We start from the raw sequence: 57671 nt of genomic DNA, 5'->3' as shown, positions 1-57671 counted from the left end.
TACCACAATCCCATTTTGCAGCACGGTAACGCGGGCATCTTCGATCTTTTTCCCATTGGTATCCCATCGTGGCGCGCGAAAGATAATATCGTAGGTTTGCCATTGCAGTGGAGGCTTGCAGGCGTTCAGTAGCGGGGCTGTTTGACCATAGACAGCACCGCAGTCTCCGGTACCAGGGTCGGGGATACCATAGGAGTCGAGCACCTGAATTTCGTAGAGGCCATAGGGTGCAACGCCGCTATTCCCTCTCTCCTGTCCATGGGCATTGGGCATGTACGGTTCCCAAAACTCGACGTGGAGATGGAAGTCGGTAAAGGTCTGTTTCGAGATGATATCTCCACCACGAGGCCTCATGGTGCCATGGTCGAAGATCCACTGTGCGGGTTGGTGACTACCACGGTAGACCCAGTTCTCAGCGATCTCGTTAGGCTTGCCGGTAAAGAGATAGACCACATTTTTTGCACCTGGTGGAGGTGGTACTGGGGGACTCTCTACCGGTTTGGGGGCCGTCTCTGGGGCTTGTTTCGGTAGAGAATGGGCGTGCATTGTCGCCAAAAACAGGCCACATAGGAGAGCTGGACCTAAAAGTCGTAATCCCACGTGTACAAGCTGTGTTTTGTTCATAAAAAGACTCACTCCCGAAATAGGTTTGTTACTCCTTTCGATAGACTAAGGGATTCAGTTCGCTTACAGCTAACTCTCCGGGTTTCACGCCGGGGAGCCAGGTTTCAAGATCAAGCCAACGATTTTTATTGTCGGGCTTCTCCATCACACGAACGCCGTCGGCGAAGTAGATGATCGTCATGACTTCTCGAACGCGATCGCTTTTGTTGCCAGGAGCGGAATGGAGAGTAGCACCGGCATGGAATGTGGCATCGCCTGCTTTCATGGCGCCTGCCGAGGTAAGCGGAAAGCCATGTTCGGCTACGAAGTTTCGAAAGTACTCCTCGGAGGTATCGCTAATCTCGAAGTGCCCGAGAAAACCTTGGGTGTGAGAGCCGGAAGCAAAGGTCATGGTGCCCATGGTCTCGTCGGCATCTACAAGTGGCATCCACATCGTAATCGTTTTCTCGGTATCGAGAGGCCAGTAGTAGAAATCCTGATGCCATGGAGTTGGGCCGCCACCTGCCTCTTTAAAGAGGGCTTGATCGTGATAGAGGCGCACGCCCTCAACGCCCATCAGCTCCGCGGCGATACGCGCAAAACGACGGGCGAGAACATATTTACGAACCCGCTCGTCTCGAACCCAGAGATTCATAATTTGAAGGAACGCTTTGCCATAGGTGTCACGTTGTTCGATCGGCAGATTTTGGGTGTTGTAGCGATAAGCTGCCTCACGGATGATAGGACCGTAAACAGCTATTTCTTCGGGCGAGCATACGCCTCGCAGCAGGATGTGGCCATCCCGTTGATACGCCTCTATCTGCTCTTGACGGAGTGGGTAGGGCGAGGACAGATCGGGTAGGGTCTCAGCTGACGTTATCATTTTTGCGCTCCTTTATAGGATATCATCCCTAAGATTCTCCATAAGCTTTGCTTTTTCCTACTTGCTTCGAATTCTGAACTTTCCACGAGGCCTTCCCCTCGAAAAGGGGCGAATAGCGAATGGGGAGTGGAGAGGAGCACTGTTCGCTATTCGCCTCCGCAGTATTGGGGCGAGCGGCACCGTGGGACGTGCAACGGTTTACTTCGCGAGTTCGTAAAGGGCATGAGCGTAGATTTTTGCTGCTTTCAGCACGGACTGAATCGCGATACGCTCGTCCGGCTCGTGAGCTGGTCCATCTTTTCCGTCGGGGAAAGCAGCACCATAGGCAACGGTACGTGGTGTTGCGCGTGCATAGGTTCCTCCGCCCATTGTGCCAGGTTGACTTTTCATATCTCCTGTTTCTTCACGATAGACGCGCAGAAGGGTTGCCACCGGTTCTTGATCAAGCGGTACGTAGAGGGGGGCGTGACCCTGGGTAACCTCGTAGCTCCATCCCTCCTTTTCCCAAAACGGACGTCCTTGATCCAGCAGACTATCTAACGGCCAGGTAACAGGGTAACGGATGTTATAGGTGAGAAAAACGCGTCCGCCCTTGTACTCCAAGACGCCGAGGTTAGAGGTGAGAGGTCCGGACACGTCGTCACGGTGGGCGATTCCCAGACCACTGCCGGCTGTATCTGAGGCGTGCACGACCCAATCGAGCCAAAGGGAGCGTTCAGGAAGTTCGAACTCGCACAAGACGCGGGCAAGTCGCACAATGGCATTGTCGCCAGCTGTGGGATGGCTGCCATGTGCCGATTTGCCGATAGCCTCTATTTTTATGCCTTCATCTGTGTGGTTGAACGTAATGTTACGATCCCAGTAGCGGTTTAGGAGGGTTTCGGCCTCACGTAGCGCTTTAGCGCTGCCGGCAAGGAGGGCGCTTGCATGATCGGGCACCATATTCGGACGGCGACCACCCTGGGCATAGGCAATATAGAGATCTGCGTTGTTATTTGGGAGGGGTTTGGAGAGAGTAAGGTTCACAATGCCTTTCTCTGCGTAGATAAGGGGGAAGGAGGCATCAGGGGTGAAACCGTAGAGAGGGCGTTCTTGGTTAGTGACATCGAAATAGTGATGCATGCAGCCAAAGCCGCTCTCCTCATTGCAGCCGAAGATAATCCGGACCCTGCGTCGAAGCGGCGAGCCGCTCTCCATGAGCGCTTTAGCAGCGAATAGCGCAGCATAGGTTGGGCCTTTATCATCGGAGGCGCCCCGTGCATAGATATAGCCATCGTGGATTTCGGCGCCATAGGGTGGGTAGTGCCAACCCTCTCCTTCAGGGACAACATCGAGATGCCCCAATACTCCTATATATTCGGAGCCTTCGCCAAACTCCGCATCCCCGGCATGTCCGTCAATATCGCGCACACGAAAACCGAGTTTGCGACTCAGTTCGAGAGTATAGTCTAAAGCCTCGCGAACGGCACGGCCATAGGGAGCACCGGGTTCCGGTGGGCCTTCTACGCTGGGGATGCGCAAGACCCCCTGAAGGGCCTCGATGATTTCATTCTGATGATCGTCAATCCAACGATGCAGTTTTTGGAGTGTAGGATCCATTTTTAGCCTCTTAGCTTGCTTTTGATGTGGGATTGGCGGCGAATGCATGGAGGTAGTCCGCAAGCGCCTGACAACCTTCTATGGGAAACGCATTATAGATGGAGGCGCGGAACCCTCCGACCGATCGGTGACCTTTTAGACCCTCCATTTTCCTCGCCTTGGCACCTTCTAGAAAAGCCGCTTCCCATTCTGGGTTTTTAAGTCGGAAGGTCACGTTCATGAGGGAACGATCGGCCTTTTGTGTTACGGTGGGGTCGTAGACATCAGGATGTGCATCGAGCGCATCGTAGATAAGAGCAGCTTTCTGACGGTTGTGCGCCTCGATCGTTTTCAGACCACCTTGGGCTTCTATCCATTTCATAACAAGGTTCATCACATAGATGGCAAAAACTGGGGGCGTGTTATAGAGTGAGTTTGCCTTCGCATGTGTTTTATAGGAGAGGATGGTTGGCACGTCGTCGGCCGCTTGTTGGAGGAACTCTTTTCTCGCTACCACGAGGGTAACCCCTGCGGGACCGGCATTTTTTTGAGCACCTGCATAGAAGAGGTGGAAGCGCGAATAGTCTCGTTCAAGCGCAAAGATGTCGGAAGAGCAGTCTGCCACCAATGGCACGCCGTTGGTCTCGGGTAGCGTATGCCACTCGGTTCCTTCGATCGTATTGTTGGTGGTGATATGAACATAACGTGCGCTTGGGGAGAGGTGTAGTTCGGTTGGGATATAGGAGTAACGTCTGTCTTCCGAGGTACCGGCAATATTTACGGTGCCGAAGCGTTTTGCTTCAGAGATGGCTTTAACGGCCCATTCGCCCGTATTGATATAGTCGGCCGTTTGACCGGCACGAAGGAAGTTCATTGGGAGCATAGCAAACTGGAGGCTTGCCCCTCCTCCCAAAAAAAGAACGTCAAATTCTTCAGGTGAGAGGCTAAGCACGGAGAGCACACGTTGGATCGTATCGTAATGAATGGCTTCATAGTGTTTGCCTCGATGACTGACCTCTAGAATGGACATACCGGAATTTTGTATTTCGAGGACACCTTTACTCGCCTCTTCGAGCACAGGTAGAGGTAGCATAGCAGGGCCGGCGCTGAAGTTATAGATTCTTTCCATGGAAAACTCCTGTTCCAAAAAGTTGTAACACGAATGCCGTCTGTCGTTTTGCGGCACAGTTTTTCTCTTAATACCAATACCCCAAAAAGAGGATGCGCGGTGACGAGTTAGTGTGACTTGGTCGTTTTTTTCTCGGGGAAGGGGTCCTGACGCCATTTTTGCCAATCGTCAAGGGTAGCTTCTACCATCGCATTAGCTGCGGAGCGAAGTTGGCTCGCCTTAAGCCGTTTCACGTGTGGAAGAACATCTGCTATGCAGTTAGGGGAGCCGAGGTGAACGTTGGCGGTTTCAAAGCCCATGGCGTGGAGAAGCCTCTGCTCGTCACGCTCCTGAGGCAGCTGAGATAGTTCGATACGTGAGCAATCGGGGGCAAGGCGACGAACGATCCAGTGTCCTTCGAGGCGAACAAAGGGGTCGCGGCAGCGCACGGCGCGATCGAGGAGAGCCTGATAGTAGATTTCGGGAGCGCGCTCAAGCCCTGCAGCCCAGATCGCCGCCGAGGGAAGGAGAGCTTTTGCCTCGCGAACCACCAAACCTCCTTCCCATTCGGCGATGGCAGCGTAGCGTGGGCGTCCGAGGCTGCCAAGTCCAGCAATCCGTCGTTTTAGCTTATAGGAGAGCCCTTTCGCCGGTAAAAGGTGTTCTAGGGCTACTTGAGCGCTTTCGGGAATAGGCCCTTCTGGTTCGGGGAGAGCGTCCATCTTATGAAAAAACTTTTCGGGGTTGCGCAGCTCGCCGGTAGTTAAATGGCGTAACCAACCGTGTTCTTCCGCAAGCACATAGGGACGTCCGCCCTTTGCAAGACTCTCAAGATAGCCTTCCAGAATCGCTGTGCAGGCTACGTCGGCGGAGAGGTGAAGATGATTTTCCTCAATGGCCAAGATGGCGCTAGTTGCGAGTCGAATAATGTCGAGCGTATAGGGGAAATGGGCAGCCTCATCAAAATCGTTGATGCCCCAAACAAGCCGTCCTTCGGCATCGCGCCAGGTGCCGAAGTTCTCTACATGGAGGTCGCCGACGCCAAGCACCGTAGGGGCATTGGCAAACTCTGCACAGACCTTCGGCCAACGCTGCATCCAGCGATAGAAGGTAGCGCGTAGAAAGGGGAATGCGCTGGAGGCCATGGCCTTATATTTGAGTTGCAGATCGGATTCAACCGGTACCGTGTAGAGAGCCATCCATTCGTTATAGAGCCGCGTCGCCCGTTGTATCCTCATCTGTTTCGATTCCACTTCTTCACGCAGGAAGTTTAATGACCGAGCGAATTACGTTGCCTGTCTCCATCTCATGGAAGGCGTCTTCCACATCCTCTAGCCCGATAATTCGAGTGACCATGTCGTCAAGGTTAAGCTGTTTTTGTAGGTAAAGCTGGGCTAGGAGAGGGAAATCGTGTGAGGGGAGTGTGTCGCCGGCGTGACAAACCCGCAGGGCGGCTTTGTTCCAATAGACACCGGTGGCCATATCGCCCAAATTAAGGGTAACGCTGTCGGTGGCTGCGGGAAGACCGATGGTTGTCGCGGTGCCTCCATAGGCCAGCATACGCACGGCCTGCTCGATACAAGAAGGGATGCCCGTGGCCTCAAAAGCAAACTCTACTCCTCCGTCGTAGCCATCTTCGGTGAGGGAGCGTACGGCTGCAACGGGGTCTGTCTCGCGTGCGTTGACGGTGTGCGTGGCGCCGAATTTTCGAGCCCACTCCAACTTCGTCGGGTTAATGTCTACGGCGATGATCTGGCGTGCGTGGGCTAACTTCGCACCCTGGATAACACTCAACCCAACGCCTCCACAACCGATAACAGCCACGCGCGATCCGGCAAAGACGGGTGTCGTGTTGAAGGTAGCACCGACGCCGGTGACGACTCCGCATGCGATAAGACATGCTTTATCGAGGGGCATATCCGATGGCATTTTGATGGCAGCCTTTGCATGAACAACCGTATAGGTGCTGAAGGTGCCACAGCGAAGCACCTGCGAACAAAGAGCTCCATCGCGCTTGCGATGGATGCGCTGTTTGGGGCGTAGGGCTACATAGCAGTGGCGCGGGTCTCCACGGCGGCAGGCCGGGCATTGTTCACAAGGGGCACGGTAGGCTAGTACCACCGGATCGCCTGGCGCAAGATGGGTTACACCTTCGCCTACCTCCTCTACATAACCGGCACCCTCGTGGCCGAGCACAATGGGGAAAGGCATGCCCATGCCTTCAAGTTTTTTTACCGTGAGGTCTGTGTGGCAAACCCCACTAGCCACGATTCTCACAAGAACCTCATTAGGACCTGGTGGGTCTACCAGAATATCTTCAACAACGGCGGGCGTGTTAGGGGCATTTAGCAGCACCGCTTTTCCTTGACGGCTCGACATATTCCGCTTCCTCCTCGAGTATTTTCCAACATAACTTCAACGGAGACAAGCCGATGTCCTGCATTTTCTGCTCCGATGAGAAAAAGCGAAACTTTTTGACGTTAAAAGAGTCTTTCGATACGGATATCTCCTAACAAGAGACCTCGTTTGCAGAGAGACCATATAGGTGAGGGAACTTTTTAGGAAATACTAACTGTTTTAAACTGTGTGAGTTTTCGCTGATACAGCTAAGACCCAAAGTACGTAAAGTAGTACCCTTGGAGAGAGAAAGTTATGGCGACACGAAGAGAGGTGGAACGACGTCGAAACGCGCTTATTCAAGATTTGCGCGAGGCGGTGCGTTCTGGTAGTTTACAACCTGGTGAGACGCTGCCTCCCATGAAGGAGTTGGCAAAAAAATATAACATTTCGGTCAACGTTACCCATCGTGCCATGCAAACTTTGGTGGAAGAAGGATTGCTTTGCACAGTCTCGCGCGTCGGCACGTTCGTGAGGAGACGTCCTGTCCCTCTTGAAGGATTCTATCTATGGATCGTTCAGGAAGACATGCCTTTGGCCGCGCAGCATGGTTTCGAAATGCGCATGGCTCAACTCGGTGCGACCACTTTGGCCTTGCGTCCAGGGCAGATAAGGGAGCTTTTTCATCAGGGGCAGCTTCCCTCCATTTTAGGCGTTTTTGGAGATATCTCCTCGCCGGAGAACAGGGAGATCTTTTCCTATTTCGACCAGGAGGCTTTGCCGAATGTAACCTTTGCCTCCTCTTCGTCTGGCAGTTTAGGCGACGTGGTGGCCTTTGACGAGTTTGAGGGGGGTCGAATGGCGGCCAACCATCTCATTCGCCTGGGACATCGCCAAATCGCCTTTTTGGGGGCACATACCTCTGCGAAACTGCATCCGGGCTTTGAATGGTCTGTGTTGCGTGAAGAGGGATGGCGCGAAGCTTTAGAATCAAGTGGGCTTAGCCCTCAGGGGTTAGCATTTCATCCTTCCAAGGTGCCAACGTGGACAGGAGAAGCGATGTTTCACATCGGGGTCGAGCTTGGAGAGGCGTTGTTGCGCCGAATGGGAGAGATAACTGCGATCGTCGCTGCAAACGATCGAATAGCGCTGGGGGTTATTTCGGTTTTGCGGAACAGCGGTTTGCCGACGGTACGATGGCCAGCTATGGTGGGGTTTGATAATACCGCCATCGGAGGCGCGCATTTTCTCACCACACTCTATCTGCCGTGGGAACAGCTCGGTCGGGAGGCCGCCGATCTGCTATGGGAACGTCAGCATGGACAGGTAAAGCGTGCCCCCCTTGTGCGCAGAGTGCCCATGTATCTGTTACCCCGGCTTACCTCCCAATACGGTTGGGCGGCTCGTGGAGTATTTGAGGTTATCGAGCCTCAAAATATCCTTCAACCAGCGCGTGCTGGATAGTCAAACTCGCATTTTAAATGGCTACGTCTGTTGGCAACGCTTAATGGACTTCAATGTCCAGCTCATCGCCTGCGGTTAATTGTAGGGGAGCATCGAGTTGCAGACAGAGGACGGAAGGATTGATGGGCTTTAATCGAAAGCCCAGTGGGCGTTGAGCTAGGCTGAGATGGACTTCAGTTAGGCGATTGGGCCGTCTCTCGGGGAATGGTGGGGGCGCTGGAATATATAGAGCGTTGATTTCAAGCTGTGGTGCTGGCAGCTTGGGAAGTAGGCCTGCGCTGTGTGGATAGGCGAGAGGGCCGGGTGCAAAGAGACGGACCACATAGAAACGCATTATCTCTCCTCGTGCGGTGGGAGTATAGTGGAGCGTTGCCCATAGGTTGGCTGAGAAGATAGGGCTTTCAAGGCGGGGCCACGCGCTGGGGAAGGATGGCAGAAGCCACAGCTCTCGCTGTATCTGATCGATTCGAAACCCATCTAGAGCTTTGAGAAGACTCCAGATAACTACTGCGGTGGGGTTGTCGGGTTCCGTAGCTATGGAAGACAGGTAGCGAAATCCTCTGTCGGGATCGTTCTGAGCAACAAGTAGAAATGCTTGGCTTGCAGAGAGCACGTGGGTGTAGGAGAGTAGATGAGGAATGGTGAGGGGGATAGGGATGTCGGGTAAAAAGACGCGAATAAGCGCTATTTGGTCGAGCCATTTAGCCGGAAAGTCCGAAGCAGTTGTAGGGGCCGTGAAGCTTTGGAATTGCTGGGTAATAACTTCGTTTGCTTTGGTAAAAGCCTGAGAGAGTTGCATCTTAAGAGACTGAGCATGGATCAGATCGGTAAGTGACTCGGCCGCAAACAGGGCAGCCCATGTCCACAGGATATTGGCTTGGGGTTGTGAACTAGCTACCGCTTGGATGGCTGCTTGTAGAGTCTGGGCGTTCGTTGTAAGCGGTATGAGATTATTTGTCTGATGCACATAGGCGTTACTGAGAATCAGGAGGGCAGCGGCGTCTATATTGTTCTTGGTCTGTTGAAACGAGTCGCTGAGTTTCCGAATCTCTGTGACGATGAGATCGGGATAGAGGTCGAGCAGGGGCGATAGGAGAAAAAGCCTTTGAACGAGTCTGTCTGCGGGAGGGAGGGAAGCCTCTTTAGGAAGCGCCAGTGCGCCTTGTTGATCGAGTGTTGCGTTAGTAAGCAGCGGTTGAAGGCTATCGGTTAACTTTTGGAGCAGTTGGGCAGGGAGATTAGAGAAGTTAAGGTTGTCCTGCCATTCAGCTGTAAGGGCATAGAGGGCCAGCCAGTTTGCGAGAAGTCTTTGGGCGATAGCGGTCGCGTTAGGAAAGAGGGCAGCATAGTAGGGCGATGGAGAAAGATTGGTGTGCCAGGCCACAGCAAACGGAATTTGTACTTGGTCGTGAGGTGCGAGGGTGAGATGGACACAGATGGCAATAGAGGGCGAACTAGCATTATCGAGTTGCTGTTGGCCGGTTAGATCGCCGGTTTCTTGAAAGTCGTGCCACCATGCAGCATTGGGCGCACCTGTATTCCAGCAACAGGCGGTTACCGTGGCGTCTCCTCTTTGGGGGTATGTAAGAACGGCTGTTTCTCCCTGTTTGCTCACGATATGTGCCCCGAAAAAGCCGTTCGCTGCAGGTAGTATCTCCGCTTTAAGAGGCTGCTGGAAGAGCGATGGACAGGAGATGAGGGCACTGACCTCAGCGGCAATGGGCAGCGGATTATGAAAGGTAACCACAAAGCCAGCTACGGGCAGAGTGGAGTTGGCAATATCGTGCGGAATAAAAGAGGAGAAGGCAAGAAGCTCCGTTGCTACGGGCAAAAGGTCTTGGGGAACTTGAAAATGCGCGATAGGGAAACGGCGTGTAGTGGCCAACTTGGGTAGACTAGGCAAATCGTGAAGGCTTTGTGTCGAGAGGAGCACGGCGTGGGTCTCTTCCCCAATACGAACACGCGCTGCAAGAAAGCCGATTTCATAGGGAGGAAAGGAGTGATAATCGCCGGCGGTTGGCTCCGCTGCAGCAAGGCTTGCGTCGGAGCTAAGAAACACAGCGCCCGAACCGATCCCCCCGAGCGCCATAAGAGAAGGCGACTGTGGTGCATTTTGCTGTGCCGCGTTACAGGATAGTACGGTAAGGCGAAGGAGAAGAATGGCCAGAAAGAACGAGGTTACTAGTTGGCAACGCGCCTTCATGCGTATTATCTCTCTTTTTCCTGTCGGATCGAGATTAGTATACGCCTGAAATTGTGCGTTTGCAACCGAAAGTGGAAATTTAAACATGCTTGGTTTTACGGGTACATACAAGACATTGTCCTGCTTGCCAAGGGAGGCTTTAGGGGCAATAGTCGGAATAGGTAAACCAGTTCACTGCTTAAACACTCTCTCTAATACTGTGACGCTCTCTTTGAGAGCCGGCAGTAGCTCCGGATAGCGATAGGTATAGCCGAGACGTTTTGCAACGGCGGGCACAACGCGCTGGCTGGCGAGGAGCGATTCGGCAAACTCTCCAAGTAGAAGCCTAAGGAGAAAGGCAGGAATAGGGAAAGAGGCTTGTTTGCCGTAGAGACTTGCGAGGGCACGAGCAAACTCTAAATTACTAATCGTCTCGGGGGCTACCGCGTTACATGGACCGTCGAGCGAGGCTTCCTGAAGAGCCCATAGGAAGAGGCCTACGGCATCTTCGATATGGATCCAGGGCATCCACTGTTTTCCCGAGCCAAACGGGCCTCCTAAACCGAGTTTCCATGGGTTGATAGGGAGAGAGGGGAAAGGCCTTAGCATCTTCGCTAAGGCGCCGCCCGGTCCGAGCACCGTGGCTAGTCGCATCGTCGCCACGCGTGCTCCACACTGGCGAGCGCGGTTGGCCTCGGCCTCCCACTGGAGGCAGAGCTCTGCCAAAAAATCGGAGCCGGCTGGCCGCTCCTCTGTGATCATCTTATCGTTGCAGTCCCCATAGTAACCTACCGCCGAGGCGGAGAGGAGGATAGAGGGAGGTTGCTTACAGCGATGCATGCTATCTACAAGGGTATGGGTGGTCTCCACACGAGAGCGCACAAGCTCCTCTTTATAGGCTGCGTTCCAGCGCTTACCGGCGATGGAGGCGCCTGCTAAATTGATCACGGCCTGAGCCTCTTCTAAGGCTTTGAGAAGGGAGCTTTGATGGTTCCAACAGATGCTTTCGACGTTTGCTCCGAACACAGAGTGGACACGCTCAGGGTAGCGTGTTACAATCGATAGGGTGTGTCCCTGCTTCTGTAGTTGTGTACAGAGGGCTTTACCTAAAAAACCGGTAGCGCCTGTGACAAGTACGCGCATGAACGATATGTTCCTCTCTAATGGGTGGCGAAAAGGGTAGGAACGTAGTGAATGCAAAAGATCAGGGAAATAACGGTGCTGAGAACGCCTAATACAAGGGCGATGTTGGCTTGGGTGGCGCCTGTGAAGTAGGGACTAGCGGCGATCCATCGTTTGGCCTCGATGGCTTTGCGAATAGCAATAGGGCCTAGGACAATACCGACTACAAAGAGAACAAGGCTAGCGATGGCAATTTGCAACGCTTCGGTGGCCTCTTGGCAGGGTACGGGCACAAAATAGATGTAATCCTCTGTGTCGGGTTCGTCGGAGGCCCTTGCTTTTGCTGAGCGTGACTTGGACTGAACTCGATTTTGATCGGCTGCACTTGCAGTCTCTTCTGGGGCATTTGTGGATAGAGATGGCTTGTGGGGAGGAGAGGAGGCGCTCTCTTCGGCGGACTCGTGGGTAGCGTGTTCAAGAGGTGTCTCGAGCATCGGAGGCTCTAGCGATGCAGATACTGGCTCAATTGGCAGAGATGTAGGGTGCGAAGACGTTGTCTCTGTTTCGCGCACTGTGGTGCCTGTGAAACCTGTCACATGTGTCCCCGACTCGGTTGCTATCGAGCTGTTGTCAGCTGCGCTAAGGGAATCTTCCGGTATAGAGGTCATTGCGAGGTTTTGTTTCTCGTTGTCGTCTTCCTCGATAACAGGAGGTGGCACGGAAGGCGTTGGGAGTGATTCGGGCGTAGGTACCTCAAATATCTCTGGTGGGGCCAGCAGTTCAAGAACGTTGACATCAGTGGGTTCTTTTATTTCCGGCGGGATCAATACCTCGCCGGATACCGATGAGGCCAGTGGCTCTGTCAGCTCTAGATTGTCGGTAGGCTCTTCCAGAGTCGCTGCAGGAGGTGAAGCCACTTCTGAGAGAATCGGTGGGGGAGCAACAGGTGAGGGTGGCGGTGCGGCTTCGTTGGCGGTCTCTAGGGCCTCTTGCAGGAGGACAGGGTCGAGCGGATCGGACAGCAACGGCACCTCGTCCGGCTGCGACCATTCGATGGGTGGTGGTGCTAACAGGCTAGGCTGTAGAGTTGGGACATCCGTTTGTGGGGGATCGTTGTTGCCTTCTTCTGAGGAGGTCTGTGTCTGTATCTCATGCTGCTGTGGAGCTGATTCGGTAACTATAGGTAGGGCATCTGGAGGGCTGGGTTGGTTTGCAGATGACACATCGAGGGAGTTATCCTGGGCAGCTACCGGTTGGCTAATAGGCGGGCTAACACTTTCTTGGGGCGAAGGTTTGGTGTCCATGAAGGGCGGCAGCATAGCGGAGGAGGAGAATGGGCTGGCATTTAGGGCTTCGGATTCTGTGGAACTCTGTACCTCTTGGGAAGACGTCTCCACCTGGGATGGCGCGGCGTCAGCATTGTGCGAGGTGAGCCAATTGCGCGGCAGGCCGGCTAACAGTCTGTCCTCTTCTTCTGGGGTTAGAGAGATTTTACCGGCGCGTGCCCATTTGCGTAGAGTGCCTGAAGCGACTTCATAGCGAGGATCGAGCTCAAGTGCCTTACGCACTTCATTGGCGGCATCGTCCCATTTGCCGATACGTTCGAGGGCAATGCCGAGGTTATAGTGAGCTTGTGGTGAATGTGGTTTTAGAAACACGGCTCTCTGCAGAGCCGAGACCGCCTGGTCGTAGCGCCGACAGCTATAGTAAACGGCACCTAGTAGGTAGTGTGCTTTGAAGTCTTCGGGGTACTGCCAGCAGGCGCTTTCCAATAGCACACGCGCCCTTTCAAAATCCCCTTGTTTCAGTGCACGCAGGCCTGCCTCTCTTTGAGTGGGCATCGGCCATCTCCTTCATATTCCTTAGTTTTATTTTTTGGCGATCTCAGCGCAGCTTTACAACTCGTTCATCGGTGCGCAGGTCGCGCTGTTTCAACAGATCGTGAATCGTCGCACAGAGATAGCGATTGCTATCAATTGAGAAGTCGATCCGCAGGCGGGCCTGCGGTCCTTGTCCTGGCGGTATGAGGCGCAGAGTGTCGCCCTCGTTGAGGGTGATAACGCACTCGGCTTCCTCAGCCTCTGTAGGTATCCAGTATTCGTTGCCGTTGCTACGGCGCTTCCATGGCAGGTTCATGCGTCCTGCGTAACCGACCTCGCAGACGGGTAGGCGGAACAGTTGTTGGCCTTCGGTCACGGCGTAATAGCGTGTTTCAAAAGGCACCGGAGTGGGATAGCTTGTACCTCGTCGAATAAGACGCTCATATTCGGCTTTCTGTTCCGCATCGTTGTAGACGCGAATAGCGTAGTCGTGGTGGATGATTTGATCTACGCTATATCCAGCGCCGAAAATGGCGGCTCCTTTTACCACGGCCTCAAACGGCTCCCAGTAGTGGACGCGCTGGGGCCCGAAAAGCTTTTCGAAGAGATCGCGGACGCCGGGGAGAAGAGTCGAGCCACCAACAAGGAGAACGGCATCTAGGTCGGCCTCATCAAGTTCATGACGACAGTCATCTAGCACCGCATCGGTTAACACTTCGAGGGTGCGATAGAGGCCGCGTTCTTCAAGCAGATCGATAAACTCTTGGCGTGTAATTTCGATGCGTCCGGCACCTTGTAGGAGGAAAAAGCTGCTATCGGCGATGGAGGCCTTGTTGCTGAGGTCTTTCTTAACGGCTTCGGCTTGCGCAAGAAGCACGGGGCGCAGAGCCATTTGATGGGCACGTAGCTTTTGGCAGGCGAAGTCAGCAAGCCATTGGTCTACGGTTTCTCCGCCGAGTTCGGCGCCGCGACCGGCAAGGAGGGTCGCACGATGTTGAGAGGCATCACGACCGGAGGGGTGGGTGGGATGCGTTCGAACGACGGCGAGGTCGAGCGTGCCTCCACCGAAATCCACAACAAGCAGATGCTTTTCATCGCTGAGGTCAATGCCATAACCGAGGGCGGCGGCCACCGGCTCATCAAGGGTACGGAAACGGCTGACACCCAGCTTACGGGCGATCTGGTAGAGTTCAGCCCGATAGGGTTCGTAGCTCTCCACAGGTACCGTCATGGTGAGATCGGTGACCTGTCCCTCTTTACGCCACCATCGTAAGAGGCTAATGAAACGCTGTAGTCGCGTGCGATGTGGGTCCGATTTTTGGCGTTCGTATTCTGCGGTGGCGGCCAACAGCTCACGTAAAAAGATGGTGGCGCATTGGCGAGCCGAAATAGTCTCGGTGCCCACCTGTGCGACGGCTTGTTGGCTTGCACGGGCTAAGGTTCTCTTGAACGAACGTGCGAGTGGGCCTATCCCTTGGAGGTCGAGACCGTGCAGAATTTCACGAGAGGCGAGAGCCGGCTTTCCAATGATGGCCCGCTGGGTATCTTGGAAGAAGATGACCGAGGGGATAAGAGGCGTTTGCCGGCCGGCTCATAATCCACGAGGTCCTCTAGGGCGATAGTAACCGCGTGGGTTCCAACCCACTTCGCGATAAGTGTATTGGTTGTTCCTAAATCAATAGCCCAATGTGTTTCCATACCACCTTCATGCGCGCTCGCACCAACACGCGCGTCTTTTTATATTATTGCCGCTTATTTTTATTTACGCACAAAACGGCTCAAGACTTCAAGAGGTTTCTCTTTTTTAGACTCTGCTTAAGGCGATGAACGAGCGATTCGGTAGGGGGAACGCCAATTGCCTCTAGCGCGATGAGGACGGCCCCTACCGCCGCCGGTAGATGGGCCGACGTTACACAGGCATAAGGAGCGGTTCGCTTAATGGCGGTTCGGAAGGGACGAAGGATGGAACGACCCGCACGAAAAACACCGCCGACGGTGCCAACCAAGACCTCCTGTTTCTCCATTCCCAATCGGCGGATAGCAGTAGCGGCAAGTAGAGCAAGCTCTCGACCGGCCTCATGTAAGATCTTTTGTGCGACTGCATCCCCTTGCGCCGCAGCCGCCCCCACGACTTCGGAAAGAGCGGCGATATCGGGACGCGAGAGCTTTCCAGAGTAAAGCAGCGTGTGAAGCTGCTTTAAATTCTCCAGCTCAAGGCGACTTAGAATAAGCGGTTGTAGGAGTGTGGGGGGGAGGATGCCATCGGCAGCACGGCAGCAGGCATTAAGCGCCTTTAAGGCGATCCAGTAGCCGCTGCCTTCATCGCCCATGAGATAGCCCCAACCGCCAACGAGCGCTTGATCGCCGCGCGAGTTGACGCCGTAGGCAACCGAGCCGGTACCTCCGATGACGACAACCCCAGGGCTACCAAACGTAACGGAATAAAACGCGATGCGTGTGTCGTGGCCGAAGAGAATCTGTTCTGCAGGCACCAGAGGAGTACAGATGGCCTCCATGGCCGCAGAGCTACCCGTCATGCCTAAACAGGCGGCAGCGCATCGGCTATAGGGCAGTCCGGCGTTGTGAAAGGCGCCATGAATGGCATCGATAAGGGAGCGTTGCACGCGCTCGATGCCTCCCGGCTCATGAATGTGGTTGGCAGGGCCGCCGATACCGAAACCTAGCAGATTGCCTACTTCGTCGGCAATAACCGCTAGAGTTCGCGTTTGTCCTCCATCAACACCCAGCACAAGGCGCATTTTACTCCTCATATTTGCGGCGTCATCTGCCTACCAATTCCATTTAGAGCACAAGAATTCCTGCCTTCGAGGGCGCTCCTGAAAAAGAAGATAGCGGTTAAGACACAAAACCCGCTTATAAGGCTAGAATGAATGTGCAAGGAACTCTGCGAAGGAAGTTTTCAGAAGCATTCATGTATCTAGATACCATAAGTTATCTATTGCCTATAGAACGAAAACGAGTTGTGGTGTGGTTAGCGTTTTGGCTGTTGTTGGCGCTTCATCAATGTTGTAGGGCCACGCCGCGTGTGGTTTTGCTTGTTGTCCCCGATCTAACCTGTGCTGATTTGACAACTCTGCCGCTTCGCTCGTCTATAGAGGAGTTTTCGTCGCAGGGAGCATTGGGCTGGATGGTTTGTCGTGCGGCATCCAACGTGCCACGAAGCCTGTTGACTGCCGAGGGTACCGATCGTCTTACTTCGTTGTTGCTGAGCCTTGGAGCGGGCACCCGCGCGGTGGCACCACCAGATAGCTTTTTGGCTGTATATCCCCCTGTGCCACTAGGAACAATGGGCAGCACATTGAATGTGGCCTTGCTAAGGCGATGCTATGCACTCAACAGGCGACTAGAGTATCCGGTAGATATCGGTCTTTTGGGCACCCTTGTGCATCGTAGCGGCGGGGCCACTGCAGCCATTGCGGATGCCGATAACGGGTTCCGTGCGAACGCAGCTTTGCTTGTGGCCATGGATGCAGAAGGGCATGTGGACTTTGCAGGGCCTCGGCTCTTTTGTGCAAAAGGGAACCTGCTGGCACCTGAAGGTGCGGAGGCAGACGTTGAAAAGATGTTAAGTGCTTTCAATCAACTTCCAATAAAGACACGCTTGACCGTCATTAGCTTCTTTGATCTACAGCGAGCGACGGAGGAAGCCACAGCTTGTCTGCCAGCTATGGCCGCCCTCTATCGTCAGGAGGCATTAGGGCGATTAACTAAGTTAATGCAGGGTATAGTTGAGTGGCTTCGAGGAGAGCCTGACGTCACTTTATGGTGCTGCGCCCCAGGTCCAGGCACCTACGTAACGACCGATGAGCGTTTAGCACCGGTACTGCTGATGGGTAAGGGGATACCAAAAAAAGGAACGATCTTTGCCCCTTCTACGCGGTGGGATGGTCTTGGCCTAAATAGCGACCTCTTGCCAACAATTGCACAGCAACTTAACCTGCCCAACGTACCCCGGAGTGTTGTAGGGCGTGCCTGGAAGTTTAAGGAGAAAGGAAGCGTCTCACTGCAGAGCTTTTGCGCCTATTTTAGGCAGCTTGTAACTCATGCCGAGTTGCAAAATCTTTATGGGGGATTGCCCATTCTCCAACTGTTCTGTATTTTAGGTGGGGTGGTTTGTTGGAGGCGGCGACTGCTCTCGCCGTCGGTTTTTGGGCTGATAATAGGGCTCTTGCCGGCTCTTCTATTGGTGCTTCCAGCGTTGTTTACTTTCAACGCGCTCATCGCTGGCATCGCTTTGGGAATCAGCCTGATGGTTATTGCTGCCGCGGCAGAGTGGATGTCGCGTACTCAGCGCGATGCTGTGGCCGTGCTTAGAACAGCGGCCGCCGTTTTTGTGGGATGCGTCGTTGTCGATCTATTAACCGGCTCTCATCTTATGCGCCAGGCTTGGATGAGCTACTCGATCATGGAGGGGGCACGATTCTTTGGCATTGGTAATGAATATATGGGGGCTCTATTTGGGGCCGCCTTGTTATTGCTGCCATGGTTGATAAATGAAAAAGGAAATTGGCGATTGGCCGTAATCATCTACTTCGGGATCGTGTTTGTTACGGTGTGGCCGCAATGGGGGGCAAAGGTTGGGGCGATACCCACTGGAGTCGGAGCTTTTGGTCTTGCCTTGTTCGCTGCGATTCGACAGAGGATTAGCTGGAAAGAGTTTGCATGGCTTTGTGCGTTTGCGCTGCTCCTATTTGGGGGGGTGGCGTTCGTAGACCTCCATTTTCATGGAGCTAATGAATCCCATCTTGCACGTGCTTTGAAAGGGGAGGGAGGAGGAAGTTTGATCGTGGTTGTTTTGCGAAAGCTAAGAATGGAGGAGTTTCTGCTGTTCCATAGTCCTTGGACAGCTGTTTTGTTAGGCAGTCTGATAGCCATAGGTTACTTCCATCGTGTGCAGAACGCGAACCTAGGAGTCGTTGAGCGGGCGATGTGGTTGGGATTCTATGGAGGGGTCGTGTGCGCGCTGCTGTTCAACGATGCTGGGGTTCCAGCTGCAGCGCTGTTGGCACAGCAAGGGCTGGGATTGGCGTTATGTGAAGGAGCCAAGCAAACCGATAGGTTATCTGAAGGGATTTCGTGAGGGGGGTCAACTTGCACAAGGTGAGTTTGATGCGGTATACTTCCCAAAACAAACCTAGATACCACACGACCTATGCAGTGAGGGGGGAACATCTTTGCCCAACATTAAATCGGTTAAGAAGGATGTCATCAAGTCGCGTAAGAATCATTTGAGAAATGTGGCGGCCAAGTCGGCGATGAAGACATTTATTAAGAAGGCGCGCCTTGCCATAGATAGCGGCGCTGCAGAAGAGGAGATTGCTAAAGCTCTGCAGCTCGCCTATAAAGTGATTGATAAAACCGCTGAGCGCGGTATTATCCATCGCAATCAGGCGGCACGGCGCAAGTCTCGACTCATGAAGTACTATCATAAGCACGTCCAGCAGATCGCTCAAAGTGCATCTTGAAACGATTCGGCGATTCTTCAATAGGGAGGGGTTCAGAACCCCTCCCTATATGGTTTTACACTCTTCCTGCCATAACCTACACCATGGTAGGAGGAGGGGTGAAGCTTTCGATTAAGGGGGTAGAACCCTCCTCTTCGAGTTGCTATTTAGTACCCCCTACAGGATTGTTCATTGTTGAAGAAGTCGCGAGGGAGAGTACGAGAATTTGAAGATTTCGCGCAGGGTCGGCACCGAAAAGACCGATATCGAGAACTGCGGCGCCTTTATTGGCTGTGTCGCATTCCAAGAGCTGATCCATAGCGTCGGCTAAATCGTGCCACGACCACTGTTTTGCAAGCGTGTATAGCTCTCGTGCTTTCCAGTGTACGCCGGTAATAGAAGCCTCTTTAGGCAACTCTGTTGCGATATCCTCGGGTAGGTGTGACACCTGGCTAGGATGTATGCGTCGCTCGATCAACAGTTTTGCTTGCCATAGCAGACGGAACTGGCGAGCAAGCAGAGCAAGAAATTTAGCAGCTACGGCCTGGGGTTTCGGATCGTAGCGATGAAGTTCTGCGAGGAGATGAAGTGCCAGTTCCGTCTGTCGTTTGACGACGGCATCTACCGCTGCGAAGATGACCTCTTCTGGAGTATCGGTGGCAAGCGTTTGGACGTCGGCTTTGGTGATTGTTGAACGTGTGCCGGTATAGGCGAACAGCTTGGCCAGCTCCTGTTCAAGTGCATACAGCTCCTGGCCGGTAGTTGTTATTAGCAGCTCAAGAGCTTCTGGTTCAAAGTTTTTGTTTTCCTCTCGAGCTTTTTGCAGAAGCCACTTTTGCACGATCTCTAGTGAAGGTGCGCGGCAAGGGACCAAGGCACCTATTTCTCCGATGACTTTGTCAAGCCGTGAGGTAAGAACGGTCTTACGCTTGTCTTCATCGCTCTGTGCGGCGGCAATAAGGGCTATACAGCAGGAGGCCGGAAGTCGAGGGATGGCCTCGGCAAGTCTATCGGCATCACCGCTGCGCGCTTTTTCACGCCAGACCTCCGCTCCGTGTACTACCAAGAGCCGGTGACTAGAGCCAAATGGAGCCTGGTATGCAGCGGAGAGAATGGCATCGATCGAGTTAGTAGAGGCGTCCAAAACTTCATAGTCAAACTCGACAAATGACGGCGCAATGAGATAGTGTTTTAGAGCAGCGACGGCCTCCTCTTTGAGCTTGTCTGCCGATCCCCAGAAAAGATAGACAGGAAACAGCTGCTTTTGCCAAAGCTGTTGCGGTTCATTGGGGTTGTACGGAATTTCTCTACCCATTTTCTTACGTGGCCGCCGTTACCGTCATCCTGGAGGCAGAGGCGGTGTAGTGACGCAGCAGTGTACGTAATTGAGAGATATGCTGTTTCATGGCGTTCACCTCTTCCGTTGAAAGTTCGCGAGAACTGTAGCGGGCCTCAGTATAGAGTTGGGTGATGGTTTGCATGAGGGATTGCCAGTCCCCGTCACCGAGGATTCGTGTGAGTGTATGGAGGTACTCGTCGGGTGTCATAGAAGAGGCGCGAGGGAGGCCTTTGCGTGCTAGGAAACTGCAAAGTTGCAGATAGTATGCGATGACCTCACGGTTTGTAACAAAACGTTCCGGCGCGAGCTCGGCTGTCCAGCGGTTCCGGCGAAGGCGCCGGCCTAACTCGTTCCACAGTACAAAAGTTAACAGAGCCATTACAGTGCACAAGATCAGAGCGGGCAGGGCACCATGCGCAAAGCACCACGAAAGAAAATCCTTGATGCGACCCATCGTTCCTGGAGAAGTAGTAACCTCTTGGGCACCCTCCGTGGCATCGAAAGGAACCCAACCGATTTGAGGGAAGAAGACCTCTGCCCAAATATGCTTATCTTTCTCACGTACAAGATAGGTATTATCCCCGCGCACTTCGCCGGTGATGAAACCAGAAGCGAGGCGTGCCGGAATTCCTGCGTAGCGACATAACATGACCATCGCGGCGCCAAAACTGTCGCAGTAACCCTGGCGCGACTTAAAAAGGAAGTAGTCAACGACGTCTTGGTCGGTAGGTGCTGGTGGGGCATGTAAGTTATATTTACAGTGACTTGCTATATAGGCGCGAATAGCGGAAGCTTTGTCATAGTTATTGTGAAGTCCTCGTGTGATCTGCAGAGCGAGTTGACGTAGGGCCGGATCATCATGACCATTCACTGCGGTCTGAAGGCAGGTATCTCGGATAAAAGGTGGAACATCGCTGAGAGAGGAGGAGGCCTTACGTAAGATAGAGGGATCCTCAGTAGGGACACGTGAGACGACGGTGTAGATGGATTGAATGTGCAACGGATCGGGTGCACTCAATTTTTCTGAAAGTTGATCGTAGGCCAGCGTGTTGTAGGGTACGTCGAGCGAGCGAATGTTGCCGGCACCATAGATTTGGAGAATCGTCCCACCGACAACATGCACTCGCTGCTTGATCTCCATGCTATGTTGCATTTGAGTTTCGTCTAACTCCAGTGGGCTTAGCGGCAGGATGAAGTGATGGGGCGATGTATCCACTGACCCCATAGGCCCCGTAATGTCCTCATACTGCTGAATGCGCTGGGTGTCGGACTGTTCTGCAGGAAATAGCTGTTCGGTGGGCGATGAGGTTGAGGCAGCTTCAAAACCGATGCCATTATAGAGGGTTAAGACTTCACCACGCCAGTAGAGTGGACGCGGGGAGGTTACCTCAAACAGAGGCTGATCGCTGCTCGTGACGGGCCCACTGGCGACGCGGATATGGTTTCTTTCGCTAACCTGAACTTGGGTGCTCGTTGAGCTTGAAAGCGGCAGATAGCGTTGATAGTAGGGCGACTGTTGGAAGATAGCTCCGAAGAGAGCTTGCCCCATTGCACGCAAGGGGGTAGCAACAAGATTGGAGAGCACGAGGGTGCAAAATAGGCACGCAAGCGCAAGAGCGATCTGACCTGAGTAGAGCGAGCGCCGCTGTTTTGGAGCCGCGAAGATGCGCGTATGGGTGGTACGCAGGTAGTTTTCGTGGATCAGGAGGAAAATGGAAGCCGCCACGAAGACAAGAAAATCTTGGTGGATAGCTGGGTCTGGATTTCGTGCGCTTACTAGAGCGAGCATGGTCATGCAGGGGACGCAGGCGAAGAGAACAGTTGAATCGTTAAGGAGGGTGTAGCTATGCAGAATGGAGGCCCAGACAAAAAGTTGCAGTAGTCCAAGGATGCGATCATCGGTTTGATCTTGATTATTAAAGAAGGGCAAAGTGGAGGGATTCACAAAGGTAACAACAGCGAGGCCTATCATTAGGAGGAGCAGGCCGACGGAAAGCGTTTTGACACCACGCCAGCGAAGGAAGTAGCTAGAAGCGTAGCCGAAGGCAGCAAGGAGATAGATCAGCTGCGCTCCGGGGTCATTGTAGGTATAGTTAACCGCAAACAGGCCGCTAAGCGTGACGACCAGCCCCGCTAGATAGAGCAGGATGCTAGGTCGGTCTTGGGCAGTTTGCTGTGAAGTAGCCTCACCAGCGCGATGCGTGGCTTCTGGGTTCATAGGAGTGCTCCTTTATGACAAGCCCTGCTTCCGCTTGATAGCCGAGCAAGAGCGTTTGCACTTCGGTAGCTGCGAGAGAAGAGAGGAAGTGAGAGAAATTGCCAGCTGTTGGGGGATGCTCGGGAAAAGAAGAGACGTCAAAGCCGATGACAAAGGGACGAACGGCGAGTGTTGTAACAATGTCTGAAAGCACTTGTGGGAGGACAGGGTCTTCCGTTGTGGTAATAAGAACAAGAACAAGGCCGGGCGTAAGCGAGGGATAGATGGCAGAGATAACATCGCTTAGAGGGATTTCACCAGTGGCCTCTACACGCGCTAGCTCGCCGAGTAGAAGGTGACGATGGGTCTGGCCTCTATCCCCTCCGGTGTCGAGAAAGCCGGCTGGCACGCGTCCATCGGTGATACAGAGCCGACTCCACGCTCCGGCTTCGAGGGCTTCCGTAAGTAGGGCTGCGGCCACCTTGATCATATACTCCAATGGGGTTTGAGGTTCCATGCCCCTATCGCAGCCACGATGCGCATCAAGGAGCAACACCAAGCGTGAGGACTGCATCTCCTCGAACTCCACCACATTGAGCTGACCGGTTCGTGCGGTTTGGCGCCAATGAATTCGGCGGAGGGGGTCTCCTGGAACGTAGGGTCTGACCCCAGCGAGATCTACGCTTGTGCCTTGACGGAAAGAGGCCACGATCTGTTGCAGCCCAAACTGTTCACCGCCCCCTATAACGGCTTGAGAAAGTTTATAAGGAGAAGGATAGACGATGAGTTCGCCCTCTGTTGGTACCGACTGCGTAAATGCGAATACACCGAGCGGGTCCATCGCAGAGATGTGAAAGCTAGTGGTGTTGTAAACGCCACGGCGTAGACAGCGCACGCGGCGAGCGACACGGATAGTGCTTTTTGCGGGCACATTAAAGAGCGGCTCCTCTTCGATGGGGGTAAGCCATGGCGGAAACTCTTCATACGTGCTGAGGAAAAAGCGCATGAAACGGGTGTCGTTTGAGATCGTGTAGACGATATCAATCTCTTCCCCTTCCATAGCGGCGGAAGGTACTTCTCGTTGAAATGTGAGCCCGCGCAACATGGTCCAGCCTGCAAAGTACGAGATAGCAGGCAGCGTGATGAGGATAGCTGCCATATAGTAGAGATGCTGGGCCGGAGGAATCACCGTTGCCACGGTAATAAGGCAGAGCGCTCCAAAACCGAGCACGATCCATTTACTATGCTGCATGCGCTATCCACCTTCCTCAACGAAGCGCTCTTTAATCAACCGGCACACGAATGCGTTGCAGGGCCTCTTCGACACAGCTTTGGGGCGTTATGCCACGGAGGCGGTATTCCGGCCTTACGGTAATACGATGGGCGAGCACGGCCACTGCAAGCGTTTTGATATCGTCCGGTTTCACATAGGTACGGCCTCTTATCGCTGCAAGCGCCTGCCCAGCGTGCATGAGGCACAGGGCGCCACGAGTACTCGCCCCCAAAATAACTTGCGGCTGATTCCGTGTATAGTTTACAATATCTAGCACATATTCTTGAAGGCTTGCATCTACGTGAACCTGACGTACCTGTTTTTGAATGGCGACAATCTCTGCAGCATCCGTAACGGGTTCGATCTGCTCTAAGGGACGGGTATGTTGTTGTTGGGATAGGATGCGCCGTTCCGCCGCGCGATCGGGGTAGCCCATGGCCAATCGCGCCATAAAGCGATCGAGTTGAGCTTCGGGGAGAGGATAGGTTCCGGCCATTTCAACATTGTTCTGGGTGGCGATGACAAAGAAAGGAGAAGGAAGAGGAATCGAGTTGCCATCAATGGTAACTTGGTGTTCTTCCATCGATTCAAGCAGTGCGGCCTGGGTCTTGGGAGTGGTTCGATTGATCTCATCGGCGAGCACAATATTTGCGAAGAGCGGGCCTGGGCGCACTTCGAACTCTCCCTGTTTTTGGTTATAGACGGAAGAGCCGGTGATATCGGCAGGGAGGAGGTCGGGCGTAAACTGAATGCGTTTAAAGGAGATGCCCAAAGCCCGTGCCAACGCTTTAGCGAGTGTGGTTTTGCCCACACCGGGGATATCTTCAATGAGCAGGTGGCCTTCCGCTAACAGCACGGCAAGTGCCAACTCGACGACTTCACTTTTGCCGATAATGGCTGTTTCTACGGCATTGGCGATCTGGCGGGCTTTTTGTGCAATGTCCTCAGGTGTCAAGTTGCAACCCTTTCTGAAGTTCTTGTAGTCAGTCTTACGACGAGGATAGGTTGAGCCTACACATTACAGAGATCTGGCAGAGATATATACTCCGATACGAATTGCAAAGGCAAGTTTTCTTCTTCAGTGGGGCTTCATGAGGTATAATTTTTTAAAGCGCCGCTCCTATCGGCGCTAATCGCTTTTTTAGATGATAGATCTCCATGTCAGATAGTGATGCTAGGCTTTTAGCTCAAGATACATCTGTGGCAACCCAAGGAAGCTGGCCGCTGACGCTGAGAGGCCTATTGCGTCAGGGACCTTTACCGGCTCCTGAAGATAGCGTAGAGCGGGCTTTGCATCTTATGCGGAATTATGGTGTGGAGGCTTTACCGGTAACGCTTGACGGCCATCTCATGGGCATGGTTTCGCGCGAGTCTTTGTTGCGTTATGTCAGAGAGAGGGGATTAGACGATGAGGCAAGGTGGGCCTCCGTGAGCGACTTTCTTCAGCCCGCTGAGGAGACTGTTGCACCAGAGACCCCTTTAGAGACATTACGCGAGCGTTGGCGTAACCGTTTAGACCGAAGTCTACCGGCCTTGCCGGTAGTAGATAAAGAGGGGTACTGCCTTGGCTACCTTCATCCTCTCGATCTGTTCTTCCCAGAGCCGATGTTGCGTCCGCAACTCCCACCCATTGGGGGAATGGCCACGCCGTTTGGGGTCTACCTTACCGATGGCCGAATCCAGGCAGGAGCATCTAATATCGCTCTTATAGCAACAGGGGCTTTTATGGGCCTACTGATTTTTGGAAGCCTATGGCTGTCTGGTTGGGGTCTCGAGCGGTTGGCCGTTTGGATCCCATTTGTTCCTCACTGGGTTTTCGATATGAATGCAGCGCTTCAGGATGCCCATCCATGGTGGTCGGCCTGTGCGGTATGTGTGCGCAGCGTCGTTATTTTGCCTTATCTCCTCTTGATGCGATTTTCGGTGCTAGCGGGCTATCATGCGGCAGAGCACCAAACGGTTCATGCGATTGAGCGCCGCGAACCTCTTGTGGTGCCAGTCGTCCGGAGGATGCCTCGGGTACACCCTCGCTGTGGCACCAATCTCGTGGCGGCGATGGGAATTTTTGCCTTCGTGGCAGAGCTGGCCAGTTGCTTCCCCTGGTTGCAGGAGGGTGCTATCGTGATCGCTGGCCTGGTGACGCTCTTCACATGGCGTCGTGTCGGAGCGTTTCTACAGTTATGGTTTACCACGCGCCCTGCGAGTGAGCATCAGTTGGAGAAGGGCATTCGGGCCGGGAACGAGCTTATTGAGCGCTACTTACAGAGCTATCCAACGCGGCCGCATATCCTCCGAAAAATATGGTGTATGGGGCTGCTACAAGCTCTCATTGGAATGGGAATCATCGCCTTCATTGTCTCTTACATACCCTTTCTAAGCGCATTTTTGCGCTAGAGGGCGTTCGTCTTATCTTTTTTGAGGAGTGGTTCTTAGGTGATTACGGAAAAACTGGCAAGCATCCTCAAGCGAGCCGTATTGGCAGCGCGCGAGGCCGGTGAGCTAAAGCTGACGACAGATGATTTTACGGTAAAACTCGAAATGCCTCCATCGAAGCAGTTCGGGGACTATTCGAGCAACCTGGCGTTGACGCTGCGTAAATCCGCCGGTATGGCAGACAGTCGCACGATCGCCGAGATCATTCGGCGGTATATTGAGGACCCCGATAAGCTCATTGAACGCGTGGAGGTGGCAGGCCCAGGTTTTCTTAACCTGTTTTTGAATCCTGATTGGCTCTACAGTACCCTATTGCGCATCGAGGAGTTAGGGAGAGACTACGGGCGCTCTCAAGCGCGTCTTGGTCAGAAGATCCTGTTGGAGTTTGTTAGCGCAAACCCAACGGGCCCGATCAGCGTTGTGAACGGTCGCGCGGCGGCGTTAGGCGATGTTTTGGCGAACTTATTTGCCGCGGAGGGAGCTGAAGTGCATCGGGAGTTCTATGTAAACGATGCGCTCAACTCGCTTCAACTGGAGCTTTTTGCAAAAACAGTGAAGGTGCGCTACCTACAAGAGCTTGGCTATCCCATCGCTATGCCGGAAGGAGACGTTGAGGCGGAGCCTCAGCTTGGAGATGCGAGTAAGCCGATCATTCCTTTCCCTAAAAACGGCTACTTGGGTGAGTATGTGCGCGACATCGCCAGACGTATTGTGGATGAGGTCGGAGATCGGTATGAGAGCGCAGTTGTTAAGGAGCTGCTAGGAGAGGAGGAGACAACGAATAGCCAGGCAGAAGAGAAAAATCGGTATTTTCGGGAAGCTACACTGCGCATTATCTTGGAGTTACAACGCCAAGCGCTGGAAGCGTTTGGGGTTTTCTTTGATCGTTGGTTCTTCGAGAGCAGTCTCTACGAATCGGGCGCGGTAGATGAGGTCATACGAATCTTCACGGAGCGTGGATATACCTACCGAAAGGACGGCGCTCTCTGGTTGAAGACATCGGCCTTTGGCGATGATGAAGATAGGGTTCTGGTGCGATCAAACGAAAAGGCCACCTATATCGCAGCGGATGCGGCCTATCATAGAGACAAATTTGAGCGCGGTTTTACCCACCTAGTAGATATTTTTGGGGCCGATCATCACGGCTACGTCGCGCGTTTGCGTGCTTCTGTGGCTGCCCTTGGGTATCCTGTCGATCGGCTGTACATTATTCTTACACAGATGGTCTCTCTGGTGCGCGATGGAGAGGCCATTATTGGAGGCAAACGGAAAGGTGCGATCATCGAGCTTAAGGAAGACCTTGTAGACGAGATCGGTCGCGATGCGGCACGCTTCTATTTCCTCCTGAACTCGTATGAGACTCCCGCGACAGTAGATGTAGAGCTAGCCAAGCGTCAATCGAATGAGAACCCCGTGTACTATGTGCAGTATGCCCATGCACGGCTGTGTAGTATTCTGCGAAGGGCGGAAGAGATGGGCATAGCCGTATTGCCGGCAGCCAGAGTAGATCGAAAACTGCTGACTCATCCGAGAGAGCTGGACGTTTTACGGAAGCTGGCCGACTATCCTGAGGAGATAGCAACCGCCTCAGAGCGTTTTGCTCCTCATCGCCTAACACGCTACGCGATGGATTTAGCAAGCCTGTTGAACCTGTTTTATGAGAACTGCCGGGTATTGCCCAATTCGCAGGGGGAGCCGGAGCCTTCTCTTGTGCAGGCGCGACTGGCATTAGTGAACTGCGCTCGAATCGTGTTGAATAATCTGTTAGGTTTGCTGGGCGTTTCCGCACCAGAACGAATGGAGCGTGCTGAGAACAACATGACAGAGGAGGTGCAGGAAATTGACGGCTCTTAAGTTTTGTGCTAAACTTTAGGCTCACATGCCGTCTTTGAAGAATGCCAACCCTTTCGAGAGCAGGCAGTGTAGACTCTAGAAACCGTTGAAGAGGACAAAGAGGATATCTCATACCCTATGTATGCGCTCAACTTCTATTCTGAGTACTATGAGGAGGCTTTACGTACCGGTCGTAAAACAGTAACGATTCGTCTTGGAGATAAGACCGATAAGTACAAAGCCGGAATGATCGTTTGGGTGACGATAGGCCCGCGTTTTGGCAAGCGTCAAAAGCTCTTCACTGCCATATTGGATAGAGTTGAGGTAAAGACGATAGATGCTCTCTCCCCAAGGGAGATTCAAAAGGAGAACCCAGAGTTTCGCTCTGTGGACGATGTTGTGGCGCTTCTTAGGCGCATCTATTCGAGCGACATCTCCGTCGAAGACACGGTGACGGTGGTGCACTTTTCACCGATAGAAGAGTACCCGCTACCTACTTAAGGAAGGGGTTCTATGCGGTATTTAGGATCGTTATGCAAAAACTCTCTCTTTTAGGTGTCATCGGTTTTCTTTTTCTGCAGCTTTCCTGCTCCTACGGACGTGCACAGGCGGTAAGCTCTGACCGCTTTCGTACAGGAACCTTTCGGCCCGCAGCTTCCTCTACAGCATTTACATGGCAAGTAACGGCAAGTAACGCACTGAACTGGAACCATGTGCCCTACGTGCCCGTGGGTGTTGCCTTCACTCCTGTCTCTTTCAAGGAGGGGAGTCCCTCCGCCTGGCATTCAGATGAAGCCTATCTCGATGCTCTGAAGGCACACGGCATTACCGATGTGCTGATAACTCCGCCAGACTCTCTTGTGGACGTGTCTCCTTCTGCGTTACAGCGGCTTATCGATGCGATGGAGGCAAGAGGTTTGCATTATGGGATCGGGTTTGGGAGGGGGTTAGAGCAGCCACTCACCGGTTTTGAGGTGCGCCCGGCGGTCTACCGATTTGATGATCCAAACCGAAATGTGGCTTTGTGGCAGGTGAGCGATGCGGAAGCAGCGGCCTACTTTGTTGTAGATGCAGCCGCCGATAGCAGGCTTATTGGGGCTGGTATGGCGACGATCAATAGGGGGGTAGCAAGCATCTCCTTGGATGATTTTCATGGCACGGCGCATCCCGTGGCCTTACTAGTGCCTCTCTTGAAGCTCCATCGGGATGCGGACGGAGTTGGTCTGCCGGACGTGTGGGGCGAGTTCGATGCCTATCGTGATCGCCTTCTAGACTTGCTACGGCAAGTTCATTTTGGGGCGGGCCTACGCTTTTTTCTCGATCCGCTTGGCCCAACGCTTGGTTTCAGCGACGAGGCCCTCTTTATGGTGCCCAACTCGGAGATGTTTCGAATATCTTGGGAGAGCTACCTCTCTCGTAAATATGGCGCGCCTGATGCTTTGACAACCAAATGGCAGCTCTCGAAAAGCTTTTCCTCTCTGCGGGAGATGGCGCGTCTCATTCCTTTATGGTCGCTTGGCCGCGGTTTTCCCTATTTCTACGACCCCACTACAGGCAATACCTACCGTGTAACACAACCCACTCTGTCCACTTGGTGGGACGATTTTTCTGATTGGCGTACCCAAACCCTCCGATATGCGTTAAAAACAATTGCCGATGAGTTGCAGCGCTATGTGGCCGACGTGCCGGTTGTCTATAGCGGTGGGCTGCAAAGCCTTTCGAATGTCTCGCTTGACGATTCCTCTCCTCCCGACGGATTGGCAGCAACCTTTTCGCCTGCAGTACCTCCTTCCCTAAATCGCTCGATGGCGCCTCTTTACAGTCTGGCTTCGCTCAGTCGTCCTCCACGATGGCTCATCGGAGTACCTGCTATCACTGCCGGTAGCTACGCATCCTACACCGATCTGGTAGGCCAGTTGGCAAGTCTGCAAAACCTCGGGTTTAAGGGCTTCTTCGTGACTGGGGTAACGCTCGATCATCTCGATTGGATAGAGAGGGCAGCGCAGGCGCTCACCGATTCGCCGATTGCGGCTCTGCGGACTCCTCGAGTGCTGTACTATCCCTTTCAAGCTCCAGGCCCTGCGTTTACTGGGCAGGTGCCCGGAGACGAGTCGGTGTTTTGGGTGCCGGCTCCAGTTCAGGGGATACTTGATGACTGGTGGCCTTCGTTTAGTGGCTATACCATCCACCTCCCTAGCGGAGCAGAGACGGTATTGGTTTCACTTTTAGGGCCTCGTGTGGTTCGTCTCCAAGTGCCGGATCCTCACGTAGCGCGGGCCTTTACACCGGATGGAGCCCCTGTTCCAATTAAAATTGTGGGAAAGGACCTCATCGAAGTGCACTTTGCGAATGTGCCGCTCGTGTTTACCGGCGTGGGGGAAAGCCCAATTCCCACGGAGGCCGCTACGGATGCGGTAACCTTAGTAACGATGTTGTTGCCTCATGCCAGTAAGGCCGATCGGGCGCTTGGAGAGTTACAGCGCGATCAGGCACAGATGCTTCTTCGGCGCAAGGACTATCTAGGGGCCTATACGGCAGTGCGTCCTGCAGTGGAAGGGCTAGCAGCGGCGCTTAGCCCTTACATTTGGATCGAGGGCGAGAACCCGGCACTAGACAATTTTACTGAGACCGCACAGAATGCAGGCGCCTCCGGCGGGGCCTATTTGCGTCTTTCAACTCCTGAAGAGCCTTTACAGATCATTCATGAGTACGCTGCAAGATACACTTTCGATGTAAGTGCGACCGGCGATTACGATATTTGGCTTGCCGGCACCGTTCCTGGGCCGCAAACGTCTCCTTTCACCTGGTACATTGATCATCAGCCCCCGCAGCCTCCGGCAACGGCCACACCTGTGGGGCCTCGTTATCTTAGCGGGTATTTTGGTTGGATTTACCTAGGTCGAGCATCCCTATCGCAGGGATCGCATGCGCTTTCGATCAAGATTGCAGATCCGGCGTCGGAGACAAAGCTTTATACCTTCTCTATTGATGCGCTTCTAATTACGCCATCGTCCTTGCCGTTTACACCGCGCACCACGATACGCCCCGTGCCCTTGCTCGCTTCTGACATGCCTAAGTTCTTGAAAACAATCGGGGTTGAGGCGAAGTAGACTGGTTTGGCTGAAGACTTAAAAAAACCTCTGTCCCAAAGGGGACAGAGGTCTAGGGCTGTCCTCGCTATGAGCTTTTTTTACTCTTTAGGATGAAGTACGATGAGCGTTATAGAGTTAGCGGGATAGGTGGTCTGGAAGCCATTATGGGAAACAGCGAGATTAGGCTGGCGCTTGATGGCCTGCAGATTGGCACCGCTGTAGCGATAGACTTCCGCTGTGCTTTTGGGGTAAAAGCCGGTGAGTTGAAGTGGACTGGTTAAATCATCTGCTGTCTTATTGATGACCACTAGCGTCAAAGCATGGTCCTTCAAACGCTGGGCTCCATAGACGGCAAGCTGATCTTGGTTAGCACTAACAGAATGTACCCATATATCTCCATAGGCACTGCCCTTTCCGTCGTAGTTGCGGTAGATACGAAAAGCATAGGCACCGGGGTCCGATGCTTTAGGGGAGCCCCATAGTGTGGCGAGATCTAATCCTTCGCGCCCAAAAATGCCGAGCACATCTGCTTGTGCTAGTGCCCCGTTGAGGGTGTTGAGAGCACCAAAGTTATACTCGGTGATGGAGATTTTACATCCTGGAAAGAACTGGCCTACCCACTTCTTCATAGAGGGAATGAGCGCAATAGGTCCGAAGTACTTTCCTATCCAGTCTTTTTCCACGTAGGTAGGATCCCAAAGCGATCGTGTAGCGCGCAGGCGCCATGCCTGGACTGCGGGATCGTTGTCGTCGTTAGGAAGTCCATCATCTTTTGTAGGATAGTAATGCTCATCGAGGTAGTCGAGCAAGCGCACACCGGCTTGTTCCGAGGCCTGATGCAACGCCTGCAGATAGTACTGGACGTTCCAGAGATTGCCTGGATTCTTCTCGGGTGATCCTCGGTAGGCCGCATAGCCGAAATCCCCCGGGCCAAGAACCTTGGCTGTTGGATCTATCTCTTTCACAGCTTTTGCAAAGGGAATCGTTCTTTCGACGATCTCGGTGTAGGTAGGCTGCTGAGGATGGACATCGCGATGAGTGTTCGACCATCCAAACGGCTCGTTATCCATTTGGTAGATCGGTACTCCTCCATGTGCAGCGGTACCGAACTTTTGAACGAGGTGTCGTATCCACGTTTTCTGGAAGTCGGGGGTGTTAACAATGTGAATGCGCAAGATCTGGTCGGTGGTTAAGGTAATCAGACTTCCATCGGGGCGAATGCCGTTGCCGGCGTCGGTCTGTTTTCCGTTGACGATAGGATGGACGTAGGGATTGACCGCTTGTTGCGGGCCGAAGATGGAGACCGGGAAAGAGCAGTCCCACTGGGAAACTTTATTGATATACTGGATGATAGGGATGGTGATGATGGGGCTTGCTCCTATTGAGAGCGCCTTTTGTACGTACTCATCGGAGGATTGACCCGGCACGGGATTGTCTTTACCGTTACCGGCCATGAAGAACCAATCTGCACCAGCATTTGAGGCATCTACCTGCCAGTTATACCGGGTGGTGGCGTCTCCACCCCATCGGGTTGCCGGCAGTCTGATCTCTTTAGCAAGGTCGGGGTCAACGCCATATTCGTTGATGCCGTAGATATGCGGATTGATGGGATGTCGGTTCATCAGCACGTTGACCTGTAGGGTCGGTCCTTGAGAGCGAGGGCGGATCTGAAGGGCGAGAGGTGCGACGAACCCACCGATGGCACCGGTAATCAAAGCTCGTCGTGAAAGCAGTTGCTTTTGAGCAGCGGAACGTTTTCGTGAAGACATTATTACCTCCTTGTTGAGGAATGGTTTAGAGACGATCATGCGACAGTAAGTAAAGCGCTTTACTTATAGAAACAGGTTTTTCTGTTCTATTGGTTCCCGAATAAGATGGGCCTACTTATGATGAATCGTCAGGCTTGTTTCGCTCAAACAAAATGCGAAGCCCATCAAGAGTAACTAACTGATCTACGATCTCGATCGTTCGACTTGCGCTGTGGATCAGCTCTGCTAGGCCTCCTGTGGCGATGACACGAGCATTCTGCCCGATTTCGCTCCGTATTCTTTCCACCATAGCATCGGTCTGGCCCGCATAACCGAAGACGAGACCACTTTGAATGGCGTGAACTGTGTTGGTTCCAACAGCTTTGGGGGGAGCGACAAACTCCACCCTGAAAAGCCGTGAGGCTTGGCGGAAGAGCGCATCCATCGAGATGCCGATGCCGGGCAGGATCGCTCCCCCCAAATAGTCGCCATTAGGCGCAATGACATCGAAGGTGGTAGCTGTTCCAAAATCCACCACGATCGCTGGGCCACCGTAGCGGGCAAAGGCTCCCACTGCATTGCAGAGGCGATCGGCTCCCACATCAGAGAGGGGCGAGTAGTGGATGGAGATGCCGAGTTGAACGTGAGGTGTGACAATAAAAGGCTGTACGCCAAAATAGCGCTGCGACAACTCGACCAAAGTGTCGTTCATAGTGGGAACGACGCTTGATAGGGCCACATGTTTGACGTCGCTAAGATGCAGTCCATTGTGTTCCAGCAGCGCTTTGATCAGCACGCCGTGCTCGTCGGCTGTGCGGTCGCGATCGGTATGAAGCCTCCAAGGGCCAATGATAGCGTCTTGGTGGTTTGGGTAGACCCCAAAGACGATATTCGTGTTGCCGACATCGAGTGCAAGCAGCATGGCGAGCTACTGTCCTGGTGAGTTCAGCGTTATTGAGCGGCCGAGGTTCGCTTGAAGGTCGAAGAGAACGAGCACAGGAGTTTGCTGCTGTTTTCCAAAGATAGCAAGCAAGTGTCCATCGGGTGAAAAGGAGGGTAGGGCCGTTGAAGGGGAAGCAAGTGTTGTGATCTTCTGTATCATGCTTCCTTTGATGTCGGTAAGCCAAACCGTTACGGTGGTGGGCGACTTGTGCTGAACGGAGGTGAAGGCGATATGAGACAGGTCAGTCGAAAAAACAACCTGTGTCACCGCATCTACGGCATCATGTGGGTTTGGATTGACTTGCGGCAAGCGGCTAGGAAAATCGAGCTTACGCAGGCTCCGTGCGTTAATGATAAGTTCGTAGAGCGAGAACAGAATGTAGTGAGTATTAGGACTACGACGTATCCAGACCACGCGATTACCATCGGGCGAAACCTGAAAACCAAGCACATCGCCTGTCTGTGTCAGTTGGGTTGGAATGCCGGCGTCTACCATCCAGAGGTCTCGCTTTGTTCCATCACCACCGGCTAGGAGAACGTTATCGGTTTCCGGTACCCACTGTACGGGCTGACAGGTGTCGGCTAGGTTGTGGAATGGGAGTGTAATGGGCTTTATGCGGTAACCCCCTTCGCGGTAGTCTATGTGCAGAATAAGTTGTCCAGCCTCGTTGCGGCAGACCGCAGCAAGCGTTTTGGAATCCGGTGCCCAGCTGACGGGCGCCTCTAGGTGGCTTTCAAGGGTGATTGTTTTGCCGTCGGCCAGGTTCATGAGGACAAGGTCGCCACTTCCATTACGATAGGCAAGCGTTTTGCCATCTGGAGAGAAGGCGAATCGAGAGCCCGATGCGTTATTGGGCAACAAAGGAGTGGGGGTAGGTGCTACGGCTGCAGATGCTGAAGTAAAGTCGAGGCGTAAGGGGGGCGCACTCTCGATGATCAGCTGTTTGGCATCAGGACTCCAGACTTGCGCGGCTGCAAAGATGGGCGCCAGAGCCGCGAGGCAAAAGGCAATAAAACCCAAAAGGTTTCGCACGAGTTTTTCTCCTTTTTCAGAGCATAAAGGCCACAAATAATGCCGGTACAGAGGAGAGTACCGGCCTCGGAATGGACTTTTATATTATGTCGTTTTCCCTAATAGGAGTCAAGGAGTGGCTTGCGCCACTTGTTTTTTGTCAGCCGGCGTATCTAGAAGCGCAGATAGGAAAGTTTCGGAAGGGCGGTCTTTGGCATGAAGCTCGTTACGATTACAAAAGAAGTAAGCGAAAGTTTCTGCAAAACCCTCTTCAGGGGAGGTCGCAGCATAGCCGGTTACGAGACGATGTTGCGCTTTTTGTTGCTGCCAAAGCTGGCGATAAGCCGCTCTTTGGGCTCGATCGAGGAGCTGATCCCAGACGAAATGTCCGTATTCGTGGGCAAATACCTCGATAGCAGCATCTCCATGAAGTGTATTTAGGATGCTGATAGTAGCGTCAGCATCTATCCGCTCACCACCGAACTGATAACAGCCATCCATGTCGTTAACATTGGCAGGCACATAGCCATAGGTCTCTTTAAAAATCTGCGCAAGTTGCTGATGAGAGACCTCTTGCACAATGATGATCTTATCGGTTTTCCAGATAGCTGGTAGTTGGCTGTAGAAGGCTTGCCACGTGCTGGCATGGGGGGCATCATCGTAGAAACGGAGTTCGGCAGAGACCGTTTTCGTTCCCACTAGGCTAGCCAACAGAGCAGCCATGAAAATCGTTCCCATAGAGAGGTGTTTTATGGGGTTTCGCGCTATCATTGTCTTATCCTTCCAATGTCCTCAAAAGTGGGCATGCTTTCTCAGCAAAGAGCAATCCCCGTAACAACAGAGGGTGTGTCTATTTTCGGCTATAGGCGAACTCAGCTTAAGGGCGGGTGGAAAATGAAGGGTGCAGAAGGAAATGAGGGGTTCGACGACTAATTTTTATTCGCAACATATAGAAAGGTTGCATGGAAAAGAATACTTTTTAGGTATTCTCTACCAAGTGACTTCTCACCGTACGGGATGTCGTCCGAAAACTTCATCGAGTCAAGGAGCCTATGCGATGGATCGTGCGATCTGCTGGTTTGTCAAGATCCTATGTACATTGACTATCTTTTTAGGAGGGATATTCATGCAGAGCTGTGTGAGAGGGGAGGAATGGCATGCGGCCCCGGGCCCTCTGAAAACGCGCTGGACCGACTCGGTATCGCCAACCAACGATCACCCTGAGTATCCGCGTCCACAGATGCAGAGGAGCGTTTGGCAGAATCTCAATGGGCTTTGGGAGTATGCTATCCTTCCAAAGGAGGCTGCCTGGTCGGGGACGGCTGACGGCCGTATTCTGGTGCCTTTCCCGATAGAGTCGGCACTGTCGGGAGTCATGCGCTCGGTCTTGCCAAGTGAGCGCGTATGGTATCACCGCACTTTCGAGGTGCCGTCCAGCTGGCATGGAAAACGTGTGTTGTTGCATTTCGGGGCTGTAGATTGGGAGACGAACGTATGGGTCAATGGGAAAAAGGTCGGCACGCATAGAGGGGGCTACGATCCCTTTACGTTCGATATCACCGATGCGCTAAAATCGAGTGGACCACAAGACCTGCTGGTCTCTGTTTATGATCCGACGGACGGCGAAGAGGGGGGACTACAGCCTCATGGAAAGCAGACACTGCACCCCGGCGGCATCATGTATACGCCGACCACAGGGATTTGGCAAACGGTTTGGCTTGAACCGGTACCCTCTACCTATATATCCGATCTCAAGATCGTCCCCGATATAGACCGTGCTCAACTTCACCTTACGGTGTTCGTTAACGGCCCCACAACGGGCTATGAGGTTGAAGCACAGGCAACGGAGCAGGATCATGTGGTGGCGAGAGGTGTCGGGGCGCCCAATACGGAGCTAACGCTATCTATTCCCGATGAGAAGTTGTGGTCCCCAGACGAGCCGTTCCTTTACGGGCTCACGGTGACGTTGCGCAATGCCGACGGCGCTGTGGACACCGTGAAGAGTTACTTCGGGATGCGCAAAATCTCGATAGGGCCGGATGAAAAGGGGATTACGCGTATCTTGCTAAATAACAAACCGATTTTTCAAATAGGTCTATTAGACCAAGGGTTTTGGCCTGATGGACTCTACACGGCGCCGAGCGAGGCTGCTATGCGCTACGACTTGGAGACGATCAAACGGCTTGGGTTCAACCTTTTACGGAAACATGTGAAGGTCGAACCAGACGTTTGGTACTCTCTTTGCGACCATCTTGGCATCCTGGTGTGGCAAGACATGCCCAGCGCCAGTCGCCCGGCGAATTTGGATCCGGAGATGCTGGCTCAACGCGATCAGGAGTTCGAAAACGAGCTCAAAGCGATGATCCGGACGCATTGGAACCATCCCTGCATCATCATGTGGGTGCCGTTTAATGAGGGATGGGGACAGTTTGATACGCCGCAGATTGTCTCCATGATAAAAAAGCTGGACCCCTCTCGTCTAGTGGATAATGCGAGTGGATGGACAGATGCGGGGGTTGGCGATGTGATTGACATGCATAACTATCCAGGGCCGGGTAGTCCGAAGCCGGAACCACATCGTGCGGCCGTTCTCGGCGAGTTTGGCGGGCTTGGTTTTGCGATAAAAGGGCACACTTGGTCACAAAAATCTTGGGGCTATCAGGGGCTTCCTAATCGCGAGATGCTCACGTTGCGCTACGCTCAATTGTTGCAAAAGGTGTGGCAGCTACGCGAAAATCCGGGGCTGTGCGCAGCTGTTTACACACAGTTGAGCGATGTGGAGACAGAGTGCAATGGGATCATGACCTATGATCGTGCAGAGATCAAGATGAACCCGAAAATCATGACGGAGGTGAACCAAGGTAAGTTCGATAACGTACCTCCTTTTCCAGAGCCTGCCGTGCTGACAAAGACCATCCTTTGGAGATATACTACCAAGAGCCCGGGAGAGGGGTGGTTCCTGCCAGGCTTCGACGACTCGGGATGGAAAGAGGGGCCGGCAGGGTTCGGCACCCAGGGTACTCCAGGAGCCATCGTTCATACTGAATGGAATACGGACGATATTTGGTTGCGACGCACGGTAGACCTGAACGCCGATCTCCTAAAGCATCCTTTGTTGCTTATCCATCACGATGAGGATGTGCAGGTCTATATCAACGGTGTCCTCGCATTTGAGGAACCGGGCTTTTTGACGGAGTATGAGGTCGTGCCGATACGTCCGGAGGCCCTAAAAACCCTGCATCCTGGACCAAATCTACTTGCGGTGCACTGCCACCAGACGACGGGAGGTCAGTATGTGGATGTGGAGTTTGTTGGAGAGGCGAGTGAGGTGGAGAAGACGGCGCATGCTAAGTAGAGTGCTTTGCGCTATCAGCATTTTGTGCGCGACTGTGGGTTTAGGAGGGGCGGCGGCAGTATGCGGTGCGAAGATGCTGCCGCGCTCCTTCTGGCCAGGGATCGTTCAGCCGTTCGATATGCGCGATGTGCGGTTGCTCCCAAGCCCATTCCTCACAGCTCGTGAGGCCGACGCACACTATTTGCTCTCCCTCGATCCGAACCGTCTGCTCTATAACTTTCGTGTCAATGCAGGGTTGCCACATCCGGGGCGACCATTGGGCGGCTGGGAATCGCCCGATTGCGAGCTGCGCGGCCACTTTGTGGGGCATTATCTTTCCGCCTGTTCCTTGCTTTATAGAGCGACAGGGGATGAGGCATTCAGGCAACGTGTGGACTACTTGGTGGCCGAATTGGCAAAGTGTCAGGAAGCGTTGGGAGGCGAATATCTTTCTGCCTTTCCGACCTCTTTCTTCGATAGGTTGGAAGCGGGACAACCGGTTTGGGCACCCTACTACACCATTCATAAGATCATGGCCGGGCTGGTGGATGCCTACACGCTTTGCGGCAATAAGCAGGCTTTACGGGTGGCGGAGCGCATGGCGGCCTACTTCAAAAAGCGTACCGACCGTCTCGCCCCCTGGCAGATGGATCGGGTGCTGCAGGTGGAGTTTGGTGGAATGCCGGCAGTGCTCTACCGGCTTTATACACTGACTCACAATCCGGACGATCTCGTGTTGGCCCATCGTTTCGATCAAGCCTCTTTCTTAGGGCCTCTAGCTCTTCATCATGATGATCTCACCGGTATCCACGCAAACACCCATATTCCAAAGATATTGGGGGCAGCGAGGCGCTATGAGCTGTTCAGAGACCCGACCTACCGCTCCATTGTTAGCTATTTCTGGGATCTGGTGACGCAAACACGCTCTTATGCCACTGGTGGAAGCAATGCAGGAGAATACTGGGGCCCGCCGAACCGATTAGCAAATACGCTTGTCTCCAATAATCAAGAGACGTGTACGACCTATAACATGCTGAAGGTCACGCGTACCTTATTCACCTGGACAGCAGATGAAAAGTACGCTGATTTTTATGAGCGAGCCCTCTACAATGGCATTCTCGAAGCCCAAGATCCTCAGACTGGTATGATGATCTACTACACGCCGCTTGCAGCCGGTAGTGTGAAGCAGTGGGGGACGCCAACCCATTCGTTTTGGTGTTGTTACGGCACCGGGGTCGAATCGTTTGCGAAACTGAACGACAGTATCTATTTTCATAGCTCGGATGCTCTTTATGTCAATCTCTTTATTCCATCGGAGCTAGATTGGCGGCAAAGGGGCCTTCGTCTCGTTCAGGAAACGACCTTCCCTGAGACAGACACTACCGAGCTGCTATTTCATCTACATACCCCCACAAAACTGACGCTCTACCTTCGAGTGCCCGCTTGGACAACTGCAGATTATCGGGTGTGGGTAAATGGGAGACCGTTCAGGTCTGCCGTAAAACCGGGTTCGTATCTCCCTGTGGAGCGGGTATGGCGCGACGGCGATACGGTTAAGATGATGATGCCCATGCCACTTCACACCGTACCTATGCCGGATGATAAGGACATGGTGGCCTTCACGGTGGGACCGATCGTTTTGGCCGGCATTATCACGCCAGAGGTGCGAGAGACCTACCTGTTAGATGCGCACGGCATGCCTCTAGCAGCCGGCTATTTCCCTGTCAACGGCGGTTCCATGCCCATGCTACGCCCTGTTGCCGGCTTGCCTTTAGTATATAAGAGCGTCGGAGCCGATCCGACGATCACCTTCATTCCACTCTACAAGGTGATTCATCAGGCTTATGGAGTCTATTGGAGATTGATGGACAAGGGTAGCCCACAATACGCTCAATTTAAAGCGGCCATGGTGGAGCGAGCTCAGCGAGATGCTCTGGTTGTAGATAGGATTCAGCCCGGCGACGTGAACTCGGAGCAGGCCCATCATTTGCAAGCGCATGACAGCAACACCGGTGTTTTTAATGGAGGGCAGTGGCGCGACGGTACCGGCTCTTTTTCCTGGCAGTTAAAAGTGCTACCCGACCAGCCGATGGTGCTCTCTTGCATGTATTGGGGAGATGAGGGGGGCGAACGCGTTTTCGATATCCTCGTGAATGGGCAAAAGTTAGCTACTCAGACACTACTTCACAACCACCCCGGCGCTTTCTTTGAGGTAGATTACCCTATTCCGTTCGATTGGACGCGCGGAAAACAGAGTATCACGGTTACTTTTCAAGCGCACCCCGGGGCGATTGCAGGGGGTGTTTTCCGATGCGAGGTGCGCCGTCAGGCATCCCCATCGCAGTCGGTGTTGAAAGAGAGATAGGTAGGAAACGGCACCATGAAGATCACCGATATTGAGGTCTATCTAACGTGTCTAGGTAGAAACTATCTGTTCATCAAAGTGCTGACGGACACTCCTGGGCTATGGGGTATTGGAGAAGGCACGCTCAACGGCAGTGAGCCGATCGTGGCTTCTACCATCCAACATATCACTCCATTACTTATTGGACAGGATCCCCAGCGCATCGAAGACATCTGGCACCTGGTCTATCGGCAGGGATACTGGCGTGGTGGCCCCATCTTCATGGCCGCTCTTGCCGCGATAGACCTAGCGCTTTGGGACATCAAGGGAAAAATCGCTAACCTGCCGGTTTATCAGCTGCTTGGAGGGCGGGCAAGGGATGGGGTGATGTGTTATAGCCATGCAGGAGGTCGGGATGAGCAGGAGTGTGAAGATAACGCTCGTAAGCTTATAGAGCAGGGGTTTCGGGCGGTTCGATGTCAGGTAGGCCCTTACGGAGGTGCAGGCGTTATCGGCGAGTTACCACCCTTGCATCCGGAAGCTCCCCCAACGAGCCTCTATGAGCCAACGCCCTATCTACTACAGGTGCCCAAACTATTTGCTCATTTAAGAAGCAAACTCGGCATGGAGGTAGAGCTGCTGCACGATGTGCACGAACAGCTTGACCCCATTCAGGCGGCGCGGCTCGCCAAGGAGGTCGAGCCGTATCGCCTTTTCTATCTCGAAGACCCTCTTATGCCGGAGCATCGAGAGAGTTGGCCGCTTGTGCGTGCGGCATCCACAACCCCCTTGGCGATTGGCGAGATATTTACGTCGCGTTGGGACTGTCTGCCGGTTTTTATGAATCGGTGGATAGATTACATTCGCATTAAGCCTCTTCATGTGGGTGGCTTGACAGAAGCGCGCAAGATCATGGTGCTAGCCGAGCCGTTCAATGTACGAAGCGCTTTTCACGGGGCGGCGGATATAGGGCCTGTAGCCCAAGCAGCTTCCGTGGCGTTACAGATTACGATCCCGAACTTTGGCATTCAGGAGTGGACACGATTTCCGGAGCCGGTTTATGATGTTATCGAGGGTATTCCTGAGATGCGACAGGGCTTTCTTTACCCCACTGAACGCCCGGGTTTAGGGATTGAGATAGATACAGCGAAGCTGCAAAAATATCCTTATAAGCGAGCTTTCATGCCCATAGTGCGCCGTGCCGACGGTACGATGCATGTTTATTGAGGCGTTCGTCATAGGGTTGGCCTATGCCATGTTCGTAACGCGTAGCGATCGGCCGTAGCCGAGGGCATTAAATCTCTGCTTTTAGTTCAATGTAGGCCTATTCTTGATAGCGAATAAGGCTGATGATCGGGTAGTTTTCGAGGGCTTTTCGCCCCTCAAGAAAGTCTAGCTCGATGAGGAAGCAGAGGCCGGCTACCTGCCCTCCAGCTCGTTCCACAAGTCGAGCGGCTGCGGCCGCTGTGCCTCCGGTTGCAAGTACATCATCCACAATGAGCACTCGTTGACCCGGTTTAATGGAGTCCGTGTGTATCTCTACGGTGTTGGTGCCATACTCCAGAGCGTACTCTTCAACAAGACGATTGTAGGGCAGTTTGCCGAGCTTGCGTAGCGGCACGAAACCAACTTCCAACTCGAGCGCCAGCGGGGCGCCAAAGATGAATCCTCGCGCTTCGATGCCCACGACCACATCCACCTTTAGGGGGCGACTTTGTTCGGTCATCTTATCTATGACCTGTCTGAGGGCATCATAATCTTGCAATACCGGTGTAATATCCTTGAAAAGGATGCCGGGTTTTGGAAAATCCGGCACATCACGTACAAGAGCTTCAGCCAAAAGTTTTTCCATAGAGAACTGTGCGGGGTCTCGACGCTTGCTGTTGAAGAACCCGCGTTTACCTCCTTTCCTATTGCGTAGATGATTGTTGTGTTGGGCTTGGCGGATCTTTAGGGAGTTCTGCACACCTTGATATATGATACTCCCACAAGTTCGCATGAAACGCGTTCGTTCGACACATTCTACGGCGAGAGGGAACGCGTCGTAGACTTTTGGGACGGCAAAGAGGGGGACGCGACAGATGTGAACAGAGAGTGCCTCCACATTTTCCCGAGCATTCTAGCACAAGAGGTCGCTTGCAAGCCATTGGACAGTTCGTTTAGGGTTCATGGTGGCTCGAAGCGCCGATTAAGCGTTCGTGCAGGGTATCGAAGGGGGGCTGCAGAACACCTATTTCTGTGATGAAGGCTTGAATTAGCTCGGCGGGGGTAACATCAAAGGCTGGGTTCAAAACGGGCACGCCTTCTGGAGCAATACGGTTACCTTGAATATGAGTGACCTCTTGCGGATCACGTTGTTCGATAGGGATGAGGTCTCCTGATGGAAGGCGAAGGTCAAAGGTGGAAACGGGCGCAGCCACGTAGAATGGAACACGGTGGTAGTGGGCAAGGACGGCGAGGCCGTAAGTGCCGATTTTGTTGGCGGTATCCCCGTTGGCGGCGATGCGATCGGCCCCGACGATCACACAATCAATCTTTCCTTCACGCATGAGCACGGCAGCCATATTGTCGGTTATGATGGTGACTGGAATCGAGTCTTGGGCTAACTCCCAAGCGGTGAGCTTCATGCCTTGTAGGCGCGGCCGCGTTTCGTCGGCATAAACCTCCACCGTTTTGCCTAGTTCCACGGCAGCGCGGACGACGCCGAGGGCTGTGCCGTAGCCCACTGTGGCGAGGGCACCGGCATTGCAGTGAGTAAGTACGCTCGCGTGCTGAGGAAGGAGTTGGGCGCCATGGTAGCCTAAACGCCGATTAATTTGGAGGTCCTCCTCAAGCATGCGAAGTGCCTCTTCTAGAACGGCCTGACGGATGTGCTCCACGCTATCTGAGGCCGCGCGTGCGACGGCAAGCACACGGTCTACAGCCCAAAAAAGATTGACGGCGGTTGGTCGGGCGGATCGAAAAGCTTGGGCCATCCTTTCGAGATGGGCGAGGAAGGCGTCACTGGTAGCGAACGGAGGGCTATACTGCGCACCAAGTGCCATCCCTAACGCGGCCGTGCAACCGATGGCAGGGGCTCCTCGGACGACCATTGTGCGAATAGCCTCTACCACGTCTTGCCAGTCGGTGTAGGTTATGTATGTAAGGCGGTGAGGAAGAGCGTTTTGATCTATCAAAACCAAACGTCCCTCGCGCCACTCGACTGTTTGCAGAGCGGTTCCTAGCCGTTTCTCGGACATCGTTTAAGCCTCAACCTTGGCATGGTCGAGCGCATGATGGCAAGGGCTATCGAGATCGAGAGGAATTCTCTGAACGAGCTCTTTGACAACTTTCTTGATACGTTCCGCGTTTTTCAGAAAGGTGTCATAGACCTCTTTCTGGGTAACGGGCGCTACCTCGCCTTCGGCCACGAGGCCGCTATCGTAGTCTGTGATAAGCGAGATGTTCACCACAGCGATATTTTGTTCGAGGGCCAAGTAGGCTTCTGGATATTGAGTCATGTTGATCACTTCCCATCCGGCCTGGGTAAACCAACGGCTTTCGGCTTTCGTGGAGAAGCGAGGGCCTTGAATGACCACTACCGTTCCGCGTTCATGGACGGGAATGCCTTGATCCCGAATGACCTCGATAGCAAGTTTACGCAAATGCGGGCAATAGGGATCGGCACTGGAGACATGATAGACCTCCGGGCCGTCGTAGAAAGTATCCTTTCGGTTACGGGTTCGGTCTACATACTGATCGCAGACCACAAAATCGCCGGGTTTAATATGGCGTTGCAAACTGCCTGCGGCGCACGGGCTGATGAGAAAGCGTACGCCAAGCCGCTTCATCGCCCAGATATTTGCCCGATAGTTAATAGCGTGTGGGGGGATGGTGTGGTGTCGCCCGTGTCGAGGAAGAAAGGCCACTCGGCGATCCGGGAGGGTGGCGAGAAAGACGTTATCGCTCGGAGGGCCGAACGGGGTATCCACAGCGATCTCCTCTACCTTTTCAAAAAGAGAGTAGAAACCGCTTCCACCAAAGACTCCGATCTCCGCGGTAGGGTATGTGTTATCTGAAGGCATCCTACTGTAAAAAGCTCCTGTACTGAAGTGTTAACTATGAAAATGAGGAACGATGCACGGCGTCTATTTTACCCTCTCACAGCGAACTTTTGTGGGAATGGGTGCCAAAGAAAGCCTGGAGAGTTCGGTAGGCTCGGCGCTCTTTTCTAAAGCACAGAGGTATGTAAGAAAGAAGATGGTTGACCGAAAATCGCTCTATGGCGGTAAGATACAGGAGTTTATCGGTTGTGCAGTAGAAGAGAGGAATGTGGTGATAAAGAGAGCGGTTTTTTTGGATAGAGATGGGGTTCTAAGCGTAGAAGGCGGCGACTACGTAACCCGTCCTGAGTTGCTTAGAGTGTTGCCAAGGGTAGGCGAGGCGATTGGACGTCTAAACCGGGCTGATTTTAGAGTTATCATTGTCACCAACCAATCTGCTGTAGGACGGGGATTAATGACGGTAGGCGATTTAGAGGAAGTCCATGCGCGGCTACGGGCAGAAATTGCCTCGGAGGGCGGTAGGATAGACGCGGTCTATTTCTGCCCTCACCGTCCAGAAGAGGGGTGCTCCTGTCGCAAACCAGCCCCGGGAATGCTCTTGCGTGCTGCAGAAGAGTACGATATTGAACTTCCACGAAGCTATATGGTAGGCGATTCTCCAAAGGACATCGCAGCCGGGGCGGCGGTGGGCAGTCGAACCGTGCTCGTTTTAAGTGGGCACACGCGAGCCTACGAGCCATCTCGTTTTGCCGCGCCGCAACCCGAATGTGTCTGCGCCGATCTATGGAACGCCGTCGAGTGGATACTTTCAGTAGAGGCTGCCGATTCCGGTTCCTAAAGCCTGGCCTGCTGGGCCGTAGCCAAAAGCGCGGAAGAAGGGGAAAGCCGTGATACGAATGGAAAGATAGAAGGCACGTTCGGGACGAAAGCCTCCCACGTTATTGGTGTAGGTGAGGCTCATTTCGAGGCAGTCCCAATCGTGGATGATCTGGAGATTTTGGGCGGTAAAGCTGCCGGTTAGACCGTTGTAGAGGTAGAGGCCATTAATACGCCATGCGCGTCCAATAGGGATAGAGAATTGGGTGTTCAGTTGGGTGATTTTCCGTCGAATTCCAGGTTGCTGCGGGTCTATATTGGCGAGAATGTCGAGTCCAAAATCGTTTTTGCCACGTAGGCTCAGCTGATTGACGAGAGCAAAGAAGCGCCCGCGATTTGGATCGTAGACTTGTGTGGCGTCGAAACGGACGGAGGGAGTAGGACGCCACATGAGGCGTGTTGAGAGGGATTGCCAGGGCAGAGTGCCGGGCGAGTGAGTAAGATCGTAACCAACGCGAGCTGTGAATTGAAAATGAGGGTCATCTAAGTAGCCACCATCAAAGGAGAGATAGTGGGAGCGTCGCAGTTGATCGAAGTAGAAAGGGGTTGCCCCTTCCGGCTGATCGTAGACGTAATCTATGTCAAAACCGGAGCGGCCCGCAATATGTTGGCGTAGATGCATATCATCGTGAAGGCGATATTGAGCAGCCCCATCACCATAAAAGCGTTGTTCGAAACCGAGAGCGGTTGTAAGTTCGGTTCGCCCAGTCAGGAGAGTAATAGGCTGGGTATTGAGGCCCAAAAGCACGCGATCGGTATTTACCTCCGAGCCGGGCTCGGAATACTGTCCTACGCCTAGCTCGAGGGTTGCTGGCAGCTTTTGCAACCAGCCACCACGGAAGCGATAGGTATTGACATCCATTTTGAGCTCCGGTAGTTTTTGCAGCACGCCAAACGTGCCTCCTGTTTGAACCCCAATAGGAGTAGAGCCATTTGCCACCAAGGAGAGAGCGTATTCACGCGAATCGTGTTGGTAGCTGAAGTTTTCATCGAGCCGTTCCGATTTTGAGGAGAGGCCCGAGCCGCCGGAGAGCAGATCGGAGAGCTCCAAGTCGAAAGACAGACTGTTATGGGTACTGCCGGAGGAGCCAAAGAGAAAGTCTTGTTTGAGACTTCCGGTAAGTTGACGGCTAAAGAAACCAGGTGAGAAGCTGGTGGCAAGATTAAGTGTAAGGTCGCCGTCCGTTCCATGCAGGGGGTCAGTGTGGTTAAAATCGAATCGAGTCGTTTGGGTGTCGTAACTGACGGTGCCCGTGCCAAAGGTATAGCTATTGCGTTGCAGTTCCGAGTCGATCGCAATGCGATTGTTGCTTCCGATATTCTGTTGGTGTTTAAAGCTGGCGCTGAAGTTGGTGTTAAAGCCTTGCGAGAGGTAGCCTTGCAAGCTGAAGAGCCCCCCGTTGGTAGGGCCGAGGCCGGTGCCGAGCCGTGGAAGCCGGTTTCCTATGCTACCGTAGCCATAGGCTGAGACGAGCACGCCGTTATCTGCTGAGTAGGCTTCGTTTGTTGGTGTTGTTTGCGTCGTCTGTTTTCCTGCGAGGTACTCTTGTTCGAACCGGTAGCCAATGCCGCGTTTCTGGGTGACGTCGAGACGGATGAGGCCGGCGGCGTCGCGACCTTCCGCGAAGGCGTAGGGGAAGCGGGCGAAGTAGCCCTCGTCTATGTTTTGACCAAATTCGGGCAGGTAGTTAGTCCGTGGGCGTTTAGGGAGGCGCTGATTGAGTGGGATGACAAGTTCTGGCAGCGTAAGGAGTTTTACTCCAAAGAAGAAGATGCTCACCTTACGGAGCGTAAGCTTTTGGTAAGGTATCAGCTCTGCCGAGCCTATTTGTAGCTGATAGTGTGGGGTTGGTAGCGTGCAAGTGGTGGCCGAGAGGCTCTGCCCAAACAGATAGCCGGACTGGTTGCCTTCGAGTTCCTGACCTTTTAGGAAGATGGGCGAGTAGATATTTCCGTTAAAAAGGGAGGGGGTCAGCATGCCATGAGGGTTGCCCAGTCGAAAGCTTCCATCGGGAGGGTAGAAGAAGATAGTATCGGCTGTAGCGGATATTCCGTTGCGTTCGATACGTGCATTGCCGCTAAAAAGGAAGCCGTTTTTAAAACTTCCATCCATTCTATCTGCACTGATGGTAGTGCCGAGATAGCTAATAGATATGCCGCCGCTGACATGGTAGACACCGTCCGGGCTAATACTGAATGGGCCTTGCAGATGGATTTGAAAGGGTTGTTGAGGGGGAGGTGATGGCGGATGGAAGAAGGCAGAAGGAGGCGGTGTAGAGGAACTTACAGGTGGCGAAGCCTGTAAGGGTGCAAATAAAGCCCAAAGCTTGAGCAACACTAAGGATACGACGATAGGCATAGGGCATGGTAGGGGGAGAACTGGGCAACGGCCACATTATGACATATTTACGAGAGAGGCAGAAAGTGGTGACAGACTATTGGGGCTCTTGGCCAATACGTACCCATGCGTCCCATTTTTGACCGAGCGAGATAGGCTGAGCAAGGATGGGGTCTTCTGTACGGTTGAGTCGAGCGAGTTCCTGAGAGATCCAGCACTCTAATTCCTCTTGCAGTGTTTGAGCTTCGTTCACATGGGAGTCGGCCAGATTCTGAGATTCTGCCGGGTCTTGGACGAGATCGTACAGCTCGAGAGGTGGCATGCCGTGTCGGTCGGGGCGGCGGGCTAGGATCAGCTTATGGTTTCGGGTGCGAAGTGCCCACTTCGATTGCCAAGTGTTTTCGCAGCTAATAATTCGATCCCACCCCTGGAGAGGACGGTTTTCAACGAGGGGTTGCCAAAAGCTTCTTCCCTCCATGTGGGGCGGCGGCTCTGCTCCCGCAGCGGAGAGTATGGTAGGTGCTATGTCTAGATGCTGAACCATCTCTGAAATAACCATGTTCGGCCTAATATACTGTGGATGGCGCATAATGAGAGGGACGTGGATGGTCTGATCGTAGAGCCCATGGTGATCAAAGTAGATATCGTGTTCGGTAAGGCTTTCGCCGTGGTCGCCGGTAAGGATAACGAGTGTGTTTTGCTCGAGATTTTCTTCGGCAAGCGCGTCTAGAAGTTGGCCGATGCCCTCGTCCACATGGCGTATTTCGGCATCGTAAAGAGAGGAGATATAGTTTACGTCGCGAACAGGGCCTAATTTTTTAAACCAGATGTCGTGAAACATGCCCCAAATTGGCTGACATCTTACCCGCTCCATTGTATCAGGGCCTGAGAAAGGGTCTTTATCTGGTGGGTAAAACATCCTATAACGTTGGGGGGGCAGGTAAGGAGCATGTGGCTCCCAATAGTGGAGGAACAGGAAGAACGATTCTGTTTTATGTTGACGTAGCCAGGGGATAGCCCGCGCGTTGATCTCCTCGCAAGATACAAGCAGTCGCAGTTTGTGACGGAAGCTAGGGTTAATATAGAACTCGTAACCGCGGGCAAGCCAAGGTTTTATGTCGTACAGGTTATCTACAGCTGCGGTAGTATAGTTAGCCTGCTGAAGTAATTCGGGTAACACGGGAATTTTGCGATCGAGGTCTACTTGACCACCGTGGCAAACGATGTTATGGCTAATAGGGTGAAGGCCAGTATAGATGGTGGTATGTGCAGGGGTAGTAGGAATGCCCGGTGCGAAGCAGTGCGTGAAGCGTGCACCCTGTGCAGCAAGGCGGTCTATGTTGGGCGAAGTAGCGAGTGGGTAGCCATAACAACCGAGGTGGTCTGCTCGAAGGGTATCTATGACGATCAAAAGAACATTCATCCGTTTCCCGCTTCTAAAAGAGACACAATTTTCATCATATGCTGAAGTCTTCTATAAATTATAGCACGCGAGGCGGTCTTCTTACGTAATACTATATTGGTAACTAAAAGTTGGTTTTGCGACACTTTGCGTGCTAGGTTAGGCCGTAGTGAGAAATAGGTGAGATAAGCGGGTATACTTTGCAGAGAATAGGGCCTGTCCAGGTTTGTAGCATCATCGAAAGGCGCTTCGCAGTCGCCTAAGTCTTTTGAGCGCCAAGAAGGACAGAAGGTTTCGATGGCCATAGCGCGTGGAACATCACCCAAAAGACCGTTGAATCGAGTGATCGCCAGTTGCCCGCCCTCTGGAATTCGTCGGTTCTTTGATATCGCGAGCCAGATGGAGGGGGTGATCTCATTGGGGGTAGGCGAGCCAGATTTTGTGACACCGCAATCTATTCGTGAAGCCGGAATCCGCGCTCTCGAGGAGGGGCACACCTCTTACACGGGCAACAGCGGTTTACCAAAGCTGCGGGAAGGCATTTGTAGCCTATTAGAGCGGCGGCACGGTGTGCGTTACGACCCGGAAAGCGAGTGCTTGATTACGGTTGGGGTGTCGGAAGCGCTGGATTTGGCGTTACGGGTGTTGATCAACCCAGGGGATGAGGTGATCGTGCCTACGCCATGCTATGTGGCCTATGAGCCGTGCATTCAGTTTGCCGGCGGCGTAGCGGTGACGATCCCGACCTACATGGAGGAAGGATTTCGATTAGACCCGGGGCGCGTGGAAGCCGCCATAACATCAAAGACCAAAGCCATTCTTATCGCCTCTCCGGCCAATCCAACGGGTGCGACGCAGTCACGAGAGAACCTGATTCGACTTGTTGAGATCGCCCACCAGTACGATCTCTATATTATTTCAGATGAGATCTATGAGCGTCTCACCTATGAAGGCGAGCCGACCTGTGTGGGAGCATTGCCATTAGCGCGGGAGCGAACGGTGGTATTGAATGGCTTTTCCAAGAGCCATGCGATGACAGGGTGGCGTGTAGGGTACGCCTGTGGCCCCGAACCTATTCTACGCTTGATGACCCGAGTGCATCAGTACACGATGCTTTGTGCAAGTCACATCTCTCAACTTGCAGCTATCGAGGCTATCGAGAACGGCGACTCTGCTGTGGAGGCCATGGTGGCCGATTACGATAAGCGGCGACGTATTTTCGTGGAGGGGCTAAACCAGATCGGGCTCGATTGTCTCATGCCTCAGGGAGCCTTTTACACGTTTCCTTCCATTAAGCGCTATGGGCTTACGAGTGAGGAGTTTGCTGAGCGATTATTACAAGAGGAGCGCGTGGCGGTGGTGCCAGGAACTGCCTTTGGGGTTGCAGGAGAAGGGCACATACGCTGCTCCTATGCTACGGCGTTAACGAAAATAGAGGAGGCACTTGAGCGAATGGAACGATTTTTACGGCGTTTGGAGAACGCCAGATGATCGAAAGAGTTACGAGGCGAGTTGTAGGTTTAGGCATTTTCATGCTCTTGTTAGGCTGTTTCGTCGGCATTGCTCATGCCGATCGCATTGTGCTAGCGCCGATGGCGGAGACACCAGACCCTAACAGTTTAGGGTTATCAGGCCTATTAACACCATATCGGCACGATAACAGCTTTCTCTGGGTGCGATATGCCTCCGCGCAAGGCATTGAGTTGGAGCTGCAGCGTGCAGCGCTTCTTCCCGACCCAAAGACGCGCTATACGTTCGATGTGGAGTATCCTCTCACTTTCGATTTTGCCGGCCTCCCAGCTATCGCCTTAGGCGTGCGAGACCTTTTTGGTACAGGAGATGAGCACGGTGCCCTGTATGCGGTCGTGAGCCATTCTCCCATTATTCCTGAGCGCCTGAAACCCTTTCTTAATCACTTCCGTCTCACCGCCGGTGTGGGAACGGGCACCATGGACGGGCTGTTCGTAGGGGTGCAGGCCAAAATGCTTGGTTCCCTTACGCTCTCCGCCGAACTTTATCGCAGACAACCCAATTTTGGCCTGAATCTGCCGGTGGTTCGTGGGATGAGCGCTGATTTGGCGAGCATCAATGGAACCATCTATTATGGATTCAGTGTCCATATAGTTCGTTAGAACTTTTAACAAGGAAACTTTATTTCGGGACAGGCATAGATGCAGAGCTTGAACGCTTTAGAAGACAGAAGAAAAGTTGTGCTCATCAAGAGCCTACGTACGAAGAACCGGTTCTATGCACTAGTAGAGCCGGAGCGAGGTATTCGCAATGCCGACACGGTGGAAGATATTCCGGACGATCTCATCCTGGGCATTGCGTACCCGTGTCTGGAGGATGGGCTGAACGATTTTGCGGTGATACGCACTACATTCGAAACTATCGATCTTTTTCCAGAGAACGACCCGCTTCGTGCCGAGATGATGGAGATCGTGAAAGAGGCACGGGATAACTTGGTGAGGCGTTTGCAGGAGCTTAGGGATAAGCTAGCTGCCAGGAAGGCCTTCTTTTTGGGCACGGACTACAACGAGTTCAAGCAGCACGCTCTACGGGTAATGCAACATGGCTATCAGCGCCGTATGTTGGATGGCATGATGAAACTTAACGTGTTCTGCAGTGTTGCGGAAGCAGAGGGCTACACCGATCCGAACGAGCTGCCCTACTTTTATGAGCCCAACCCTAGCACGAGTATTGATGTATTTCAGGAGTTGCCGCCGGAGGCGTTTATCGTTCGCCTTTTTGACGATGTGCTTGAAAGCGTTTTGAACGATGCCAACTATCAGAACCAGTATCGTTTTGACCGAAACGTCTTCCAGAAGTTTTTGACGGTGATGTTTGTGAACTATGCCACTACCGAGCCGATCTTTTACGGTATCAATCGCGGCGATTATGGAGTATCCTCCGAAAAGGAGATGGATACAACACCTCTCTACATGGCCATTCGCCGTGAGCTGCTCGCCATTGAGGAGCGGCTACGAGTTGCTCCTGAGGAGGAGGTACAGCCGATTGTTGTACCGAGCCTAGATTCTGGAGCACCAGCGCCTGCGAAAGAGATGCAGGTGAGTCTGCCCGGTGAGTTGGTGAACGAGGAGGTGTTAATGGGGCCTATCTCTTCACTCTGCTCAGCCGCTCTACTGCTGCGGCGAAAAAGCGACCCAGAGACTCAGCGGATCGCACGTGTTATTTTGGCTGACGCCGAGAAGTTAGTAGATGAACTTAAACGACTCGGAATTATCTCTCCACTTACGAATAATCCAGGCCATGTAAACAACGTATGAATCGTATTGGCTAGTTGATTGGAGAGCGAAGAATGAAATGTGATATATTGGTCGTTGGAGCCGGTCATGCGGGCTGTGAGGCCGCTTTAGCCGCGGCTCGGCTTGGTTGTAGCACAGTTGTTGTCACCCTGAATTTGGAAAAGATCGCCCATCTTCCTTGCAACTGCTCCATTGGGGGACCGGCCAAAGGGCATTTGGCACGCGAGATAGATGCGCTTGGTGGGGAGATGGGACTAAATACCGACCGCACGCTAACGCATATTCGCTTTGTGGGCACCGGTAAAGGGCCTGCAGTAAGAACGTTGCGCGCTCATGTAGATAAGACCCTCTATCCGCGTGCCATGCGCCAAGTGCTAGAGCAAACCCCGAATTTGGAGCTCCTGGAGGCCTCCGTTGAAGAGTTGATCGTGGAGGAGTATTGTACCGACTCCATGCGGAAAGTGGTCGGAGCGCGATTAGGCGATGGGAGGGAGATCGAGGCGCAGGCCGTGATCGTGACGACGGGTACATTCCTAAATGGCCTCATGCATTGTGGCGAACAGCAGACGGTTGGAGGACGTTTTGGCGAGGACCGAAGCGTTGGCCTGTCGTTGGCGTTACGACAGTTAGGCTTTCGCATGGGGCGTTTTAAAACGGGGACGACCCCTCGAATTCATAAGGATAGTGTGGACTTTGAAGCTTTAGAGGAACATCCTTCTGAAGATTGCCCGCCATTTTCTTTCCTGAACGATCGGCTTGTTATTGAGCGTCCTCTCTTGCCTTGTTGGCAGACACATACGAACGCTCGTACCCATGCGATCATTCGAGAAAACCTGCATCGCTCGGCCATGTATGGAGGGAGGATCGAAGGCATAGGCCCGCGCTATTGTCCAAGCATTGAGGATAAGGTTGTGCGTTTTGCGGATAAGGAGGCTCATCCGGTTTTTCTTGAGCAAGAGACGTGGGAAGGCCCCTCACTCTATGTTCAGGGCATGTCTACAAGCCTGCCCGCGGATGTTCAACTTCAGTTCTTGAAAACGTTGCCAGGCCTAGAGCATGTGGAGATGATTCGGCCGGGCTATGCCGTTGAGTACGACATGGTTTTTCCCGATCAACTTTTTCCAACGCTGGAAACGAAACTCGTTAAGGGGCTTTTCTTGGCTGGGCAGATCAACGGCACAAGTGGCTACGAAGAGGCTGCGGCGCAGGGATTGGTGGCCGGTATCAATGCAGCGCTCTGGGTACAGGGTAGACAGCCGCTCGTGCTTGCTCGCCAAGAGAGCTATATCGGCGTCTTGATAGATGATCTGGTGACGAAGGGGGTAACCGATCCCTATCGCATGCTGACGGCTCGTGCAGAGCACCGTTTGGCTCTTCGTCATGATAACGCTGACTTGCGGCTGACGCCGGTGGGTTGGCGTCTTGGGCTTGTGACGGAGGAGCGATATCGGCGTTTGCTTGAAAAACAGAGCCGCCTGGCAAGAGAGCGCGAACGGTTTGAAAACCTGTATGTACTATCTCATCAGTCGGAGGCGTTAGAAGCTTTAGGAACGGCTCCCGTAGGGAAGAGTCGAGTGAGCTTCTATGAGTTGCTACGTCGGCCAGAGTTGCGCTATACGCAGTTGGACGCACTGGCAAGGGCGCTCTATCCCGATCTCGCTCACCCTGAGCCTCTTCCGTCCGATGTTGCCGAGTTTTTTGAGATAGAGGTAAAGTACGAGGGGTATATTTCTCGCCAAGAGCAGCAAGTGGAGCGCGCCAAGCGTCTAGAGGCCATCGAGATCCCGGAGGATATAGATTACGCTGCTGTGCGCGCCTTGTCATATGAGGGCAGAGAGAAGTTGGAGCGGGTCAGGCCTCGCACCCTAGGTCAGGCTGGAAGAATACCGGGGTTGCGGCCGGGCGATATTCAAGCCCTCTACATTCATTTGGAGTTACGGAGGCGCCGTCGTGAGACTGAAGCCGTTCTGGCATCATCCGGGTAAAGTAGTTAACTAGGCGGGATCAGCAGCTTGATACGCAGATCGGAGGAAAGGCTGTTGTTGGGGCTTCGAATAAGGGCTTGGCATGCGAGCCGAATACGAGGTTGATAGACATTTTCCAGAATCAACCTATCGCGTTCCGCCTCCTCCATAGGAGATAGCAGTTCCGCGCCTGCTTCAACGAAGACTCGGCAAGTAGTGCAGGCACAGTTGCCCCCACATTCGTGCGGAAGGGCGATGCCAGTGTCTAAGAGCGCATCGAGTAGCGTATAGCCTTCTACAGCTAGGATTCGGTTGACATCCGAACCTTTCTCCTCTTCAAGGCTGACACCCTCCCTCTCAACGATAATTTCCACCTGTGCTTTCATAAATTTGCTCTAAGGCAGAACGGTAATTTGGGTTGGAAAGACGCCGTCGTCTATAAAGCGTTCTCCCGCTACGACGAGGCCTGCTCGGTAAAGATGTGTGCCAGGAGTCTGTACACGAATGAAGCCCTTAACTTCCAGGGTTTGATGTGCCGGCAAGGTGGCTTGCCCGAAGCCAAACCGATAGGGCCACAGGCCTGGCGGAAGATCGCCAGGATGATCGGAGGTAACGGCGAGCTCGAGCGTTCCTGCCTCTTCCTCGTAGCCCGCCTGCTGCCATGATTGGTTTTCGTTGTAGACGAAACCGGGTTTGGGCGCTTGCATGAGAGGGGCAGCGACCGGTAAGTTGTTTTTAAGGACGAAGGTCACTTTTAACAGCTCGCCCACATGAAGCGTTTTTGGCTCGAAGCGGACCTCAATCAGATGGGGAACATTTTGAGGAAGAACCTCCACAAAAAGAGACAAGGGAGGGGTGAGATATTCCCCCTGGCGCTCTAGGAGGAGGTTAAGCCCACGGGATGTCAAGATGGTGTAGGGTAGTTGGAATCGGATGGACGATTCCGTGTGGGCTATCGGCCAAACGATCTTGCCGTTGACACGTAGCCGTCCACGACCAAGGTGTCTTCCTTCGAGCGTAACGATATCTCCTGGGTGCATTGGGTTTGGCATTACCGTTTGAATATCTGAAGTGCTTGCAGGATAGTCCACGGCAATGCGCGCGATGTGGCTCCAACCATATCCATCAAAAAGACGCAGCTCGGCTGAGGAAGCGTGAGGCCGATCCCAAAAATCGGTTGGTATTTCCAGCTTTAAATGATCCTTGCGATAGGCTTTGACCCACAGGGGAATGCCGTTCAGTTCAACAACGGGTACGACAAGGGGAAGGCGCAAGTGAAGGTTGGAAAGAAGGAGTGGCTTGCCGACCTGGAGTTTATACGGTAGGGGAGGAAGAGTAGCTCGATCGTCCTCAGAATAGACGACGGGATCGCGATTTTGATAGTGAGATAGCGGATCGGCTTCAATATAGCTCGTAGGAGATACCACCGAGAATTGAGATGGGAGACAAAAGAAGTTATGGAAGAGGTCTGCTTGTGTGTTCAGAAGTTTTAATGGGGTTCTGGCTCCATAGAAGAGATTACCCGTTATATGATAAGGTCCGGAGGGAACAGAATCACGGCCATTTTGTCGCAGATAAACCAGAGGCGTATCTTGCTTTGGGACGTCGAAACCGAAAACGTTGCCTTCTAAGAGAATGTTTTGGCCATTTTCGATCTCAACGGCCCTTGTGGTGTCGTTGATGCACTCGTTGCCCCGCACTTTTGTATTGCGGGAATAGCCGAGCCATAATCCATAGTTTGAATTAGAGCAGTTATTCTGCTCGATGATCGTGTTGGCCACCAGGTCTACCTCGATGGCATTGTTAGGACTAAAGGAGCAGTCATTGTTGCGAAAACAGTTGTTGTCGGAGCTGAAACGGGGCGGAACGGTATGTCCTGGGACGAGGGGGCCTTCATTTGCGCGAACGAAAATGCCGTCGCCGCCAAAGCGAAAGTCATTTCCTTCTACCAGGTTATTGCTGCTGGCATGTTCCAAACAGATGCCGGCCGAATCGAGAGTTGACCATCCGCCGAGAGCTTGATAGAGCTGCCCTGCTCCTGTTGTACACCAGATAGCGCGGTTATTGCGGATGATGTTATGGCTGGCTTGCCATAGGTGTATTCCCCAATTGTTGTTGTAGGAGAGAGCGCAGTTGGTAAGGATACAGTTTTGAGAACGCACCAGATCAATACCATCCCATGCATATTGGGCTATGCTGTTGGAGATGGAACAATATGCGCTGTTACGCACCAAAATTCCGGCTCCCCATTGGTCTTGGGGTTGGTTTCCACTTTCATCAATGATAGTACCGACCTTCGGACATCCGTTATGAGATAGATCGCTATCTAGTATACGAATTGACCGACAGTTTTCGATAAGAATGCCATAGAGACAGCCTGCCACGTTGGCATGGCGGATCGTGATGTTATGCGAATGGACGATATAGATGCCGATGCCGCGGTTATGGTAAGCGCCACGGATGCGAACGTTACGTAGGTCGAGGGTAAAGTTTTGACCACGGACAACCAGCATAGGGAGATCGCGGTCTTCGAGGGTGTAAGTGCCTGGGCGGAAAATGGTGGCTTTTGAGACGACAGAATTTGGCTTTAGCACAACTTGCTGTGCTTGCAAAGAGAACGGGCAGAGTAAGAGGGTTGTATAGAGCATCCCTTGATAAGCCGTAAACAGAGTATTGGGATACCGGTAGACAAAACGGCTAGGCATATGCGACCTTCTCGGGTAGAACAGGATTTAAGCAGGACTATCAAGCACCTCGCGAACTTTTCGTAGAAGACCACTCGGTGTAAAAGGTTTAGGTAGAAAGAAAATACCTTGTTCGAGCACACCCTGATGGACGATGGCGTTTTCCGTGTAGCCTGAGATATAGAGGACCTTCTCGACCTTGCGAGTTTGCCGGAGGTGTTCGGCGAGATCGCGTCCGCTCATGCTGGGCATAATGGCGTCGGTGATAAGAAGATGAATGGGGTCGGGATGACGCTCGGCAAGCCGGATGGCCTCGTCTCCAGAGCCTGCTTCCAGCACCGTATAGCCTTGCGCCCGAAGCGCGGAAGCGGCAACTTCACGCACGCTCGGTTCGTCTTCGGCGAGGAGGATAGTTTCTGTGCCCTTAGGCACCGGGGGTAGGGTAGATTCATGCGGTTGAAGCTCTTCTGGGGCGCCTTCGGCGTGGGGAAGGAATATTTTAAAAGTTGTACCATGTCCCGGCTCACTGTAGAGCCAGATATGGCCTCCAGCTTGCTTTACGATGCCATAGCATGTTGCAAGGCCAAGACCGGTGCCGCGGCCTTGCGGTTTCGTGGTAAAAAAGGGTTCAAAGATGTGTTGGTGAATACTTTGGTCCATTCCTACCCCAGTATCGCTCACCGTAAGCATAACATAATTGCCGGGGCGTACCTCCTCATGGCGCTGGGCATAGGTTTCATCAATAAAGACGTCTTCCACGCCGATCGTGAGCACGCCACCTTCAGGCATTGCATCGCGTGCATTGACCGCCAGGTTCACAAGTATCTGCTCCATTTGACCAGGGTCTACCTTGACCAGATGAACCTGTTCCACTTTGACGCGCAACTCGATATTTTCCCCGATAAGCCTTTGGAGCATAGGCTGAATGTTTTGGACGAGTTCATCAAGACGGATGAGGCGGGGTTGTATGATCTGACGACGCGCGAAGG

At 53.2% G+C, this 57671-nt stretch carries 42 protein-coding genes (2 of these 42 running past the window's edge); 15 read left to right on the top strand and 27 right to left on the bottom strand.

Features of this window, described 5'->3' with window-relative positions:
* The 6 genes from CCALI_RS03480 to CCALI_RS03455 all read right to left on the bottom strand — a co-directional run.
* Window positions 1-624, bottom strand: the 5' portion of a protein-coding gene (locus CCALI_RS03480) for a 3-keto-disaccharide hydrolase (RefSeq protein WP_016482090.1). Its footprint begins 159 nt before the window's first position; the window shows 624 of its 783 coding nt (coding positions 1-624); it begins with the start codon at window positions 622-624; its stop codon lies beyond the left edge, outside the window.
* A gap of 28 nt (window positions 625-652) precedes the next feature.
* The gene (locus CCALI_RS03475) at window positions 653-1486 is read right to left on the bottom strand and encodes a phytanoyl-CoA dioxygenase family protein (protein ID WP_016482089.1); all 834 of its coding nucleotides are present in this window, start codon (window positions 1484-1486) and stop codon (window positions 653-655) included.
* 198 nt (window positions 1487-1684) lie between these two features.
* Complete coding sequence (gene pepV / locus CCALI_RS03470) at window positions 1685-3085, bottom strand: dipeptidase PepV (protein WP_016482088.1); 1401 nt, start codon at window positions 3083-3085, stop codon at window positions 1685-1687.
* Window positions 3086-3095: 10 nt separating this feature from the next.
* A complete protein-coding gene (serC, locus tag CCALI_RS03465) occupies window positions 3096-4193 on the bottom strand; it encodes a 3-phosphoserine/phosphohydroxythreonine transaminase (protein ID WP_016482087.1) in 1098 nt (365 codons plus the stop codon).
* A 107-nt stretch (window positions 4194-4300) separates the two neighbouring features.
* A complete protein-coding gene (locus tag CCALI_RS03460) occupies window positions 4301-5410 on the bottom strand; it encodes a DUF2252 family protein (RefSeq protein WP_016482086.1) in 1110 nt (369 codons plus the stop codon).
* Window positions 5411-5429: 19 nt separating this feature from the next.
* On the bottom strand, window positions 5430-6551 hold the full coding sequence (locus CCALI_RS03455; RefSeq protein WP_016482085.1) for a Zn-dependent alcohol dehydrogenase: 1122 nt from the start codon (window positions 6549-6551) through the stop codon (window positions 5430-5432).
* Window positions 6552-6824: 273 nt separating this feature from the next.
* Here CCALI_RS03455 and CCALI_RS03450 point away from each other — a divergent pair, with 273 nt between their 5' ends.
* Window positions 6825-7973 carry a GntR family transcriptional regulator gene (locus CCALI_RS03450; RefSeq protein ID WP_016482084.1) on the top strand — a complete coding sequence of 383 codons (1149 nt, stop codon included), beginning with the start codon at window positions 6825-6827 and terminating at the stop codon, window positions 7971-7973.
* A 40-nt stretch (window positions 7974-8013) separates the two neighbouring features.
* On the opposite strand, the gene CCALI_RS03445 is transcribed toward CCALI_RS03450, so the two are convergent.
* The 5 genes from CCALI_RS03445 to CCALI_RS03425 all read right to left on the bottom strand — a co-directional run bounded on the left by CCALI_RS03445 (window position 8014) and on the right by CCALI_RS03425 (window position 15856).
* Complete coding sequence (locus CCALI_RS03445) at window positions 8014-10176, bottom strand: GH116 family glycosyl-hydrolase (RefSeq protein WP_044948824.1); 2163 nt, start codon at window positions 10174-10176, stop codon at window positions 8014-8016.
* 171 nt (window positions 10177-10347) lie between these two features.
* Window positions 10348-11298, bottom strand: coding sequence for a TIGR01777 family oxidoreductase (locus CCALI_RS03440; RefSeq protein WP_016482082.1), 951 nt, complete (start codon window positions 11296-11298; stop codon window positions 10348-10350).
* Between the two features lie 17 nt (window positions 11299-11315).
* Complete coding sequence (locus tag CCALI_RS03435) at window positions 11316-13118, bottom strand: tetratricopeptide repeat protein (RefSeq protein WP_016482081.1); 1803 nt, start codon at window positions 13116-13118, stop codon at window positions 11316-11318.
* A gap of 43 nt (window positions 13119-13161) precedes the next feature.
* Window positions 13162-14502, bottom strand: coding sequence for an Hsp70 family protein (locus CCALI_RS03430; protein WP_016482080.1), 1341 nt, complete (start codon window positions 14500-14502; stop codon window positions 13162-13164).
* A gap of 373 nt (window positions 14503-14875) precedes the next feature.
* On the bottom strand, window positions 14876-15856 hold the full coding sequence (locus CCALI_RS03425; RefSeq protein WP_016482079.1) for an N-acetylglucosamine kinase: 981 nt from the start codon (window positions 15854-15856) through the stop codon (window positions 14876-14878).
* Between the two features lie 173 nt (window positions 15857-16029).
* Here CCALI_RS03425 and CCALI_RS03420 point away from each other — a divergent pair, with 173 nt between their 5' ends.
* Window positions 16030-18198: a hypothetical protein gene (locus tag CCALI_RS03420; RefSeq protein WP_044948822.1), complete on the top strand. Its 2169-nt coding sequence runs from the start codon at window positions 16030-16032 to the stop codon at window positions 18196-18198.
* Window positions 18199-18292: 94 nt separating this feature from the next.
* Window positions 18293-18583, top strand: coding sequence for a 30S ribosomal protein S20 (rpsT, locus tag CCALI_RS03415; RefSeq protein ID WP_016482077.1), 291 nt, complete (start codon window positions 18293-18295; stop codon window positions 18581-18583).
* Window positions 18584-18725: 142 nt separating this feature from the next.
* Here the strand turns inward: rpsT and holA are convergent, their stop codons facing one another.
* The 4 genes from holA to CCALI_RS03395 are packed head-to-tail and all read right to left on the bottom strand — an operon-like array spanning window position 18726 to window position 24326.
* On the bottom strand, window positions 18726-19877 hold the full coding sequence (gene holA, locus CCALI_RS03410; protein WP_016482076.1) for a DNA polymerase III subunit delta: 1152 nt from the start codon (window positions 19875-19877) through the stop codon (window positions 18726-18728).
* Between the two features lie 4 nt (window positions 19878-19881).
* Window positions 19882-22119 carry a DUF4129 domain-containing transglutaminase family protein gene (locus tag CCALI_RS03405; RefSeq protein ID WP_016482075.1) on the bottom strand — a complete coding sequence of 746 codons (2238 nt, stop codon included), beginning with the start codon at window positions 22117-22119 and terminating at the stop codon, window positions 19882-19884.
* A complete protein-coding gene (locus tag CCALI_RS03400) occupies window positions 22088-23350 on the bottom strand; it encodes a DUF58 domain-containing protein (protein ID WP_016482074.1) in 1263 nt (420 codons plus the stop codon). The genes CCALI_RS03405 and CCALI_RS03400 overlap by 32 nt, the downstream gene beginning before the upstream one ends.
* A 31-nt stretch (window positions 23351-23381) precedes the next feature.
* Window positions 23382-24326: an AAA family ATPase gene (locus CCALI_RS03395; RefSeq protein ID WP_016482073.1), complete on the bottom strand. Its 945-nt coding sequence runs from the start codon at window positions 24324-24326 to the stop codon at window positions 23382-23384.
* A 203-nt stretch (window positions 24327-24529) separates the two neighbouring features.
* Here CCALI_RS03395 and CCALI_RS03390 point away from each other — a divergent pair, with 203 nt between their 5' ends.
* The 4 genes from CCALI_RS03390 (at window position 24530) to CCALI_RS03375 (ending at window position 30747) form a co-directional block, all read left to right on the top strand.
* The gene (locus tag CCALI_RS03390) at window positions 24530-25765 is read left to right on the top strand and encodes a DUF1385 domain-containing protein (RefSeq protein ID WP_016482072.1); all 1236 of its coding nucleotides are present in this window, start codon (window positions 24530-24532) and stop codon (window positions 25763-25765) included.
* Window positions 25766-25804: 39 nt separating this feature from the next.
* The gene (gene argS, locus CCALI_RS03385) at window positions 25805-27658 is read left to right on the top strand and encodes an arginine--tRNA ligase (protein WP_016482071.1); all 1854 of its coding nucleotides are present in this window, start codon (window positions 25805-25807) and stop codon (window positions 27656-27658) included.
* 117 nt (window positions 27659-27775) lie between these two features.
* A complete protein-coding gene (locus CCALI_RS03380; protein WP_016482070.1) occupies window positions 27776-28138 on the top strand; it encodes an ASCH domain-containing protein in 363 nt (120 codons plus the stop codon).
* 32 nt (window positions 28139-28170) lie between these two features.
* The gene (locus tag CCALI_RS03375; RefSeq protein ID WP_016482069.1) at window positions 28171-30747 is read left to right on the top strand and encodes a hypothetical protein; all 2577 of its coding nucleotides are present in this window, start codon (window positions 28171-28173) and stop codon (window positions 30745-30747) included.
* An 80-nt stretch (window positions 30748-30827) separates the two neighbouring features.
* Here CCALI_RS03375 and CCALI_RS03370 read toward each other — a convergent pair whose 3' ends face one another.
* From CCALI_RS03370 to CCALI_RS03355, 4 genes are all read right to left on the bottom strand, one after another.
* Window positions 30828-32498 carry a glycoside hydrolase family 44 protein gene (locus CCALI_RS03370; RefSeq protein WP_016482068.1) on the bottom strand — a complete coding sequence of 557 codons (1671 nt, stop codon included), beginning with the start codon at window positions 32496-32498 and terminating at the stop codon, window positions 30828-30830.
* A 115-nt stretch (window positions 32499-32613) separates the two neighbouring features.
* Window positions 32614-33399 (bottom strand): type III pantothenate kinase, encoded by a 786-nt coding sequence (locus tag CCALI_RS03365; protein ID WP_016482067.1) that lies wholly within the window; start codon window positions 33397-33399, stop codon window positions 32614-32616.
* A gap of 6 nt (window positions 33400-33405) precedes the next feature.
* Window positions 33406-34452 (bottom strand): WD40 repeat domain-containing protein, encoded by a 1047-nt coding sequence (locus CCALI_RS03360; protein WP_016482066.1) that lies wholly within the window; start codon window positions 34450-34452, stop codon window positions 33406-33408.
* Window positions 34453-34560: 108 nt separating this feature from the next.
* Window positions 34561-35202 (bottom strand): anthrax toxin lethal factor-related metalloendopeptidase, encoded by a 642-nt coding sequence (locus CCALI_RS03355; protein WP_016482065.1) that lies wholly within the window; start codon window positions 35200-35202, stop codon window positions 34561-34563.
* A gap of 355 nt (window positions 35203-35557) precedes the next feature.
* Between CCALI_RS03355 and CCALI_RS03350 the strand changes: the two genes are divergently transcribed.
* Genes CCALI_RS03350 through CCALI_RS03340 form a run of 3 tightly spaced genes read left to right on the top strand, consistent with a single transcriptional unit; the run spans window position 35558 to window position 41336 of the window.
* Window positions 35558-37786, top strand: coding sequence for a glycoside hydrolase family 2 protein (locus CCALI_RS03350; RefSeq protein WP_016482064.1), 2229 nt, complete (start codon window positions 35558-35560; stop codon window positions 37784-37786).
* A complete protein-coding gene (locus tag CCALI_RS03345) occupies window positions 37776-40130 on the top strand; it encodes a glycoside hydrolase family 127 protein (protein ID WP_016482063.1) in 2355 nt (784 codons plus the stop codon). Before CCALI_RS03350 ends, CCALI_RS03345 begins: the two co-directional genes overlap by 11 nt.
* Before the next feature lie 15 nt (window positions 40131-40145).
* Entirely contained in the window at window positions 40146-41336 is a 1191-nt protein-coding gene (locus CCALI_RS03340; RefSeq protein WP_016482062.1) for a D-galactonate dehydratase family protein, read from the top strand.
* A 97-nt stretch (window positions 41337-41433) separates the two neighbouring features.
* Here the strand turns inward: CCALI_RS03340 and CCALI_RS03335 are convergent, their stop codons facing one another.
* The 3 genes from CCALI_RS03335 to CCALI_RS03325 all read right to left on the bottom strand — a co-directional run bounded on the left by CCALI_RS03335 (window position 41434) and on the right by CCALI_RS03325 (window position 44173).
* The gene (locus CCALI_RS03335) at window positions 41434-41961 is read right to left on the bottom strand and encodes an adenine phosphoribosyltransferase (RefSeq protein ID WP_044949704.1); all 528 of its coding nucleotides are present in this window, start codon (window positions 41959-41961) and stop codon (window positions 41434-41436) included.
* Window positions 41962-42268: 307 nt separating this feature from the next.
* Window positions 42269-43348, bottom strand: coding sequence for an S-methyl-5-thioribose-1-phosphate isomerase (gene mtnA, locus CCALI_RS03330; protein ID WP_016482060.1), 1080 nt, complete (start codon window positions 43346-43348; stop codon window positions 42269-42271).
* Window positions 43349-43351: 3 nt separating this feature from the next.
* Entirely contained in the window at window positions 43352-44173 is an 822-nt protein-coding gene (locus CCALI_RS03325) for an S-methyl-5'-thioadenosine phosphorylase (RefSeq protein ID WP_016482059.1), read from the bottom strand.
* A gap of 175 nt (window positions 44174-44348) precedes the next feature.
* Between CCALI_RS03325 and CCALI_RS03320 the strand changes: the two genes are divergently transcribed.
* On the top strand, window positions 44349-44990 hold the full coding sequence (locus tag CCALI_RS03320; RefSeq protein WP_081648429.1) for a D-glycero-alpha-D-manno-heptose-1,7-bisphosphate 7-phosphatase: 642 nt from the start codon (window positions 44349-44351) through the stop codon (window positions 44988-44990).
* Here CCALI_RS03320 and CCALI_RS03315 read toward each other — a convergent pair.
* Together CCALI_RS03315 and CCALI_RS03310 are read right to left on the bottom strand one after the other, a co-directional pair.
* Window positions 44961-47387, bottom strand: a complete 2427-nt coding sequence (locus CCALI_RS03315) for an LPS-assembly protein LptD (RefSeq protein WP_016482057.1) — start codon at window positions 47385-47387, stop codon at window positions 44961-44963. The two genes, CCALI_RS03320 and CCALI_RS03315, sit on opposite strands and share 30 nt — an antisense overlap.
* Before the next feature lie 76 nt (window positions 47388-47463).
* Window positions 47464-48789 carry a sulfatase gene (locus CCALI_RS03310; protein WP_016482056.1) on the bottom strand — a complete coding sequence of 442 codons (1326 nt, stop codon included), beginning with the start codon at window positions 48787-48789 and terminating at the stop codon, window positions 47464-47466.
* A gap of 276 nt (window positions 48790-49065) precedes the next feature.
* Here CCALI_RS03310 and CCALI_RS03305 point away from each other — a divergent pair, with 276 nt between their 5' ends.
* Genes CCALI_RS03305 through mnmG form a run of 4 tightly spaced genes read left to right on the top strand, consistent with a single transcriptional unit; the run spans window position 49066 to window position 54019 of the window.
* Window positions 49066-50259 carry an aminotransferase class I/II-fold pyridoxal phosphate-dependent enzyme gene (locus CCALI_RS03305; RefSeq protein WP_016482055.1) on the top strand — a complete coding sequence of 398 codons (1194 nt, stop codon included), beginning with the start codon at window positions 49066-49068 and terminating at the stop codon, window positions 50257-50259.
* The gene (locus CCALI_RS03300) at window positions 50256-50900 is read left to right on the top strand and encodes a hypothetical protein (RefSeq protein ID WP_016482054.1); all 645 of its coding nucleotides are present in this window, start codon (window positions 50256-50258) and stop codon (window positions 50898-50900) included. Before CCALI_RS03305 ends, CCALI_RS03300 begins: the two co-directional genes overlap by 4 nt.
* A gap of 39 nt (window positions 50901-50939) precedes the next feature.
* Complete coding sequence (locus CCALI_RS03295) at window positions 50940-52055, top strand: hypothetical protein (RefSeq protein ID WP_016482053.1); 1116 nt, start codon at window positions 50940-50942, stop codon at window positions 52053-52055.
* 32 nt (window positions 52056-52087) lie between these two features.
* Window positions 52088-54019: a tRNA uridine-5-carboxymethylaminomethyl(34) synthesis enzyme MnmG gene (gene mnmG / locus CCALI_RS03290; protein WP_016482052.1), complete on the top strand. Its 1932-nt coding sequence runs from the start codon at window positions 52088-52090 to the stop codon at window positions 54017-54019.
* A gap of 5 nt (window positions 54020-54024) precedes the next feature.
* Here the strand turns inward: mnmG and CCALI_RS03285 are convergent, their stop codons facing one another.
* The 3 genes in view from CCALI_RS03285 to CCALI_RS14790 are tightly spaced (at most 27 nt apart) and all read right to left on the bottom strand, a layout consistent with a single transcriptional unit that may run on beyond the window.
* Window positions 54025-54384 (bottom strand): 2Fe-2S iron-sulfur cluster-binding protein, encoded by a 360-nt coding sequence (locus CCALI_RS03285; RefSeq protein WP_016482051.1) that lies wholly within the window; start codon window positions 54382-54384, stop codon window positions 54025-54027.
* A gap of 9 nt (window positions 54385-54393) precedes the next feature.
* On the bottom strand, window positions 54394-56703 hold the full coding sequence (locus CCALI_RS03280) for a right-handed parallel beta-helix repeat-containing protein (RefSeq protein WP_016482050.1): 2310 nt from the start codon (window positions 56701-56703) through the stop codon (window positions 54394-54396).
* A gap of 27 nt (window positions 56704-56730) precedes the next feature.
* Window positions 56731-57671: the 3' end of an ATP-binding protein gene (locus CCALI_RS14790; protein ID WP_016482049.1), read on the bottom strand. Its footprint extends 1258 nt past the window's final position; 941 of the gene's 2199 nt are visible here — the last part of the coding sequence; the start codon falls outside the window, past its right edge — the gene reads right to left on this strand; its stop codon occupies window positions 56731-56733.

The organism is Chthonomonas calidirosea T49 (assembly GCF_000427095.1).
Classification (GTDB): Bacteria; Armatimonadota; Chthonomonadetes; order Chthonomonadales; family Chthonomonadaceae; genus Chthonomonas; species Chthonomonas calidirosea.
Note: the sequence above shows the minus strand (reverse complement) of the source record. Positions and strands in the feature narration are given on the sequence as shown.

Excerpts from the sequence above, each read along its gene's own strand:
- CCALI_RS03475 (WP_016482089.1), bottom strand. The coding sequence starts at position 1,486 with ATGATAACGTCAGCTGAGACCCTACCCGATCTGTCCTCGCCCTACCCA.
- pepV (WP_016482088.1), bottom strand. The coding sequence starts at position 3,085 with ATGGATCCTACACTCCAAAAACTGCATCGTTGGATTGACGATCATCAG.
- serC (WP_016482087.1), bottom strand. The coding sequence starts at position 4,193 with ATGGAAAGAATCTATAACTTCAGCGCCGGCCCTGCTATGCTACCTCTA.
- CCALI_RS03460 (WP_016482086.1), bottom strand. The coding sequence starts at position 5,410 with ATGAGGATACAACGGGCGACGCGGCTCTATAACGAATGGATGGCTCTC.
- CCALI_RS03455 (WP_016482085.1), bottom strand. The coding sequence starts at position 6,551 with ATGTCGAGCCGTCAAGGAAAAGCGGTGCTGCTAAATGCCCCTAACACG.
- CCALI_RS03450 (WP_016482084.1), top strand. The coding sequence starts at position 6,825 with ATGGCGACACGAAGAGAGGTGGAACGACGTCGAAACGCGCTTATTCAA.
- CCALI_RS03445 (WP_044948824.1), bottom strand. The coding sequence starts at position 10,176 with ATGAAGGCGCGTTGCCAACTAGTAACCTCGTTCTTTCTGGCCATTCTT.
- CCALI_RS03440 (WP_016482082.1), bottom strand. The coding sequence starts at position 11,298 with ATGCGCGTACTTGTCACAGGCGCTACCGGTTTTTTAGGTAAAGCCCTC.
- CCALI_RS03435 (WP_016482081.1), bottom strand. The coding sequence starts at position 13,118 with ATGCCCACTCAAAGAGAGGCAGGCCTGCGTGCACTGAAACAAGGGGAT.
- CCALI_RS03425 (WP_016482079.1), bottom strand. The coding sequence starts at position 15,856 with ATGCGCCTTGTGCTGGGTGTTGATGGAGGACAAACGCGAACTCTAGCG.
- CCALI_RS03420 (WP_044948822.1), top strand. The coding sequence starts at position 16,030 with ATGTATCTAGATACCATAAGTTATCTATTGCCTATAGAACGAAAACGA.
- holA (WP_016482076.1), bottom strand. The coding sequence starts at position 19,877 with ATGGGTAGAGAAATTCCGTACAACCCCAATGAACCGCAACAGCTTTGG.
- CCALI_RS03405 (WP_016482075.1), bottom strand. The coding sequence starts at position 22,119 with ATGAACCCAGAAGCCACGCATCGCGCTGGTGAGGCTACTTCACAGCAA.
- CCALI_RS03400 (WP_016482074.1), bottom strand. The coding sequence starts at position 23,350 with ATGCAGCATAGTAAATGGATCGTGCTCGGTTTTGGAGCGCTCTGCCTT.
- CCALI_RS03390 (WP_016482072.1), top strand. The coding sequence starts at position 24,530 with ATGTCAGATAGTGATGCTAGGCTTTTAGCTCAAGATACATCTGTGGCA.
- CCALI_RS03380 (WP_016482070.1), top strand. The coding sequence starts at position 27,776 with ATGTATGCGCTCAACTTCTATTCTGAGTACTATGAGGAGGCTTTACGT.
- CCALI_RS03375 (WP_016482069.1), top strand. The coding sequence starts at position 28,171 with ATGCAAAAACTCTCTCTTTTAGGTGTCATCGGTTTTCTTTTTCTGCAG.
- CCALI_RS03370 (WP_016482068.1), bottom strand. The coding sequence starts at position 32,498 with ATGTCTTCACGAAAACGTTCCGCTGCTCAAAAGCAACTGCTTTCACGA.
- CCALI_RS03365 (WP_016482067.1), bottom strand. The coding sequence starts at position 33,399 with ATGCTGCTTGCACTCGATGTCGGCAACACGAATATCGTCTTTGGGGTC.
- CCALI_RS03355 (WP_016482065.1), bottom strand. The coding sequence starts at position 35,202 with ATGATAGCGCGAAACCCCATAAAACACCTCTCTATGGGAACGATTTTC.
- CCALI_RS03350 (WP_016482064.1), top strand. The coding sequence starts at position 35,558 with ATGCAGAGCTGTGTGAGAGGGGAGGAATGGCATGCGGCCCCGGGCCCT.
- CCALI_RS03345 (WP_016482063.1), top strand. The coding sequence starts at position 37,776 with ATGCTAAGTAGAGTGCTTTGCGCTATCAGCATTTTGTGCGCGACTGTG.
- CCALI_RS03340 (WP_016482062.1), top strand. The coding sequence starts at position 40,146 with ATGAAGATCACCGATATTGAGGTCTATCTAACGTGTCTAGGTAGAAAC.
- CCALI_RS03335 (WP_044949704.1), bottom strand. The coding sequence starts at position 41,961 with ATGGAAAAACTTTTGGCTGAAGCTCTTGTACGTGATGTGCCGGATTTT.
- mtnA (WP_016482060.1), bottom strand. The coding sequence starts at position 43,348 with ATGTCCGAGAAACGGCTAGGAACCGCTCTGCAAACAGTCGAGTGGCGC.
- CCALI_RS03325 (WP_016482059.1), bottom strand. The coding sequence starts at position 44,173 with ATGCCTTCAGATAACACATACCCTACCGCGGAGATCGGAGTCTTTGGT.
- CCALI_RS03320 (WP_081648429.1), top strand. The coding sequence starts at position 44,349 with ATGGTTGACCGAAAATCGCTCTATGGCGGTAAGATACAGGAGTTTATC.
- CCALI_RS03315 (WP_016482057.1), bottom strand. The coding sequence starts at position 47,387 with ATGCCTATCGTCGTATCCTTAGTGTTGCTCAAGCTTTGGGCTTTATTT.
- CCALI_RS03310 (WP_016482056.1), bottom strand. The coding sequence starts at position 48,789 with ATGAATGTTCTTTTGATCGTCATAGATACCCTTCGAGCAGACCACCTC.
- CCALI_RS03305 (WP_016482055.1), top strand. The coding sequence starts at position 49,066 with ATGGCCATAGCGCGTGGAACATCACCCAAAAGACCGTTGAATCGAGTG.
- CCALI_RS03300 (WP_016482054.1), top strand. The coding sequence starts at position 50,256 with ATGATCGAAAGAGTTACGAGGCGAGTTGTAGGTTTAGGCATTTTCATG.
- CCALI_RS03295 (WP_016482053.1), top strand. The coding sequence starts at position 50,940 with ATGCAGAGCTTGAACGCTTTAGAAGACAGAAGAAAAGTTGTGCTCATC.
- mnmG (WP_016482052.1), top strand. The coding sequence starts at position 52,088 with ATGAAATGTGATATATTGGTCGTTGGAGCCGGTCATGCGGGCTGTGAG.
- CCALI_RS03285 (WP_016482051.1), bottom strand. The coding sequence starts at position 54,384 with ATGAAAGCACAGGTGGAAATTATCGTTGAGAGGGAGGGTGTCAGCCTT.
- CCALI_RS03280 (WP_016482050.1), bottom strand. The coding sequence starts at position 56,703 with ATGCCTAGCCGTTTTGTCTACCGGTATCCCAATACTCTGTTTACGGCT.